The organism is Massilia sp. IC2-476, from assembly GCF_020707295.1.
In the GTDB taxonomy this organism is placed as follows: Bacteria; Pseudomonadota; Gammaproteobacteria; order Burkholderiales; family Burkholderiaceae_D; genus Telluria.
This window is the reverse complement of record NZ_JAJFER010000005.1, coordinates 399999-441240: the sequence shown is the minus strand read 5'-3', so window position 1 is coordinate 441240 and position 41242 is coordinate 399999. Positions and strand designations below refer to the sequence as shown.

Sequence of the window (41242 nt, the reverse complement as noted above, 5' to 3'; positions counted from 1 at the left end):
GCCGCTTCGCGATCCCACGATACCCAATAGAGCTGTCGGCTAGATAGTCTTGGACAACCGCGAGCTTGAATTGCTCACTGTACTTGGTCATGAAAAACCCCCAAAAGTTGTGTCCAACTTTTGGGGGTCAGTTCACAAGTAGGCCCTTTTTTCAGGATGTCCGGTCAGGCTTACTCGCTGATCTGGCTCTGCAGGTAGTTCTGGATGCCGACCTTCACGATCAGGTCCAGCTGCGTCTCCAGCCACTCGATATGTTCCTCGGTATCCTCGAGGATCATCAGGAACAGGTCGCGCGTCACGTAGTCCGCCGCCGCTTCCGCCGCCGCGATACCTTCCTTGACCGTCACCTGGGCCGCGCGCTCGAGCTTGAGGTCGCATTCCAGCATCTCTTGCGTCGATTCACCGATGAGCAGCTTGTGCAGCGCCTGCAGGTTGGGCAGGCCGTCGAGCATCAGGATGCGGTCGATCAGCTTGTCGGCGTGCTTCATCTCGCCGATCGATTCGTCGTACTCTTTCTTGGCCAGCTTGCCGAAGCCCCAGTGCCGGTACATGCGTGCATGCAGGAAGTACTGGTTGATCGCGGTGAGTTCGTTGGTCAGCTGCGCGTTGAGCAGACGAAGAACGTTCTGGTCGCCTTTCATGTGGGATGCCCTTGATGTTTTTGAATGGGCTCCATGATAACAAACAAGCCGCCGGAATTTGGTCCAAAAGCGCGTAAAACACCGAAAAAAGCCTGCGAAATGCGCGGAAAATCGTAAAGATCGGCCGAAATGACAAGCGTTCTCAATCCGTTCTGAAAACGCTTCTCAGTTCTCCGCGCAGGCCGGGTAGAAGGGCAAAAAAAAGCCCCGCATTGCGGGGCAGCAGAGATGTTCGGCAAGACTTCAGGCGGCCTGCGGGACGCGGCGCACTTCGGTGATGACGGTCTTGCTCTCGATGTGTTCGTGGAGGACTTCACGTGCATAGCTGACGCACTTGCCGCACATGGTGCCGACGCCGAGTTCCTTATGCAGTTCGGCCACCGAGGTGATGCCGAGGTCGACCGCCTGGCGGATTTCACGGTCGGAGATGTTGTTGCAGACACAAACGATCATCGCTTCGGGTTCCTTGATAACTTGGCATTTAAATGAGAATCAATCTCATTCGTGTTGCTATTCTCCGTAAACTCGACCGCCTTTGCAACAGGAATTTCGCATTTGTGTGCGCTTTCTTCGCGCTGTGATCAAAGCGCAAATAGAAATAATTCGCATTTAGGTTTATGATGCTAAGTATCTGTCTCATCAGCGCTACACCTACTGGACGCGACCATGACCTTAGCTCCTTCCCTCACCACGCTCGACGCCTTGTTGCCCGGCCAGAGCGGCACCGTGATCCACCTGGCGCCGCCTGCGCAGCAGGGTGGCTTCGACGTCCAGCGCCGCCTGATGGAACTCGGTTTCGTGCCGGGCGAGCGCATCCGCGTGCTCAAGCGCGTGCTGGGCGGCCCCCTGGCCGTCAAGGTCGGCGAGTCGACCTTCGCACTGCGCCGCTTCGAAGCGGCCCTCGTGTCGATCAAGCCGGAATAAGCGGATGGGTGTCATGGAACAACAGGTGGCGTCGCGCACGCCCCTGGTCGCACTGCTCGGCAATCCCAACTGCGGCAAGACCGCGCTTTTCAATCGCCTGACCGGTTCGCGCCAGAAGGTCGCGAACTACGCCGGCGTGACCATCGAACGCAAGGAAGGCAGCTTCACTTCGCCCGGCGGCCGGGCATTCCGCGTGCTCGACCTGCCGGGCGCCTACAGCCTGAGCGCCCAGACGCCGGACGAAGCCATCACGCGCGACGTGGTGGCCGGCCTGCGTGCGGGCGAATCAGCGCCCGACGCCGTCCTGTGCGTGGTCAACGCCACCAATCTGCGCCTCAACCTGCGCATGGTGCTCGAACTCAAGCGCCTCGGCCTGCCGATGGTGCTCGTGCTGAACATGGTCGACGTCGCCAGGAAGCGCGGCATCGCGATCGATACCGCCATCCTCTCGCGCGAACTGGACATGCCGGTGGTGGAAACCGTCGCCATCCAGGCCGGCGGCGAGGGCGCCCTGCTGGCCGAACTCGACCGCATGAACTTCGGCGCGCCGGTAACACCGAATCCGCTGTCGGCGCTCGACGCGGTGCCGGTCGAGGAAACCCAGCGCGAAGTGCGCCGCATCCTCGGCCTCGCCGTTTCCGCCGGCGCCGACCGCGGCAACCTGACCGAGAAGATCGACAACGTGGTGCTGCACCCGGTGCTCGGCCCGGTCATCCTGGCCGCCCTGATGTTCCTGATCTTCCAGGCCGTGTTCAGCTGGGCGGGTACGCCGATGGACCTGATCGAGGCGGGCGTCGGCATGCTGGGTGAACAGGTCGGCCTCCTGCTCGGCGAAGGCGTGCTGCACAGCCTGATCGTGGACGGCATCATCGCCGGCGTCGGCAGCGTGCTGGTCTTCCTGCCGCAGATCCTGATCCTGTTCTTCTTCATCCTGCTGCTGGAAGACGTCGGCTACCTGCCGCGCGCCGCCTTCCTGCTGGACCGCATCATGGGCAGCGTCGGCCTGTCGGGCCGCGCCTTCCTGCCGCTGCTGTCCTCGTTCGCCTGCGCCATCCCCGGCATCATGGCCGCGCGCACCATCCAGAATCCGCGCGACCGCCTGGTGACCATCATGATCGCGCCGCTCATGACCTGCTCGGCGCGCCTGCCCGTGTACGCCCTGCTGATCGCCGCCTTCATCCCGGACCGCGAAGTGGCCGGCCTGATGAACCTGCAGGGCCTGGTGCTGTTCGTGCTGTACATGGCCGGCATCCTGAGCGCGATGGCGGTGGCCTGGTTCATGAAGCGCCGCAGCGACTACAAGCAGCATGCGCTTATGATGGAACTGCCAGCCTATCACTGGCCGCAGCCGGGCGCCCTGGCTTCCGGCCTGTGGGAACGCGCCAAGATCTTCCTGAAGCGGGTCGGCACCCTGATCCTGGCCATGATGGTCCTGCTGTGGGTGCTGTCGAGCTTTCCGGGCGCACCGGAAGGCGCGACCCATCCGCCGGTCTACTACAGCGTGGCCGGCATGATCGGCCGCGCCCTCGAAGTCATCCTGGCCCCGATCGGCTTCGGCTGGGAGATCGCGATCGCCCTGGTGCCCGGCATGGCCGCGCGCGAAGTCGCGGTCGGCGCCCTGGGCCAGGTGTATGCGCTGTCGGGCGGTGATGAAGTGGGCACCACCCTGGCGCCGCTGATTGCCCAGTCGTGGTCGCTGGCCACCGGCCTGTCGCTGCTCACCTGGTACGTCTACGCGCCGCACTGCCTGCCGACCCTGGCCACTGTGGCGCGCGAAACGGGCAGCCGCCGCTACGCCTGGATCATGGCCGGCTACATGTTCGGCCTGGCCTATGTGGCCGCCTTCATCGTCTACCGGCTGGCGCTGTATTTCACGGGAGCTTGACCCCATGTGGCAGGAGCTGGTGACAGCAATCATCGTCGCGCTGGCCGTGCTGTATATCGGCGCGAAGTACCTGCCCGAGAGCTGGCGCCGCGCGATCGTGCATCGCCTGTCGAAAGACGGCGGGCAGTCGGCTCCGGCGGCCTGGCTCGTGAAGTGGCTGGACACCTCGGCCAGCTGCGGCAGCGACAGCAGCGGCAGCAGTGGCTGCAGCAGCTGCAATACCTGCGGGCCGGCCAAGCCCGCGCCGCCGCCCGGCAAGGGCAACGGCAAGGTGATTCAGATCCACGAACGGCGCTAACTGCTTCTAGTCGCCCGCGACGGCGTGCCAGGCACCGCCGACGCCGTCGCCCGTCTTCTCACCCGCTTTCTTGTCCTTCACGAAGGTGTACAGGGGCCGCCCCTTGTACGCCAGCTGCTTGCGGCCGTCCGCGCGCGTGACGATGGAGTAGGGCTCGGGCGGCGCGCCGTCGGCCAGTACGGGCGGCCAGTTGCGGGCGCAGCTGCCGGTACAGCTGCTGGCGCCGCTATTGGGCGTGTCCTTGTCGTAGGTGTAGACCGTCATGCCGGCGGTATTGACCAGCACGCCGTCGACGGTGCGCAGCGGGGCGCTGTCGGCCAGGGCGGCGCCGGACAGCAACAGCGCGCCAAGGACGGTACCGAGGGATTTCAACATCATGGTCGCCTCCTGTCGGATAGAGCAGGGTAGACCGCGAAGTCAGCCATTCGTTCCCGCAAGCGCGTCCACAGCCGCGATCAGCCTCTTCGCATCATAGGGCGCATGCACCTTGATGTCGTTGTCGAAGTAGCAGTAGACATCGCGCGCTTTGGCCTTCGCCGCCGCCGCGGGCAAGACCAGGCGTGCACCCTCCGGTTGTCCGCCGTTGCGCCAGGCATGGATGCGCGCGGCCCAGGCGGCAATGGCATCGTCCTCGTAACCGCTCGCATACAGTTCCTTGTCGCCGTGCAGGCGAATGTAGACGAAGTCGGCGGTGACATCCTCGCACAGCGGCCAGCGCCCGGCCGTGTCGGCCACCACCAGGGCCACCTTATAGCGGCGCAGCATGGCGATGAAGGCCGGGTCCATGAAGCTCTCGTGGCGGATCTCGACCGCATGGCGCATCGGGCGCGTTGGTCCGGCCTCGAGCGAGACCCGGCCCTCCATGCGCGGCTGGTACTGGCGCGCGAGCTCGAGGGCGGCATCGGTATCCTGCGGCAGCAGCGACAGGAAGTGTTCGAAGCGTACGGGATCGAATTTCACCACCGGCGGGAACTGCCACAGGAAGGGACCGAGCTTGTCGCGCAGTTCGAACACGCCCGAAGCCAGCACGTTGGCCAGCGGCCCCTCGATGTCCTTCAGCTTGAGCATGTGGGTGAGGAAGCGGTTGCCCTTGACCGCGAACACGAAGCCGGGCGGCGTCGCGTCGCGCCAGGCGGCATAGCTCTCGGGCCGCTGCAGCGAATAGAAGGAACCGTTGATCTCGATGCTCGGCAGCTGGCCGGCCGCGTATTCGAGTTCGCGGTGCTGGGCCAGCCCTTTCGGATAGAACACGCCGCGCCACGGCACGTAGCGCCAGCCGGAAATGCCGATGTAAACCGATCCGCTCATGGCACAAGGATAGCGGCCGGGTCCGTTGGCAGGCGCACAACATGCTAAGCTGGCGGCCTGTCGAACTCTTGCACAAAGCCCATGATCGTCGTCCATCACCTGAACAATTCGCGCTCGCAGCGCATCCTGTGGCTGCTCGAGGAACTCGGGCTCGACTACGAGATCAAGAAATACCAGCGCGACCCCAAGACGATGTTGGCCCCGCCCGAACTGAAAGCCGTGCACCCGCTCGGCAAGTCGCCGGTGATCACGGACGACGGCTTGGTCGTGGCCGAATCCGGCGCCATCGTCGAATACCTCACCGGCCGCTATGGCAACGGGCGCCTGGTGCCGGCAGCCGGCACGCCGGAACGCCTGCGCTACACCTATTTCCTGCACTTCGCGGAAGGCTCGGCCATGTCGCCGCTGCTCATGAAGCTGGTGTTCGACAAGGTCGAGAACAGCCGCATGCCTTTCTTCGCCAAGCCGATCGCGCGCTCGATCGCGCGCAAGGTCAAGGACAGCTTCGTGCTGCCCAACATCCGCAGCCAGCTCGATTTCCTCGAAGCCGAGCTGGGCAAGTCCACCTGGTTCGCCGGCGAGGAATTCAGCGCCGCCGACATCCAGATGAGCTTTGCGCTGGAAGCGGCCGCCTCGCGCGGCGGCCTGGGCAGCCAGTATCCGAAGCTGAGCGCTTTCCTCCAGCGCATCCATGCGCGCCCGGCCTATGCGCGCGCGCTCGAACGGGGCGGCAAGTACGATTACGCATGACCGCGTGCGGCGCCCGGTTTATCATGGCGCCGCCACCATCCTTGACCCTGCACCACCATGAGTAAAGAGGGAAAGCTGCTCGCGATCGATGGCCTGAACATCGTGCGCCGCGTGTACGAAGCCAGCCCCGAGCCCGACTCCGACCTGAAGGCGAGCATCGCGCTGCGCCACGCCTTCTCGTCCTTCCGCAACGTGCTCGAAACGCATGCGCCGACCCACGTGCTGGCCGCCTTCGATTACGGCGGCCCGAACTGGCGCCACACGCTGTATCCGCGCTACCGCGAGGGCCGCGCTGCGATGCCGGCGCCGCTGCGCGAGGCGCTGCCGGAGTTTCACGAGCGCCTGCGCCAGGCCGGCCTGCAGGTGCTGGCCGTGCCCGACGTGGAGGCCGACGACGTGATCGCCACCGGCGTGATGCGCTGGCTGAACGAAGGGCGCGGCGAGGCCATCGTCGCCACCACCGACAAGGACCTGCACGTCCTGATCGCGCACGGCGCGCTGGTGTGGGACCACTTCAAGAACGAGTGGCATGACGATGCCTGGGTGCGCCAGCGTTTCGGGGTGGCGCCGGAACTGCTGCATGACCTGCTGGCGCTGATGGGCGACCAGACCGACGGCGTGCCGGGCGTCTCGAAGATCGGCATGAAGACCGCGGCGCGCCTGCTCAATGCCTACGGCAGCCTGGACGCCGTGGTGGCCGGCGCCGGCATCCTCAAGACGCCGCTGGGCGAAAGGCTGCGCGCCGAGCGTGAGATACTCGAGATCTCGCGCTGCCTGGTGGCGCTGAAACTCGACGTGCGCCTGGGCGTCACCTGGAACATGCTGGCCTATGAATCACATTGAAGGAAAGAGACGATGCTGAAGGCATTGATCGTGGACGGCAGTGCGATTTCGCGCGGCCTGCTCAACACCGTGCTGCTGGACGGCGGCTATGACGTCGTCGCGCAGACGCACACCGGCCACGCGGCGCTGGTGCAGGCGCTCAAGCACCGCCCGCAGATCGTCTGCATCGCACGCGAACAGGTCGAGGATGGCAGCCGCGTGGTCGAGGAATTGCGTGCCCAGCTGCCCAAGGCGATGGTCTTCATGGTGTCGGGCACGCTGGACGCCGGTGCCATCCAGGATGCCCTGGCGCGCGGCGTACATGGCTTCATCGTGAAACCCTTCAAGGCTGACGCCGTGCTCAAGACCATCCGCAATACCGTGATCGCAGTGGTGCGCAAGCAGCAGGCCGCGTCCGGCGACGCCGGCTGAGAGCAGCGCAGCCGGGGCAATCGCTCAGCCGCGCCTTTTCATTTCTTCCGACGCGATCTGCGCCAGCTCCTGCAGCGCGCGCAGCTCGCGCTCGCGCAGGCGGCGCGGCTCGCGATCCAGCACGCACAGGGTGCCAAAGCGGCGTCCTTGCGCATCTTCCAGCGGCACCCCGGCATAGAAGCGGACGTGCGGCGCCCCCGTCACCAGCGGGTTGGCGGCATAGCGCGGGTCGCTGGCCGCATCGCCCACCACGAAGGTCGCGCCGCTGGCCAGCGCCCCGTTGCAGAAGGCCCACTCGCGCGGCGTTTCCTGCAGCGTGGTCCCGACCCGCGCCTTGAACCATTGGCGCTGCCCGGCCAGTACCGTGACCAGCGCGATCGGGCACTCCGTGACGCAGGCCGCCAGCCGCACCAGGCGGTCGAAGACTTCCTCCGGCGGGGTATCGAGCAGCACGTGGCTGGACGGCGGCTGGAAGGCGGGCGCCGACGCGCCGGAAGCGGGCAGGGTGGGCGCCGGCGGCGCAGCCCCCCTTTGTTGCTGGGCCTGCAGCTGCTCCACTGCGCTCAGGCGCACGCGCCGGTGTCCCCCGGGCGTCTTCCAGGCCGGCAGGGCCCCGCTTTCCATCCATATCTGCGCAGTGCTGACGGCCACCCCCAGCAGCTCGGCTGCTTCGCGGGTCGTCAGGACCGGATCGTCCTTGCTCATGTCTTCGTCATTGGTAGTCAGTGTTGTCATTCTACCCGAAGCTCGACAATATTTGATGAAAATGCGCATCAAATAGCGAAAACAATTGACGCAATGCATCATTCTGCCCAAGAATAGGTCTATAATCGTCATTTACAATAAATACGTGCGCCTGATGGGTGTGCGACTGACAAGGCCGCCCCATGAACGCACCGTATGACCTGCCCCACCACGAAACCGTCCGGCTAGAGGCCTTGCGCCAGCTGAACCTGCTCGATACCGCGCCGAGCGAAGCCTTCGACCGCATCACGCGCATGGCCGCCCAGCTGTTCCAGCTGCCGATTGCCGCCGTCTCGCTGACCGATACCGACCGCCAGTGGTTCAAGTCGAAGGTGGGCGTCGAGCACAACGCCATCCCGCGCATGAAGGCGCCCTGCGCCGCGGTGGCGGACAGCGGGCGGATGCTGGAAGTGCCCGACCTGCTCGAGAGCGAGTGCTTCCGCGACAGCCCGCTGGCCGCCGGCGGGATCCGCTTCTACCTCGGCGCACCGCTGGTGACCAAGGCCGGCCACTGCCTGGGGGCGATGTGCGTGCTGGGCACCGAGCCGCGCGCCGTTACCGAGGCCGAGCGCACCACGCTCGCCGACCTGGCGGCCATGGTGATGGCGCAGATCGAACTGCAGCATGCACTGGGCCGGATCGACCCGGTCAGCGGCCTGCCCAACCGCAACCAGTTCGTCAGCGACGTGCGCGACCTGTCCCTGGCCGCGGCCGAAGGCGAACCCCAGCTGGCCGCGCTGGTCAGCCTGGCCACGCCCGAAGAACTGAGCGATGCGATGCGCGTGATGGGCAGCACCTGGCTCGACGAGATCGTGAGCGGCGCCGTGCCGGCCCTGCGCCGCCTGGTTGGCGGCGGCAAGGTCTACCACGTCGGCCCCACCCAGTTCGCTTTCCTGGCGCCGCTCGGCATGTCGCTGGTGCGCTTCAGCAGCCTGTTGATGGCCTGGGTGGCCGAGCGCACGCCGATGGGCCAGACCGGCTTCCTCACCACCTCCACCGTCGGCCTGGTGCGCTTTGCCGTCGGCCAGGACGCGCCGCTCGACGTGCTGCGCAACCTGCACAGCGCCGCCCACGATGCGCGCGATGCGGAATCCGGCCTGCGCGTGTACTCGCCCGAGCAGGACGCCGCCTACCGCCACCGCTTCTGGCTGATCAGCGAACTCGGTCGCGCGCTGGCGCAGCCGGACGAGCTGCACCTGGTCTTCCAGCCCAAGGTCAGCCTGCGCGACGGCCGCTGCCTCGGTGCGGAAGCCCTGCTGCGCTGGACCCACCCGGAGGCGGGGCCGATCGGGCCGGGCGAATTCATGCCGATCGCTGAGACCACCTCGCTGGCGCGCGCCACCACCGAATGGGTGCTGGAAGCGGCCATGCGCCAGCTGGCGGCATGGCGTAATGAAGGCGTGGCGCTGCAGGTCGCGGTCAACGTGTCCGCGGTGAACCTCGAAGAACCGGATTTCAGCGACCGCGTGCTCGACGGCCTGGCGCGCCACGGCCTGGACCCGGCCAGCCTGGCGCTGGAAATGACGGAGAGCGCGCTGATGCGCAAACCGAAAGCGGCGCACGACACCATGGCGCGCCTGGCCGAAGGCGGCGTGAAGATCGCGATCGACGATTTCGGCACCGGCTACAGCAGCCTGGCCTACCTGCAGGACATGCCGGCCGACGTGGTCAAGATCGACCAGTCCTTCGTGCGCGGCATGGGAAAGGACGAGCGCACGCGCGCCCTGGTGACGACCATGATCAAGCTGTCGCACGACCTCGGCCACCGGGTGGTGGCGGAAGGCGTGGAAACGGCGGAAGTGGCGGCGCTGCTGCGCGAGGCGGGCTGCGACGAGGCGCAGGGTTACTTCTACGGGCGCCCGATGGCGCCGACGGCGCTGGCTGCGTGGTTGGCGGCGCGGTAGGGTGGGCGGCTTCGCCGCCCACGCGGTGATCGCTGGTGGTCGAAACTCGAAACGACCATCTCGCTGTTGGCTGACCGCGTGGGCGGGAATTTAGTCCACTGGACTAAATTCCCCCGCCCACCCTACGATATCAGGCAGCGTTCGAATCGATGATGCCGCCACCCAGGCACACATCGCCGTCGTACAGCACGGCCGACTGCCCCGGCGTGACTGCCCACTGCGCTTCCTCGAAGGACAGGGCGAAACGTTCGCCCCCGGCCGCACCCACCGTGCAGGCCACGTCGGCCTGGCGATAACGGGTCTTGGCCGACAGCCGGCTGCCCGTGGCCGGTGCTTCGCCCGCGATCCAGCTGGCCTGGCCGGCTTCCAACTGCGGCGACAGCAGCCACGGATGGTCGTGGCCCTGCACGATGTAGAGCGTGTTGCTGGCGACGTCCTTGCGCGCCACGAACCACGGCTCGCTGGTGCCGTCCGCGTTCTTGCGCGACTTCAGCCCGCCGATCCCGATGCCCTTGCGCTGGCCCAGCGTATAGAAGGACAGGCCGATGTGCTCGCCCACGGTTTCGCCGGTGTCGAGTTTCATCGGGCCCGGCTTGTGCGACAGGTAGCGGTTCAGGAACTCGCGGAAGGGGCGTTCGCCGATGAAGCAGATGCCGGTCGAGTCCTTCTTCTGGGCATTGGGCAGCTTCAATCGTTCGGCGATCTTGCGCACCTCGGTCTTCGGGATTTCGCCCAGCGGGAACAGCGACTTCGAGAGCTGGGCCTGGTTCAGGCGGTGCAGGAAGTAACTCTGGTCCTTGGTGTGGTCGAATGCCTTGAGCAGCTCGAAACGGCCGTTGTTCTCGCGCACGCGCGCATAGTGGCCGGTCGCGATCAGGTCGGCGCCCAGCTTCATCGCATGGTCGAGGAAGGCCTTGAACTTGATCTCGGCATTGCACAGCACGTCCGGATTCGGCGTGCGGCCGGCCTGGTACTCGCGCAGGAATTCCGCGAACACGCGGTCCTTGTATTCGGCAGCGAAGTTGACGGCCTCGATGTCCACGCCGACCACGTCGGCCACGCTGGCCGCGTCGATCCAGTCCTGGCGGGTCGAGCAGTATTCCGAGTCGTCGTCGTCTTCCCAGTTCTTCATGAACAGGCCGATGACTTCGTAACCCTGTTCCTTCAGCATCCACGCCGCGACCGAGGAGTCGACACCGCCCGACATCCCGATCACGACTTTTTTCTTGCTCATTTCAGTTTCCGTATTCTTTAAATCCCGCCCTCGAAGACCGATGGGTGAGTGTATAGCAGGTGCAGCGGCGTGCGATGGCCGGCCAGGTAGTCGTCCACGCACTGCAGCACGATCGGGCTGCGGTGGCGGTCGGCGGTGGCAGCGATCTCGTCGCGCGTCATCCACAAGGTGCGCAGGATGCCCTCGTCGAGCGGCTGGTCCAGCTCGCGGCCGGCGTGGCCGCAGAAGGTGAAGCGCAGGTAGGTGACATCGGTGCCGCGCGATTTCGAATGGTAGCGCGACATGTACATCCCCACCAGCGCGGTCGGGATGAATTCGTGGGCGGTCTCTTCGAGCGCTTCGCGCACCACCGCCTGTTCGAGCGACTCGTGCGGATCGAGGTGCCCGGCCGGCTGGTTCAGCTTCACGCCTTCGCTCGTCTCTTCCTCGATCAGCAGGAAACGTCCATCGCGCTCGATGATCGCGGCAACGGTAACGGATGGTTTGAAGATATCGGTCATGCGCGTCCTTGAAAATGAGCCGACATTCTACCTTGACAGCGGGCACCTCTGCTCATCCATGCCCACTACGGTGCGCTTGCCTGTCGTTAAATGGCCTTGATTCTTTGCAAACAAGCGCTTCGTGCGACTGGCTCCGCTTTCCCGTTTTCGCGACAATGGAATATTGATTTTTTAGTATTTGTTGTTTAGCAATGCTGTCATTACATGGTAGATTGTGGACAGATGTGTCCACTGAACGGAGGGAACATGAGAATTGGCATACCGGCCGAGACCAGGCCGGGCGAGACCCGCGTTGCTGCAACTCCCGAAACCGTCAAGAAGCTGGCCGCGCGCCACCAGGTCCAGGTGGAGGCCGGGGCCGGCGTCAGGGCATCGATCCCCGATGCCGCGTTCGAAGCGGCCGGCGCCGCCATCGTCGATGGCGCGAGCGCACTGGGCGCCGACATGGTGCTCAAGGTACGCAGCCCCGATGGCGCCGAGCGCTCCCGCATGCGCCCCGGCAGCGTCCTGGTCGGCATGCTCAATCCCTTCGACAGCGAGAACCTGGCCGCGCTGGCCGCCGCCGGCATCACCGCATTTGCCCTGGAGGCCGCGCCGCGCATCACGCGCGCGCAGTCGATGGACGTGCTGTCGAGCCAGGCCAACATCGCCGGCTACAAGGCGGTCATGCTGGCCGCGAACACCTACGGCCGCTTCATGCCGATGCTGATGACGGCGGCCGGCACGGTCAAGGCCGCGCGCGTGCTGATCATGGGCGTCGGCGTGGCTGGCCTGCAGGCCATTGCCACCGCCAAGCGCCTGGGCGCCGTGATCGAAGCCTCGGACGTGCGCCCGCCGGTGAAGGAACAGGTCGAGTCGCTCGGCGCCAAGTTCATCGACGTGCCCTACGAGACCGACGAGGAGCGCGAGATCGCCAAGGGCGTGGGCGGATACGCGCGTCCGATGCCGGCGGCGTGGATGCAGCGCCAGGCGGCGCTGGTGCACGAACGCGCCAGACAGGCCGACATCATCATCACCACCGCCCTGATCCCGGGGCGCCAGGCGCCCGTGCTGATCCGCGAAGAGACGGTCAAGGCGATGAAACCAGGCTCGGTGATCGTCGACATGGCGGTCGAACAGGGCGGCAACTGCCCGCTGACGGAGCTGGGGCAAACGGTCATCAAGCACGGGGTGCACATCATCGGCGAACCGAACCTGGCGGCGCTGGTGCCGGCCGACGCCTCGGCGCTCTACGCGCGCAACGTGCTGGACTTCCTGAAGCTCGTGATCGACAAGGAAGACCGGTTCGTGATCGACCGCGAGGACGAGATCGTGCGCGCCACGCTGGTCTGTGCGGACGGTGCTGTCTTGCGTAACTGAGTGCGGACATAAGAACAAAGACGAGGAGCGAAGCATGGACATCAGCCACACCATCATCAACCTGATCATCTTCGTGCTGGCGATCTACGTCGGCTACCACGTGGTCTGGAACGTCACCCCCGCGCTGCACACGCCGCTGATGGCGGTGACCAACGCGATCTCGGCCATCATCATCGTCGGCGCCATGCTGGCCGCCGGCCTCACCGAAGGCCTGGCGGGGCAGGTGGCCGGCACCCTGGCGGTCGCGCTGGCCGCCGTGAACGTCTTCGGCGGCTTCATGGTCACGCGCCGCATGCTCGAGATGTTCAGGAAGAAGGAACCGAAGCGCGCCGCCGAAGCGGCCGCCGCGACGGCCAGCGCGGAGGAACGCGCATGAACTTCATCAGCATGAATGTCGTGACGCTGTTCTACCTGGTGGCGTCGGTCTGCTTCATCCAGGCCCTGAAAGGCCTGTCCTCCCCCTCGACGGCGCGCATCGGCAACACCTTCGGCATGGCCGGCATGGCGATCGCGGTGCTCACCACCATCGCCCTGATGTTCAAGCTGCAGGCGGAACTGAAGGTCAGCGGAGAAGCGGGTAGCGGCATGGGTTTCACGTTGGTCCTGCTGGGCGTGGTGGTGGGCGGCGCGATCGGTGCGGTGGCCGCGAAAAAGGTCGAGATGACCAAGATGCCCGAGCTGGTGGCGGCGATGCACTCGCTGATCGGCCTGGCGGCAGTGTGCATCGCGATTGCCGCCGTGTCCGAGCCCTGGGCCTTCAACATCGCCACCCGCGACACCCCGCTCCCCTTCGGCAACCGGCTCGAGCTCTTCATCGGCACCTTTGTCGGCGCCGTGACCTTCTCGGGCTCGGTGATTGCCTTCGGCAAGCTGTCGGGCAAGTACAAGTTCCGCCTGTTCCAGGGCGCGCCGGTGCGCTTCGCCGGGCAGCACATCCTGAACCTGGTGCTGGCGCTCGCGATCATCGCGCTGGGACTGGTGTTCTGCTTCGCCGACGGCGTCGCGCCTGCTTGGACGCCGTTCATCATCATGGCCGCGCTGTCCTTCCTGCTGGGCGTCCTGATCATCATCCCGATCGGCGGCGCCGACATGCCGGTGGTGGTGTCGATGCTGAACTCGTACTCGGGCTGGGCGGCGGCGGGCATCGGCTTCTCGCTGAACAACTCGATGCTGATCATCGCCGGCTCGCTGGTAGGATCGAGCGGCGCAATCCTCTCGTACATCATGTGCAAGGCGATGAACCGCTCCTTCTTCAACGTGATCCTGGGCGGCTTCGGCGGCGAAGCGTCCGTGGATACGGGCGAGGCCAAGGAGCAGCGCCCGGTGAAGTCCGGCTCGGCCGACGACGCCGCCTTCATCCTGCAGAATGCCGAATCCGTGATCATCGTTCCCGGCTACGGCCTGGCGGTGGCGCGCGCCCAGCACTCGGTGAAGGAACTGGTCGACAAGCTGATCGAGCACGGCGTGCAGGTGCGCTACGCGATCCACCCGGTGGCGGGCCGCATGCCGGGTCACATGAACGTGCTGCTGGCCGAGGCCGAAGTGCCCTACGACCAGGTGGTTGAAATGGAAGACATCAACAGCGAGTTCGGCCAGACCGACGTGGTGCTGGTGCTGGGCGCGAACGACGTGGTCAACCCGGCCGCCAAGGATCCGAAATCGCCGATCGCCGGGATGCCGATCCTCGAGGCCTACAAGGCCAAGAGCATCATCGTCAACAAGCGCTCGATGGCTTCCGGCTATGCCGGCCTGGACAACGAACTGTTCTACCAGCCGAACACGATGATGGTGTTCGGCGACGCGAAGAAGGTGATCGAGGCCATGGTCAAGGCCGTCGAATAATCACCCGGAGAATGCGGGTCAGGGTAGGATTGTTTGCCGTGATTCTGCGATCAGTCGCGTCTGCAGGAAACGAGGCGCCTCCTCAACTGATCCCGGGTCGTTGGCCAACGTCGACCCTGACCCCATTTATTTGAAGATGAAGAAATCAGGTTCAATGTGTTTGGCAGGCTGGTGGCGGTCCAGGGGCAGCCGGGGACCTGGCAGGCCTTTTATCCGGGCAATGACGGCACGCGCCGGCCAGCCGATTTCATCATTCCGCCAGGCGTGGGCGAAGACGACCTGGCCGAATACCTGGCCGACCTGTTCCACGAAGACGCCACGCCCAGGCGCAACACTGTCGAGCGACTGCCCCGCTAGCGCTCAGCGGCGGCCGAACATCATCAGGTCGGCCAGCAACAGGCGGGCGGGCTTGACGAGGTCCAGCGCCGCCAGCGACAGCCCCAGCAGGGGTTGCAGCGGGCCGCCGCCGGTGAAGGCGCGCGCCATGGTGTCGGTGAGGGAGATGGTGAGGCGACGGTCCTGCGCGCGTTCGGACATGAAGGCGTCGACCGCGTCTGGCGTGGCGCCCCTGGCCAGCTGGCGCGCCAGCACGGCGGCGTCGCGCAGGCCCAGGTTCAGGCCCTGGCCGGCGACCGGATGCAGGGTTTGCGCGGCGTTGCCGATGGCGACCGTACGGCCGGTGGCGCGCGCTTCCGCGTTCAGGCCGAGCGGGAAGGCCACGCGCGGCGAAGCAGCAGTGAACTTGCCAAGGCGGGCGCCGAAAGCCTCGCCCAGGCGGGCCAGGAAGGCGTCGTCGTCGAGCAGCTGGATGTCGGTAGCGCGTTCGGGCCGCATGCACCACACCAGCGCGTACTGATGGCCGTCGCCGCCGTCCTGCGGCAGCAGCGCCAGCGGGCCTTCGTCGGTAAAGCGCTCGAAGGCGCGGTGGGCCACTGGCTCGCTCACGCTCACGCGCGCGATCAGGGCGGTCTGGCCGTAATCACGCTGCTGGGCGCAACTGTCCTGTTGGCCGAACACGCCGCCTTCGGCCTGCACGGCCACCTGCGCGGAAACGCGGCGGCCGTCGTCCAGCACCAGGTGGACGCGGTCGGCCTGTTCGTCGAAGGCGTCGACACGGGCCGGACGCAGCGTCTGCACGCCGGCCTGGTCGCAGGCGCGCGCCAGCGCGTCGACCACGTCGCCGTAGCGCGCCACATAGCCCAGCGCCGGCAGCCTGTGCTCGGCGCGGTCCATCAGGCTGCGGCCCAGCTGGCCGCGGCGCGAGACGTGGATCTCGTGGATCGGCGTGGCCGGCAGCGGCCAGGCCCGCACTTCTTCGAGCAGCTGCACGCTGCCCCAGGACAGCGCGATCGAGCGCGGATCCGTGATCGCCTGGCCCAGCGACTTGGCGTCGATCAGGGCGACGCGTTTGCCATCCGCGCCGCGCCGCACCAGTTGCGCCGCCAGCGCCAGGCCCACCGGGCCGGCGCCGCAGATCGCCACATCGATATCCAGGACCTCGTCCGCCATCAGTGCTTCTCCATCAGCTGTTCGATCTCGGCCACGCCCTTCGGCGCGTCGCCGGACAGCACGCGGCAGCCGTCCGCGGTAACGATGACGTCGTCCTCGATGCGGATGCCGATATTCCAATACTCTTCCGGCACGCCTTCGGCCGGACGCACGTAGATGCCCGGCTCCACCGTCAGCGCCATCCCCGCCAGCAGGGGGCGCGAAGGCCGATCAGGCTGCGTCATGTCGCGGTAGGGCCCGACGTCGTGCACGTCCATGCCGAGCCAGTGGCCGGTGCCGTGCATGTAGAACTGCAAATGCGCCTTGTCGGCGATGGCGTCCTCGGGCGAGCCGTATTTGTTCCTGTCGATCAGCCCGAGGTCGAGCATGCCCGCCGCCAGCACCCGCACCGCGGCTTCGTGCATGCCGCTGTAGGGGGGGCCCGGGACGATGGCGGCAAACGCCGCCTCCTGCGCCTGCAGCACCAGCTCGTACAAGGTTTTCTGGGGCGCGCTGAAGCGGCCGTTCACCGGCCAGGTACGCGTGATGTCCGAGGCGTAGCCGTCAAGTTCGCAGCCGGCGTCGACCAGCACCAGCTCGCCCTCGCGGCATTGGCTGTTGTTCTGGTTGTAGTGCAGGACACAGGCATTGCTGCCTGCCGCGACGATCGGGGTGTAGGCCGGGAACTGGGCGCCGTTGCGGCGGAATTCGTGCAGCAGCTCGGCCTCGATCTCGTACTCGAACACGCCGGGCCGGGTGAAGCGCATCGCGCGTGCATGGGCGCCAGCGGCGATGCTGGCGGCACGTCCCATCAGGCTTTGCTCGCCGGCGTCCTTCAGCAGCCGCATTTCGTCGAGGATGCCAGGCAGGTGGTGGGCGGAGGCAGGCGCCGCGACGCCGCTGCGGCCCTGGGCGCGTACCGCCTTGAGCCAGCCGCTCACTTGCGCGTCGAGTGCCGCGCTGTGGCCGAGCGCGTAGTACAGCGCAGGGACGTTGGCCAGGATCTTCGCCATCTGCGCATCGAGTTCGCCGATCGGCCAGGCCTCGTCGAAGCCGAAGGCGATGCGCGCCGCTTCCGGGCCGTAGCGGTAGCCGTCCCAGATCTCGCGCTCGGGGTTTTTCTCGCGGCAGAACAGGATCGATCGGGCCGGCTGTTCGCCAAGGGGCGCGACCAGCACCAGCACGCTCTCCGGCTCGGCAAAGCCGCTCAGATAGTAGAAATAGCTGTCGTGGCGGTAGGGGTAGTCGCTGTCGCCGTTGCGCAGGGTTTCCGGGGCGGTGGCCAGCACCGCGACCGCGCCCGGCTCCATGCGCGCGGCCAGGCGCGCACGGCGTTCGATACAGGCGCTGACGGCGGGGGCGACGACGGTCATGAGCCCGTCTTGGCCGCCCCCAGCGGCGCGTTCAGTTCTTCCAGCTGGCGCGCGGTGCCGACGTTGACCCACAGGCCGTCGTACAGCTCGCCGCCCACGCGGCCTTCTTCGATGAACTTGCGCATCAGGGGGCCGAACTTGACGAATTCACCCGCCTTGATCCCGTCGAACATCTCGGGACGGTAGACGCCGATGCCCGCGAAGTTCCACTTGGTCGGCCCGTCGTTCCTCAGCGTGTACATGTCGAGGGCGAAGTCGCCGTCAGGGTTGTGCCAGGGATTGGGCGTGAGCCACAGCCAGGCGATGTCGCGCTTGTCCGGCGGGTAGGGAATGCCCAGCATGTCCTTGTCCTTGAGGACGTCGACCACCTGCGAGAAATCGAAGTAGGGCGCGTAGATGTCGCCCGACACGGCCAGGAAAGGCTCGTCGCCCAGCAGGTGCAGGGCGTTGGCGATGCCGCCCGCGGTCTCCAGCGGGGTCGGCTCGTGCGAATAGACGATGCGGGCGCCGTACTTGCTGCCGTCGCCCAGCTCTTCCTCGATCATGTGGCCGAGGTGCGAGTGGTTGATGACGATCTCGGTGATACCTGCACGCACGAGGTTGAGCACGTGGTAGGTGATCATCGGCCGTCCGCGCACCTTGAGCAGCGGCTTGGGGCAGGCGTCCGTGAGCGGGCGCATGCGCTCGCCGCGGCCGGCGGCGAAAATCATGGCTTTCATGAGAAGGGAATCGTCCTCAGAAGGTGTAGCCGACCGACGGCGCCTTGTCCTCGAGCGCGTCGAGCAGGCGGATCAGCGGTTTCAGTTCGGTGTAGCGGTTGGCGGTGCGGCGCACGTAGTCCATCACCGTCGGCAGGTCGCCCATGTAGATCGGCTTGCTATCGCGGTAGTTCAGGCGGCAGAAGATACCGAGGATCTTCAGGTGGCGCTGCAGGCCCATGAATTCGAAGTCGCGGTAGAAGGCGTCGATGTCCGGGTTCACCGGCAGGCCGACCTGCTTGGCGCTCTGCCAGTAGCGCACCACCCAGTCCAGCACGATCTCTTCGTCCCACTGGATGTAGGCGTCGCGCAGCAGCGAAGCGAGGTCGTAGGTGACCGGGCCGTAGACGGCGTCCTGGAAATCGAGCACGCCCGGGTTGCCCTGTTCGAGCCACATCAGGTTACGCGAATGGAAATCGCGGTGCATGGTGACCTGCTGCTGGGCCAGCACGTTGGCGGTGATCGCCTCGAACACCTTGTCCAGCTGCGCCTGCTGCTTCTCATCCAGGGTCACGCCCAGGTGGCGGTTGATGTACCACTCCGGGAACAGGTTCATCTCGCGCAGCACGAAGGCGCGGTCGAATTCCGGCAGCTTGCCCGGCTGGCTGGCCAGCTGGAACTTGAGCAGGGTATCGACCGCATCCGAATACATGAAGGCGGCATTGTCCGAGTCCAGGCGCTGCAGGTAGGTGGTCGTGCCGAGGTCGGACAGCAGCAGGTAGCCGCTGTCGACCTTGCGCGCGACGATCGCCGGCACCGTGACGCCGGCGTCCATCAGCAGGCCCTGCACGTGGATGAAGGCCGGCACGTTCTCGCGCTCGGGCGGGGCGTCCATCGCCACCAGGGTCGCGCCCAGTTTCTCCTGCATCTCAGGAACAACGTCGTAACGGAAATAGCGGCGGAAGCTGGCGTCCGAGGATGCCGGACGGCCGCTTTCCACGTCCACCAGGCCGGTCGAGACTAGCCATTCGGTCAAGCCTTTCAGGCGTGCGTCCTTGTCCGCGGAAGTGGATGAATTTTGATACAAAGAAGACATGAAACGGCCTGATGAATCCGGTTGGTTGAGTAAGTTCCCATATAATAAGGGATTCATTCCAAAAATACCGCCCTTTATGGCGTACCTAGATTCTCCATGAGCTGGTTTTCGGCCCACCCATTTCCCCCGCGGCAGGCGCGCGCACTGTATGTATTGGCGAGCGCTGCCATTGCCACATCGGCGCCGCTGTACGCACAGACTGTGCCGCCCGCGCCACACCCGAATGAGCAGGACCTGCCGATCACGATTCGCGCCGAGGATATCAGCGGCCGTCCCGACCGCCAGCTGAACCTCGAGCGCAATGTCGAACTGACACGTGGCCAGACCCGCCTGAGCTCCGATACCGCCTGCTACATGGTCGTCGAAGACCAGGTCACGGCCGTCGGCAACGTCAACATGTGGCGCTTCGGCGACCGCTACAAGGGCGACGAGCTGCAGCTGAACCTGGAGACCGGCAAGGGCTATGTGCTGCGTCCGGAATACCGGCTGCAGCTGAATAACGCGCAGGGCAATGCCTCGCGCATCGACTTCCTCGGCGAGGACGTGGCGCTGGTGCGCGACGGCACCTACAGCACCTGCGACGGCCCGGACCCGGACTGGTACCTCAAGTCCAGCACGCTGCGCCTGGACAGCGGCCGCGACGTCGGCCTGGCCGGCAAGACCGTCATCTACTTCAAGGACGTGCCGATCCTCGGCACCCCGGCCCTGTCGTTCTCGCTGTCGGGCGCGCGCCGCTCCGGCTGGCTGGCGCCCACCATGGGCTTCGGCGCCAAGGGCAAGGCCGAGGTGATGGTGCCGTATTACTTCAACATCGCTCCCAACCGCGACCTGACGGTGTTCCCGCGCCTGATGCTCGACCGCGGCCTGCAGCTGGGCGCCACCGGGCGCTACCTCGGCGTGACCGAGCGCGGCGCCTACAACGGCGAGACCCACATCGAAGGCCTGCGCCACGACCGTGAGACCGGCGAAGACCGCTGGCGCGTCGACTCGGTCCATACCCAGTCGCTGGCGCCGAACTGGTCCTACGGCTGGAACCTGCACGCGGCCTCGGACGACGAATACCCGAGCGATTTCTCGCGCACGGTGGCGGTCAGCGCCGAGCGCCAGCTGCTGCGCGAAGTGCGCACCGACGTCGTCGGCCAATACTGGAGCCTGTCCGCACGCGCCCAGAACTACCAGGTGCTGCAGGACCCGGCCGCGACGCCGACCAACGGCCTGACGGTGCCGCGGCCCTACGACCGCCTGCCCCAGATTAATTTCCACGCCGGCCGCTTCGACGTCAAGGGCTTCGACTGGGCCTTCGATGCCGAGGCCGTGAGCTTCTGGCACCCCGAGTGGGTGCGCGGCAACCGCGCCGTCGCCGTGGCCCAGGTCAGCTATCCGATCGTGCGCCCGGGCTGGTTCGTGACGCCGAAAGTCATCAGCCACCACACCAGGTACGACCTGGACCGCACCATGGGCCGCAACACATACGCCGGCCCGACCAATCTCTCGCGCAGCCTGAACACCTTCTCGCTCGATAGCGGCATGATCTTCGAGCGCGATGCGTCGCTGTTCGGGCGCGCCGTGACGCAGACGCTGGAGCCGCGCCTGTTCTACGTCAAGACGCCGTACAAGGACCAGAGCCAGTTCCCGATCTTCGACACCGGCCGCGCCGGCTTCAACTACGCCCAGCTGTTCAGCGAAAACCGCTACGTCGGCGCCGACCGCGTGTCGGACGCCAACCAGCTGACCGCCGCCGTGGTGTCGCGCTTCATCCAGCCGGACGGCGCCGAGCGCCTGCGCATGGCCTTCGGCCAGCGCATCTACTTCGACGAGCCGCGCGTGCGCCTGCCGGGCGAGCCGGTGCACCAGAGCCGTTCCGACGTGCTGCTGGCGGCATCCGGTCGCATTTCCGAGACCTGGAGCTTCGATAGCGGCGTACAATACGACGCGACCGGCAGCAACCTGTACAGCTCGAACCTGAGCATGCAGTGGCAGCCGGCCCGGATGAAGGTCGTCAATGCCGAGTACCGTTATCAGCGCGACAGCTTCCGCAACGTCGACCTGTCGGCGCAGTGGCCGCTGTCGGCGCGCTGGTACGGCGTCGGACGCGTGAGCTATGCGCTGCGCTCCTACGGCGTGGGCGGTGCGACGCCGGTGGGGAAGGGCAAGCTGCTCGAGAGCCTCATCGGGCTCGAGTACAAGGCCGATTGCTGGGTGTTCCGCTTCGGCGCCCAGCGTTTCGTGACCGCGGCCCAGACCACCTCGACGCCGATCTTCTTCCAGCTCGAGCTCAACGGCCTGTCGCGCCTGGGCCTGGGCAGCAACCCGCTCGAGGCGTTCAGCAAAGGCGTCCCGGGCTACACGCAGCTGAACACCAATGTGGGGCGTCCCTGATATTTTAAGGACGCCTTAACGGCCGGGATGTACACTGCTCGGCTGGCAATTGAATAATTATTCACCCTGAATGAGTGCTTTCCAGATGACGCGTTCCACCGGTTTTCACCAACTGAAGCTCGCTACCGCCCTGCTGTGCGCGCTGACCGCGGGCCAGGTCCTGGCCCAAACGGCACCAGCTGCCGGCCAGGCTGCGGCCACCAAGCCGGGCAGCGGCTTCCTGCCGCCCGCATCGGCCAACGCCAAGGTGATCGATTCGATCCACGTGGTGGTCAATGACGAAGTGATCACGAAGAACGAAGTCCGCAACCGCGTCGCCCAGACCGTGCAGAACCTGAAGGCGCGCAATGTGCAGCTGCCGGACGGGGCCACCCTGGAGCGCCAGGTGGTCGAGGCGATGATCGTCGAACGCGCCCAGATCCAGCTGGCCAAGGAAATGGGCGTGCGCGTCGACGACCGCCAGCTCGACGCCACCATCGGCCGCATCGCCGAGAACCAGAAGCTGTCGGTGCAGGAACTGCGCAACCAGATGGAAAAAGAGGGCATGGCCTACAGCCAGTTCCGCGACGACATCCGCAACGAGATCATGATGCAGCGCCTGCGCGAGCACGAGGTCGACTCCAAGATCCAGGTCTCGGAAGCCGAGATCGACACCTACCTGACCGCATCCAAGGCGGCTGCGGCGGACAAGGTCGAGATGAACCTGGCGCAGATCCTGGTCGCGGTGCCCGAGAACGCCTCGCCCGAGCAGATCGCGGCACGCCGCGCGCGCGCCGACGAGGTGGCGCGCCAGCTGCGTACCGGCGCCGACTTCGCCAAGATGGCCGCGACCTATTCCGATGCCCCGGACGCCCTGAAGGGCGGCGACATCGGCTGGCGCGACCCGGACCGCCTGCCGCCGGTCTTCGCGACCGAGCTGCGCAAGCTCAAGCCCGGCCAGGTGACGGGGATCATCAAGACCAACGTCGGCTTCCACATCCTCAAGATGGCGGACCAGCGCAGCCTGGCCGACGCCGCTGCGGCCGATAAGGAAGTGGTGCAGCAGACCCGTGTCAGCCACATCCTCATGAAGCCGAATCCGACCATGAACGCGGCCGAGGTCAAGAAGAAGCTGCTCGAACTGCGCCAGAAAGTCCTGGACAAGAGCGCCACCTTCGAAGACCTGGCGCGCCAGAACAGCCAGGAACCGGGCAGCGCGGCCAAGGGCGGCGACCTGGGCTGGCTGGAACCGGGCGACGCCGGTCCGGAATTCGACCAGGCCCTGGCCAGCCTGAAGCCGGGCGAGATCTCGGACGTCATCGAGTCGCCGTTCGGCTTCCACATCCTGCGCGTCGTCGAGCGCAAGTCGGAAGACCAGAGCGCCCAGAAGGAACGCAACACGGCGCGCCAGGTCCTGCGTGAGCGCAAGCTGCAGGAAGCGATGGAAGACTGGATGCGCCAGGTGCGCGACCGCGCCTACGTCGAGTTCCGCGAGGAGCAGTAATCCGATGGCCATGCCGCAGGGACGCCGTCCGACGCTCGCCGTCACGGTCGGCGAGCCGGCCGGCATCGGCCCCGAAATCTCGATCCGCGCAGCCTGGGCGCTGCGCGAGTCCGCCAACTGCGTGCTGGTCGGCGACGCCGCCTTCCTGGCGCTCACCGCCAGCCTGATCGATCCTTCCATCCGCCTGTCCGCGCTGTCGATCCAGGCCCTGCGCAACGGCGGCCTGCCGCACTTCGGCAAGGACAGGCTGGCCGTGATCGACGTGCCGCTCGCGGCCCACGTGGTCCCGGGCACGCTCGACGCCGCCAACGGACGCGCGGTGCTGGACACCCTCGACCTCGCGATCGAAGGCGCGCAAGCGGGCTGGTTCGACGGCATCGTCACTGCGCCGCTCCAGAAAAGCACGATCAACGACGCCGGCGTGGCCTTTTCGGGCCATACCGAATACCTGGCCGAGAAGACCAATACGCCGAAAGTCGTGATGATGCTGGCCGGGCAGCCGGGCGGCGGTCAACCCTACCTGCGCGTGGCCCTGGCCACCACCCACCTGCCGCTGAAGGACGTCCCTGGCGCGCTCACGCCCGACAACCTGGCGCAGGTGATCGACATCATCGACGCCGACCTGAAGAACAAGTTCGGCATCGCCGCGCCGCGCATCCTGGTCACCGGCCTGAACCCGCACGCGGGCGAGAACGGCTACCTGGGGCGCGAAGAGATCGAGGTGATCACGCCGGTGCTGGAAGCGGCCCGGGCGCGCGGCATCGACGCCCGCGGTCCCTATCCGGCCGACACCCTGTTCCAGCCCAAGTACCTGAAAGACGCCGACTGCGTGCTGGCGATGTACCACGACCAGGGCCTGCCGACCCTCAAGCACGCCACCTTCGGGCGCGGCATCAACGTCACGCTTGGCCTGCCCATCGTGCGCACCTCGGTCGACCACGGCACCGCGCTCGACCTCGCCGCGCGCGGGCTGGGTGTGGCCGACTGCGGCAGCATGGAAGAGGCGATCCGCGCCGCCATGCAGATGTCCGCGTCGCGCAGCAAGTAAATCAACAAGAAAGCATTCATGAAACACGTCGCACGCAAGCGCTTCGGCCAGAACTTCCTGACCGATAAACTCGTCCTGGACAACATCATCGACGCCATCGGGCCGCGCCGCGGCGAAACGATGGTCGAGATCGGCCCGGGCCTGGCCGCCATGACCGCGCTGCTGCTCAAGTCGCTCGACCACATGCACGTGGTGGAACTGGACCGCGACCTGGTGGCGCGCCTGGAAAAGGCCTACCCGCGCGAAAAGCTCACCGTGCACTCGGGCGACGCCCTGAAGTTCGACTTCGGCGCGATCCCGGTGCCCGAAGGGCAGCGGTTGCGCGTGGTCGGCAACCTGCCGTACAACATCTCGAGCCCGCTGCTGTTCCACCTGGCCGAATTCGCACCCCTGGTCGAGGACCAGCACTTCATGCTGCAGAAGGAAGTAGTCGAGCGCATGGTGGCCGAGCCGGGCACCAAGGCCTATAGCCGCCTGTCGGTGATGCTGCAGTGGCGCTACGACATGGACCTGCTGTTCATCGTTCCCCCGACCGCCTTCGACCCGCCGCCCCAGGTCGATTCGGCCATCGTGCGCATGATCCCCAAGCGCCAGATGCTGGAAGTCGACGGCGACAAGCTGGAGAAGGTGGTCGCCAAGGCCTTCTCCCAGCGCCGCAAGGTGATCCGCAACTGCGTGGCGGGGATGTTCACCGAAGCCCAGCTGGTCGAGGCGGGGATCGATCCGGGCGCGCGTCCGGAGGCGGTGGGGCTGGAGCAGTATGTGGCGCTGGCCAATTTGCTGTGATTGGCGCCGACGTCGCACCGTCGAACAAGCGCTTTCTTATTCAACGTCGTTCCGGCGAAGGCCGGAACCCAAGTTCGTTGAGTCGCCGATAGTGCTGACTTCGAACGAGAAATTGGATCCCGGCCTGCGCCGGGATGACGGTCTTCCGGCCGGTGGGCATAACGGCCGACCGGTTCAGTAGCTCCCCACGTCCCACCTCTACATTGCGCCGCACAACAACCGCGCATCACGTATTTTTCGCCCTTCAGCCGCCGTTTTCCGCAGTCCGTCGCACCCCGCTGGAGCCCAGAAGGCCCCTTCGATAAAGTGCTTTCATCGACAGCCAACAACGGCCAAGTCCTCACCAACACCACGCTGAAGGAGCACAAAATGAACGTCCTCAAGAACATGGAAGCCATCTTCGTCGCAGCCCTGGTCCTGGCTGGCGTCAGCACCTACGCAGAGGCTGCTACCAGCCGCGCTACCGAGACCTACAACGCCCAGGTGTCGGTCGGCGCCTCGCAGGTCGCCGTCGTGAAGGTGTCGGCCAAGCGCCCGGCCTGATGCTGCAGAGCGCGGGCAAAAAAAAAGCCCGCGGTTGAGGCGGGCTTAAATCCAATTCTTTTCTGAGGAGAGTTGGAGGAGACAGGAGTTAGTATGCTGCGTTACAGCATATAAGTCCAATTTTCCTTTCAAATACTCGACATAAGTTTGTCGAATATCTCTCCTCCTCAGGCGCCGGTCTGGACGCAGGTAACGTTCACGTTGGTAACCGCAGCGTCGCCCATGGTGCCGGTCGGATTGGCAACCGTGCAGCGGGCGCCCTTCGGCTGGGTGATCACAGCCACGCTGTAGGTCTGGCCGAACGGGATGGCGGCCAGCTCGTAGGGGAAAGCGGTGCCGGTGGTGTTGGTGTCGGCGGCCGCGATCGTCAGGGTGCCGGTGGTGCTGCCGTTGGCGAGTACCAGGCCAGTGTTGTCCTTGGTCAGGCCGGTGATGGTGCCGCCGACCGCATAGGGAATGACCGCGCAACGGAAGCGGGCGTTGATCGTCGCCAGGCGCCCTGCCGTGTCGGCATTGCCCGCCAGGATTTCGCAGCTCTGGTGATCGGGACGGGTCTTGACCGTCACATTGTAGGTGTCGCCGTATTCGAGCTTCCTCGAGAACGCAAAGGTCACGTCGTCGCCCGCCTTGGCCGGGGGCGCCACGGTGATGTCCTCGCCGTTGTTGGTCAGCACCAGGCCGGAATATTGCAGGCCCTGGACGGTGCCGGCCACCGTGTAGGATTCGTCATCGCTGCCGCCGCCGCAGGAGGCGAGGCCGAGTGCCATTGCCAGCATGGCTGCCGGACGGATCAGGGAAAACTTCATGAAGGTTGCTCCAGTTTATTAAGTGCGCGGGCCGCAGGTGACGGTGACATTGGTAATGTCGGCCTGGGCCACCGTGCCGGCGCCGTTGGCGACGGTGCAGGTCTGGTTGTCGGGCTGGGTCAGGATGGCGACGGCATAGGGAGCGTCTTCGTTGACCTTGGCCATCGTGAAGGAAGTGGCGCCGGCGGCCACCGGGACCTTGTCCGCACCGTTGACCAGCACCAGGTTGTTGCCCACCAGGCCGCTGATCGTGCCCTTCAGCTCGTGCTGGCGGATGGTGCAGACGATCTGGATGGTATCGATGGTGAAGGCCGCCTTGCCGGTGTTGCGGGACGGCACGCACTCCTTGGCGTTGGTCGGGATGCTCTTGACGGTGACGTTGTAGCTGGAATCGGTTTCCACCAGATTCGGGAAAACGAATTGCCCCGCGCCGTTGTTGGTCGGATTGATGGTCAGGTCGGAGCCGCCATTGTTTTGCAGGACCAGGCCAGGCTTGGTAACGCCGTAAAACGTACCAGCGATGGCAATGTCGCCATCGCCGCCGCCGCAGGCGGTCAGCGCCAGCGCGCATGCCATTGCGGCACCGACACGCAGGGTCGAACTCTTCATAATTTCTCCAAAAAATCTGACTGGTGAACGTGCAAAGCGTGTGCAAGGGCCCGCGGGAAACGCGGTCGGACGCGCAGTGAACGGATGATCGCCCGACATTTTAGTCCATTTGGCAAGCAGCTGGACGGTTTGCCTTTGTATCACGGTGTAACTGTCGGTTCCGCCCGGGTGCGTACGATTGCTTTCTACAGGCGCGCTCGCTATGCTTGCCCTGAACGCCCATCTTCCCACTGATCCGACCATGATCCCTCGCCGTCCCTGGCCCAAAGCCGTCCTGTTCGACCTCGACGACACCTTGTGGCCGATCGCCCCGGTGATCATCGAGGCCGAGCAGATCCTGTTCGCCTGGCTGCGCGAGCATGCGCCGCGGGTGGCCCAGCAGTACACGATCGAGACCCTGCGCCAGGCCAGGCTCGAGTTGCTGGCGCGCCGGCCCGAATTCCAGCTCGACCTCGGCGCCCTGCGCCGCGCCGGCCTGATCGCCGCCTTCGAGCAGGCCGGCGAGGACGCCGGCAAGGTGGAACAGGCGATGGCCGAGTTCTTCGCCGCCCGCAATGCCGTGATTCCCTATGATGACGTGCTGCCCGGCCTGCTGCGCCTGAAGGGCAGGGTGCGGATCGGCTCCGTCACCAACGGCAATGCCGATCTGCAGACGATCGGCCTGGCGCGCCACTTCGACGCCTCGGTGTCGGCGCCCGCTTTCGGGGTGGCCAAGCCGGACCGTGCGATCTTCCTGGAAGCCTGCCGCCAGCTCGACGTGGCACCTGGCGAGGCCGTGTATGTGGGCGACGACCTGCGGCTCGACGTCTACGGCGCCCAGCGCGCCGGCCTGCGCGCCGTGTGGATGAACCGGACCGGCCAGGTCAACTACCTGCCGGACGAGGTCAGGCCGGACGCGGAGGTGAGCAGCATGGACGGCCTGCTGGACTGGCTCAAGCGCGAGCACGGATGAACTGGCGCCAGCCGCGCAAGCGTGCATAATAGAGAGCGACCTTCCGCCTATCTGTACTGTCAACCCGCAATGCAACTCGAACCCCGCGCCCAGACCCTGCTCAAAGCCCTCGTCGAACGCTATATCGCCGACGGCCAGCCTGTCGGATCGCGTGCGCTGTCGAAGATTTCCGGCCTCGACGTGTCGCCGGCCACGATCCGCAACATCATGGCCGACCTCGAAGAGATGGGCTACGTGGCCAGCCCCCACACCTCGGCCGGCCGGATCCCGACCCCACGCGGCTACCGCCTGTTCGTCGACACCCTGCTTACCGTGCAGCACATCGACGAGCAGGCCGCCGCCGCCCAGCACATGCGCCTGCCCGCGCAGCAGCCGCAGAAGATCATCGCCAACGCGGCCCAGATGCTGTCCTCGCTCTCGCAGTTCGCCGGGGTGGTGCAAAGCCCGCGGCGCGAGTCGGTGTTCCAGCAGATCGAATTCCTGCGCCTGTCCGAGAAGCGCATTTTGCTGGTGATCGTCGACCCGCGCGGCGACGTCCAGAACCGCCTGCTGCTGACCGAGGTCGACTACAGCCCGAGCCAGCTGACGCAGTCGGCCAACTACCTGAACCAGAACTACGCGGGGCTCACCTTCGACGAGGTGCGCCAGCGCCTGAGCGGCGAACTGCGCCAGCTGCGCGACGACATGGGCAAGTTGATGCAGGTGGCGGTGGAGGCGGGCAGCGAAGCGATGGCCGAGGGCGACGACATGGTGATCGCCGGGGAGCGCAACCTGCTGTCGGTCACGGACCTGTCCTCCAACATGAGCTCGCTGCGCCAGATGTTCGAGATGTTCGAGCAGAAGACCGGCCTGATGCAACTGCTCGACGTGTCGAGCAAGGCGGGAGGAGTGCAGATCTTCATCGGCGGCGAATCCAAGCTGGTGCCGATGGACGAGATGAGCGTGGTGACGGCGCCCTACGAGGTCAATGGGCGCATTGTCGGGACGCTGGGGGTGATCGGACCGACGCGCATGGCCTATGAGCGCGTGATTCCGATTGTGGATATTACGGCGAAGCTGTTGTCGAACGCCTTGAGCCAGTCTTGACGTATCTGGCTGCGGAGCGAAACTTGGGCGAATCAATGCCAGTGGCATGGATTCGGCCTTCGCCGGGACGACGTTGGTTAGCGCGCGGTCAGTTGCCGCTATTAATTCCTGTAGCCTTAAGACCGTCATCCCGGCAAAGGCCGGGATCCAATTTTGCCTGCGTCGAGTCAGCCTGAGCGTTCACTGCTTCCGCGGGCAACCCACTTTCACACAATTCCCATAAATCGCCAGCGAATGCTCGGCGATCTTGTACCCGCGCTCCACCGCGATCTTGTGCTGGCGCGACTCGATCTCTTCGTCGTAGAACTCTTCCACGTGGCCGCAGTCAAGACAGACGAGGTGGTCGTGGTGGGAGCCGGCGTTGAGCTCGTAGATGGCCTTGCCGGTCTCGAAGTGGTTGCGGTTCAGCAGGCCGGCCTGTTCGAACTGGGTCAGCACGCGGTACACCGTGGCCAGGCCCACGTCCATGTTGTCGGCAAGGAGGATCTTGTAGACATCTTCCGCCGTCAAATGCCGTACGGAGCTGTTCTGGAAGATTTCCAGGATTTTCAGGCGCGGCAGGGTAGCCTTCAGGCCGCTGGCCTTCAGGTCGGTGGGGTTGTTACTCATGTTTGTTGCTCGTTGTTTGGCATAGTGCTTTATGATATAGCGTTTTGGAGCTCCCGCTCAAACGTTTTGAGGTTACCTATGCACGTCAAACCAGCCGTTTTCCGTCGATTCTCTGCCCGGGCAGCGCTTGCGGCCGGCCTCGCCTGCACCCTGATGCTGTCCGGTTGCGCGGCCTGGCGCAACCAGACGCGCCCGGCTGCACCGGTGGAAACGGATCCGGCGACCATCGTCGCCGACGCCCAGAGATCTGCCGCCGCCGCCAATGCCGGCGCCCAGACCGTCCAGGCGTCCAAGCTGCAGAAGTTCTTCTGGATCTTCTCGCCCTACCGCCCCGACATCCAGCAGGGTAACTTCGTGTCGGCGGAAATGCTGAGGGAACTGAAGGTCGGCCAGAGCCGCGACCAGGTGCGCTTCCTCCTCGGCTCGCCGCTGCTCACCGACGTGTTCCACGAAGACCGCTGGGACTACCCGTTCTACCTCGCGCGCGGCAACGGCGAGCTGACCACCAGCCGCGTCACCGTCTACTTCAAGGACGACAAGGTCGAGCGCTTCGAAGGCGGCAACCTGCCGACCGAGCGCGAATACATCGACCGCATCGCCGGCCCGGCCAAGGTGAGCACCAAGGCCAAGCCGGAAACCCGTCCGGTCGAAGCGCCGAAGGTCAGCGGCGCCCCGGTGATCCAGCCATGAGCAAGTTGAAAGTTGCCGTCGCCGGCGCCAGCGGCCGCATGGGCCGCATGCTGGTGGAAGCCATCCAGGCCGCGCCAGACGCCGAGCTGGCGGGCGCGCTGGACGTCGCCGGTTCGCCTTCGATCGGCATGGATGCCGGGGCCTTTGCCGGCCAGCTGACCGGGATCGTGATCCAGTCCGACCTGGCGGCCGCCCTGAAGGACGCCGACGTCCTGATCGACTTCACCCGCCCCGAAGGCACGCTCAAGCACCTGGAATACTGCGCGGCCAACAATGTGCAGCTGGTGATCGGCACCACCGGCTTCGACGATGCCGGCAAGGCCGCGATCCGCGCTGCCGGCGAGAAGGTCGGTATCGTGTTCGCCCCGAACATGAGCGTGGGCGTCAATGTCACTCTCAAGCTGCTCGAAATGGCGGCGAAGAGCTTCAGCGAAGGCTACGACATCGAGATCGTCGAAGCGCACCACCGCCACAAGGTCGACGCGCCGAGCGGCACCGCGCTGAAGATGGGTGAAGTGATCGCCGACGCGCTGGGACGCGACCTGAAGGAATGCGCCGTCTACGGCCGCGAAGGCGTGACCGGCGAGCGCGATCCCTCGACCATCGGCTTTGCCACCGTGCGCGGTGGCGACGTGGTGGGCGACCACACCGTCATGTTCCTCGGCACCGGCGAACGCATCGAGATCAGCCACAAGTCGAGCAGCCGCGTCACCTACGCCCACGGCGCCCTGCGCGCGGCACGCTTCCTGGCCGGCAAGCCGAACGGCCTGTTCGGCATGGACGACGTGCTGGGCCTGAAGGCTTGACCATGGCAGTCGCGGAACTGAACGGCGCCGCCATCGTGGACGAGGCGTCCTTCCATCGCGAATCCCGGCGTGCCTTCGGCTTTCCGGAGTCCTACGCCGACTCGATCGACGCCTGGGTTGACTGCATGAGCTACCTGCGCGACGACGAGAACATGACCAGGTTCCGGCTGGAGCCGAGCGAGGTACTCGAGATCGTCATCCTCGATGGGGAAACGATGAAGGCCGCCCTGCCTGATCTGCTGGAAGAGATCAGCTTCTGCGTGGGCGGCATCAACGAGCGCTATGAGGATTATGGCGAGAAGCCGGCGCTGAAGCTGACCTTGCGCTGACTGTCAGCCTTCCTCACCCTGCACCACTAGCATTAGAACCGTCATCCCGGCGAAGGCCGGGATCCAATTCCGTTGCACCGTGTTGGCCTTTGCGTCAGCCACGGTAATGCGAGCAAACTTGGATCCCGGCCTGCGCCGGGAGTCGTTTCTGCCAGTGGCAGAAATGACGGTTTTGCATTTTGTGGTCATAACACCAATGCGGCGACGCCTGCTTTTCGCAAGGTCAGCACCTTTCGCCGCAGTGCAATACGAAACAGTATAATGTCCGGTTCCACCCCTCATTACGTCTGCAGAAATCATGCAAGAAAAATATAGTCCAGCCGAAGTCGAACAGGCCGCTCAGGCCTACTGGAAGTCGATCGACGCCTACAAGGCCGTCGAGAACGACCCGCGTTTCCCCAAAGGCAAGTATTACGCCTGCTCGATGCTGCCTTACCCGTCGGGCAAGCTGCACATGGGTCACGTGCGCAACTATACGATCAATGACGTGATGTACCGCTACCTGCGGATGAACGGCTACAACGTCCTGATGCCGATGGGCTGGGACGCCTTCGGCATGCCGGCCGAGAACGCGGCGATGGCCAACAACGTGCCGCCGGCGGAGTGGACTTATTCGAACATCGCGCACATGCGCGGGCAGATGGAATCGATGGGCCTGGCCATCGACTGGTCGCGCGAGATGACGGCCTGCAAGCCGGAATACTACAAGTGGAACCAGTGGATGTTCCTCAAGATGCTTAAGAAGGGCATCATCTACCAGAAGACCGGCACCGTGAACTGGGACCCGATCGACCAGACCGTGCTGGCGAACGAGCAGGTGGTAGACGGCCGCGGCTGGCGCTCGGGTGCGCTGATCGAAAAGCGCGAGATCCCGATGTACTACGTGCGCATTACCGATTACGCGGACGAGCTGCTGGACTACGTCGACAACAGGCTGCCGGGCTGGCCGGAACGCGTGCGCATCATGCAGGCCAACTGGATCGGCAAGTCGACCGGCGTGCGCTTCGCCTTCCCGCACCAGATCAAGGACGAGTCGGGTGAACTCATCAACGAAGGCAAGCTGTACGTCTTCACCACCCGCGCCGACACCATCATGGGCGTGACCTTCTGCGCCGTGGCGGCCGAGCACCCGCTGGCCCAGCACGCAGCGAAGAACAACCCGGAACTGCAGGCCTTCATCGCCGAGTGCAAGCTCGGCTCCGTGATCGAAGCCGACATGGCGACGATGGAGAAGAAGGGCATGCCGACGGGCCTGTCCGTGACGCACCCGGTGACGGGCGAGCAGGTGCCGGTCTGGGTCGGCAACTATGTCCTCATGACCTACGGCGACGGCGCCGTGATGGGCGTGCCGGGCCACGACGAGCGCGACTTCGGCTTCGCCACCAAATACAATCTGCCGATCAAGCAGGTGGTCGCCGTCGAAGGCCAGGAGTTCTCGCTCGACGGCTGGCAGGAGTGGTACGGCGACAAGGAACACGGCAAGACCATCAACTCGGGCAAGTACGACGGCATGGACTACATCGCCGCCGTCAATGCCGTGTCGGGCGACCTGGCAAGCCAGGGCCTGGGCGACAAGAAGGTCACCTTCCGCCTGCGCGACTGGGGCATCTCGCGCCAGCGCTACTGGGGCACCCCGATCCCGATGATCCACTGCGGCGACTGCGGCGCGGTGCCGGTGCCTGAAAGCCAGCTGCCGGTCGTGCTGCCCGAGCACCTGGTCCCGGACGGCACCGGCAACCCGCTGAACAAGGACGACGCCTTCCTGAAGTGCGATTGCCCGAAGTGCGGTAAACCTGCGCGCCGCGAGACCGACACGATGGATACCTTCATCGATTCGTCCTGGTACTATATGCGCTATACCTCGCCGGGTTCGAACGACAAGATGGTCGACGAGCGCAACGATTACTGGATGCCGATGGACCAGTACATCGGCGGCATCGAGCACGCCGTCATGCACCTGCTGTACGCGCGCTTCTGGACCAAGGTCATGCGCGACTTCGGCCTGCTCAAGTTCGACGAACCTTTCGTCAACCTGCTGACCCAGGGCATGGTGCTGAACGAGACCTACTACCGCGAAGACGAAAGCGGCAAGAAGACCTGGTTCAACCCGGCCGATGTTGAGCTGACCTTCGACGACAAGGGCCGCCCACAGAGCGCGGTCCTGAAATCGGACGGCCAGCCGGTTGCGATCGGCGGCACCGAGAAGATGTCGAAGTCGAAGAACAACGGCATCGATCCGCAGGCCCAGATCGAACAGTACGGCGCCGACACCGCGCGCCTGTTCACCATGTTCGCTTCGCCGCCGGAACAGACCCTGGAGTGGTCGAACAGCGGCGTCGAAGGCGCGAGCCGCTTCCTGCGCCGCGTCTGGGCCTATGGCTACGCCCAGCGCGAGCGCATCGCCAGCGCGCTCAAGGGCCAGCAGCAAGGTTCGCTCGACGACGCTCAGAAAACCCTGCGCCGCGAAGTGCACAAGGTGCTGCAGCAGGCCGACTATGACCTGAAGCGCATCCAGTACAACACCGTGGTCTCGGCCTGCATGAAGATGCTGAACACGCTGGAATCGGCGAAGCTGGCCGAAGGCGTGGCGTCGGATGCGGTGATCGCGGAAGGCTTCTCGATCTTCCTGCGCCTGCTGAACCCGGTGGCGCCGCACATCACCCACGCACTGTGGCAGGACCTGGGCTATGCCGCCGTCTACGGCGACATCCTCAACGTGCAGTGGCCGGAAGTGGACCCGGCCGCGCTGGAGCAGTCCGAGATCGAACTGATGATCCAGGTGAACGGCAAGCTGCGCGGCTCGGTCAAGGTGGCGAAGGACGCCGACAAGGCGAGCATCGAAGCGGCCGCGCTGGCCGAGGAATCGGTGCAAAAGTTCATCGAAGGCACGCCGAAGAAGGTCATCGTCGTTCCCGGCAAACTCATTAACATCGTGGTGTAAGCGATGAAGACTAGTATGGTGCGCGTACTCCTGGCCGTGCTGGCGGCGGCAATCCTCGCGGGTTGCGGCTTCCAGCTGCGCGGCTCGAACGGCCAGTACAACATGCCTTTCAAGAGCATCTACCTGGCCTTCACCGAGACCTCGCCGCTGGGCACGGAACTCAAGCGCAACCTGCGCGCGGGCGACGGCGTGCGCATCGAAACCGATGCGTCGAAGGCGGAAGCGCTGTTCGACGTGCTGTCCGAGTCGCGCGGCAAGGCGATCCTGTCGCTGAACAGCCTGGGCCGGGTGCGCGAATACTCGCTCAGCTACACGCTGGTGTTCCGTGTGCGCGACGCCTCTAACCGCGAATTGCTGGGACCGACCGAGCTCACCCTGCGCCGCAACATCGCCTTCGACGAGTCGCAGGTGCTGGCCAAGGAATCGGAAGAGCAGCTCCTGTACCGCGACATGCAGGCCGACCTGGTGCAGCAGATCCTGCGCCGCCTGGCCGCGATCAAACCTGTCTGAGACTAGCCAATGCAACTGCGGCCTGAGGCCCTTGAGGGCCACCTGGCCAAGGGCCTCGCGCCCTTGTACGTGATCACCAGCGACGAGCACCTGCTCGCGCTGGAAGCGGCCGACCGTATCCGCAAGACCGCCCGCGCCCAGGGCTACACCGAGCGCGACGTGCTCACGGTCGAGCGCAATTTCAAGTGGGGCGAACTGCTGGCGGCGAACCAGGCCATGTCCCTGTTCGGCGACAAGAAGCTGATCGAGTTGCGCATCCCGGGCGGCAAGCCGGGCAAGGACGGCAGCGCCGCCCTGCAGAGCTACGCGAAAGACCTCGGTCCGGACAACCTCACCCTCATCACCCTGCCCAAGCTCGACTGGCAGACCGCCAAGGCATCGTGGGTGGCGGCGCTGCAGCAGGCCGCCGTCTACATCGAGATCCCGAACGTCGAGCGCGCCCAGCTGCCGGGCTGGATCGGCATGCGCTTGTCAAGCCAGGGGCAGAGCGCCGAGCGCCAGAGCCTGGACTTCATCGCCGATCGCGTCGAGGGCAACCTGCTGGCGGCGCACCAGGAAATCCAGAAGCTCGGGCTGCTCTACGAACCGGGCAAGCTGAGTTTCGAGCAGGTGCACGACGCCGTGCTGAACGTGGCGCGCTATGACGTGTTCAAGCTGTCCGAGGCGATGCTCGCCGGCGACCCGGCGCGCCTGGCGCGCATGCTCGACGGCTTGAAAGGCGAGGGCGAGGCGCTGCCGCTGGTGTTGTGGGCCGTCAGTGAAGAAATCCGTACGCTGCTAAAATTGAAATCCGGGATGGCGCAGGGACGCCCGCTGGGCGCGCTGCTGAAGGAATACCGCATCTGGGGTCCGCGCGAACGCATGATGGAGCCGGCGCTGCGCCGCGTGTCGGTGGCCACGCTGGAAGCGGCCCTGCAGGAAGCGGCCCAGGTCGACCGCATGGTCAAGGGCCTGCGCGCCAAGGCGTTTGCCGGGGACGCGTGGGATGCGATGCTGCAGCTGGCGCTGCGAGTAGCGCGGTAACTGACCGCGTGGGCGGGAATTTGGTCCACTGGACTAAATTCCCCCGCCCACCCTACGAATTGCGATACCGGTAGGGTGGGCGGATCTCCCGCGCACGCGTTCCCACACATGATCGAAAACGGGCTACACGATGGACATCACCGAACACATGCACTCGATGGGCCGCCAGGCCCGCGCCGCGTCGCGCGCGATGGCGCGTGCCGACGGCGCCACGCGCAACCGCGCGCTGCTCCTGATCGCCGACTCCATCGAGCGTGACGCCGATCTGCTGCGCGCCGCCAATCGGCAGGACATGGACGCCGCCCGCGCCGGCGGCCTGGAGCCGGCCCTGCTCGACCGCCTGGCGCTGTCGGATAGCGCCATCAAGACCATGGTCGACGGCCTGCGCCAGATCGTCTCGCTGCCCGATCCGGTCGGCGAAATCACCAACATGAAGTCGCGCCCGAGCGGCATCCAGGTCGGCCAGATGCGCGTGCCGCTGGGCGTCATCGGCATCATCTACGAAGCCCGTCCGAACGTGACGGTGGACGCGGCCGGCCTGTGCATCAAGAGCGGCAACGCGGCCATCCTGCGCGGCGGCTCGGAAGCGATCCATTGCAACCGCGCGCTGGCCAGGCTGGTGAGCGAAGGCCTGCAAGGCGCGGGCCTGCCGCTCGATGCGGTGCAGGTGGTCGATACGGTCGACCGCGCCGCCGTCGGCGCCCTGATCACGATGCCGCAGTATGTGGACGTGATCGTCCCGCGCGGCGGGAAAAGCCTGATCGCGCGCCTGATGGCGGAGGGCACGGTCCCGATGATCAAGCACCTGGACGGCATCTGCCACGTCTACATCGACGACAGGGCCGACATCGCCAAGGCGCTGCCGGTCGCGTTCAACGCCAAGTGCCACCGCTACGGCACCTGCAACACGATGGAAACCCTGCTGGTATCGCGCGCGATCGCAGCGATCGCACTGCCGCAGCTGGCGGAGCTGTACAAGACGGAAGAGGTCGAGCTGCGCGCCGACGCCGAAGCGCACGCGATCCTGTCCGCCTATGGCTATCCGTGGCTGAAGCACGCCACGGAGCAGGACTGGAGTACCGAATACCTGGCGCCGATCCTGGCGATCCGCGTGGTCGAGGGGCTGGATAGTGCGATCGACCACATCAACACCTGGTCGTCGAAGCACACCGAATCGATCATCACCGAAGACTACAGCGCCGCGCTGCGCTTCCTGCGCGAAGTGGATTCGGCCTCGGTGATGGTGAACGCCTCGACCCGCTTCGCGGACGGCTTCGAGTACGGGCTGGGCGCCGAGATCGGCATCTCGAACGACAAGCTGCACGCACGCGGACCGGTCGGGCTGGAAGGCCTGACGTCGCTGAAGTACGTCGTGTTCGGTCACGGCGAAATCCGTCAATAACAACAAGGATCTGCATGTATCTCTGGATCAAGGCCCTGCACATTGTCTTCATCGCCTCCTGGTTCGCCGGGCTGTTCTACCTGCCGCGCATCTTCGTGAACCTGGCCCAGGAAACCAACCCGGCCGCCTTGGCGCGCCTGCTGGGCATGGGGCGCCGGCTGTACCGCTTCACGACCATCCTGATGATTCCGGCCCTGGTGCTAGGCCTGTGGCTATGGCTGGGCTACGGCATCCAGGGCGGCTGGCTGCACGCGAAGCTCGCGCTCGTGATCCTGGCGATCGGCTACCATCACGCGTGCGGCTCGCTGCTCAAGAAGTTCGAGCGCGGAGCGAATGTGCGCAGTCATAAGTGGTACCGCTACTTCAATGAAGTGCCGGTGCTGCTGTTGCTGGCGATTGTGATTTTGGTGGTGGTGAAGCCGTTCTGACGGTGTTCGATCCCAACAACAGCGATTAGTACCAACAGCCTCAAGACCGTCATCCCGGCGAAGGCCGGGATCCAAGTTCGCTGGTCCGCCACGAACGTCAAATTGGGTTCCGGCCTACGCCGGAACGACGGTTTTACGGCAAGGGTGCAATCAAGCGTTCGCAACGGTTTTTCGGTCAGCAGTACTGATACTACTGATCTGGTTTTGATTTTTTAACGGACAAAGGGTACTCCTCATGGCCTCATATTTCTGCCCATGCCCGCGCGGCATGGAAGCGGCGCTTGCCGACGAACTGGGTGAAATCGCCCAGCAAAGCACCACCATGCGGGTGCACAACCAGGTGCCGGGCGGTGTGCACTGCTCCGGTTCGATGGTCGACGCCTACCGCATCAACCTGCACTCGCGCATCGCCTCGCGCGTCCTGATGCGCATGGGCCAGCGCAGCTACAACAACGAGAACGACATCTACGACCTGGTGCTCGAGCAGCCCTGGGAAGACTGGTTTGGCGTCAACCACACCATCCGCGTCGACGTCACCGCGGTCAAATCGCCGCTGAAGAGCCTCGAATTCACGACCCTGAAGATCAAGGACGCCGTCTGCGACCGCTTCCGCGACCAGTTCAACAAGCGCCCTTCGGTCAACACGCGCGAGCCGGACATGCGCATCGTCGGCTTCCTCGACCAGCGCAACTTCATCATCTACCTCGACACCTCGGGCGAGGCGCTGTTCAAGCGCGGCTGGCGCGAAGAGACCGGTGACGCGCCGCTGCGCGAGAACCTGGCCGCCGGCATGCTGCGTGTGGCCGGCTGGAAGCCGGGCACCGTGCTGTTCGACCCGATGTGCGGTTCCGGCACCATCCTGGTCGAAGCCGCCCAGATGGTGCAGGGCATTCCGCCGGGTGCACGCCGCCGCTTCGCCTTTGAAAAATTCGCCGACTTCGACCGCGAGGCCTGGGCCGCGCTGAAGGCCGAGATCAAGCCGAATCCGCTGCCATCCGAACCGACCATCTTCGGCTCCGACATCTCGGGCGACATGGTCGCGATGACCCGTCACAACCTGAAGGTCGCCGGCATCCTGTTCGATGTTCCGCTCAAGCAGATCGAAGCCCAGCACGTGTCGCCGCCGACGCAAGCGCCGGGCATCCTGCTGACCAATCCGCCCTACGGCGAGCGTATCGGCGTGCGCGGCGACTCGACCGTGCCGCAGGACGAGATGGCGGTCTCCTTCTATTCGGCGCTTGGCACCACGCTCAAGCAGCGCTTCGCCGGCTGGACCGCCTTCCTGTTCACGGCGGACCTGGGGCTGCCCAAGCTGCTGCGCCTGAAGGAATCGCGCAAGACCCCGTTCTTCAATGGCGCGCTCGAATGCCGCCTGTTCCGCTTCGACATGGTGGCCGGCTTCAACCGCCGCGAAGAAGCCAAGCCCAAACAGGAATAACCGATACCGATGCTGCCGCCGACCGACCCAGACGACTTGCCCAAAGACCCGGTTATTCCGGTCCCGCTTCCCGCGCCCCACAAGATCGCGATGCTGTCCGCCGGCGGCCTGGCCCTGCTGCTGGCCATGCTGGCGATGCTGGGTCCGTTTTCGATCGACGCCTACCTGCCGGCCTTCCCGCAGATCCGCGCCGAACTGCACGCCACCCCGCTGGAGGTGCAGCAGACCCTGACCGCCTACATGCTGGCCTTCGCCGGGATGTCGCTATGGCACGGCGCGCTGTCGGACGCCTTTGGCCGCCGCAACGTGATCCTCACGGCCCTGGTCGTGTTCGCGATCGGCACCTTCGGGTGCGCGGCGGCCAATTCGGTGCACTACCTGTGGGTGTTCCGCATCATGCAGGGCGTGTCCGCGGGGGCAGGGGTGGTAGTGGGACGCGCCATCATCCGTGACCTGTACTCGGATGCCGCGGCGGCGCGCCTGCTGTCGATGGTCACCATGATCTTCTCGATCGCGCCGGCCATCGCGCCGGTGCTGGGCGGCTGGATCGTCACCTTCTTCGACTGGCGTGCGATCTTCCTGGCGCTGTGTGTTTATACGGTGGGCCTGGGCTGGTTCAGCTGGCGCCACCTGCCCGAGACGGTGCCGGTCGAGAGGCGCCAGCCCTTCAATCCGCGCTTCCTGGCCCAGAGCTACGGCGCCATCTTCAGCTCCTTCCTGTTCCACATGAAGTCCGGCGTGGTGGCGCTGAACTTCGCCGGCCTGTTCCTGTACATCTCGTCGGCGCCGGTGATGCTGCCCGAGCACCTGGGCCTCGGCCCATCCGGCTTCGCCTGGCTGTTCGTGCCGACCGTGAGCGGGATCTTCCTGGGCGCACTGGCGGCCAACCGCATGGCGGGCAAGTTCAGCTTCGCGCGCCAGATCCGGATCGGCTTCTTCTTCATGCTGGGGGCGGTGACCTTCAACGTGGCGTATCACAGCTTCCTGCCGCCGGCGCTACCCTGGAGCGTGCTGCACATGTTCTTCTTCACCTTCGGCAGCTCGATCATCGCGCCGGGCGCCACCCTGATGGCCCTCGACCTGTTCCCGCACATCCGCGGCACCGTGGCTTCCTGCCAGTCCTTCGTGACCACCCTGGCCGGCGCCATCGTGGCCGGCGTGATCTCGCCAATGCTGTCGCATTCGGTGCTGTCGCTGGCGCTGGGGCAGGCCGGCTTTACGCTGCTCTCGATTGCGCTGTGGGCGACGGCGCGGCGATATCGGCGCCAAAAAATCCGTGATGGCGAAATGATGCCGTGATGTCTCGAAAGCCCGGGTAACCGGGCTTTAATATTTATATGAAATAATATTTCACGTATGCATACATATATGAAATACTATTTCATTCGCCGCGCATCGTCCCGGCCTTTTATTAGCGTTAGAGCGACTTCTCGACAACACTTTTTACAGAAAGTATTGTTCCCGATCAGAAATGTCTATATGCTAAGATAAGTTTTTCGTGCCCAGAGCAAACGTCGAAACATTGTTCTGTTTGGTAGATAAACGAGCAAGACCTTGTGGCAGCCCCGTCCTGGGATGCCTGGACAACCCTCGACAAGCGGCCACGTTTGAGACCATGCAACAATCGGATCAGGATATCCGCAATCGTCTGCTGATTGCACGTCTGCCGGCCATGCCGCAGATCCTCGTGCGTCTCATCGAACACCTGCAGGCCGACGACCTGGGCATGCCGGAGCTGGCGGCCCTGATCTCGAAGGATGCCGGCATGACCGGCAAGCTGCTGGCGGTCGCGAACAGCTCCGCCTACCAGCGCCATCACCGCAACGTCAATCTCGAGCAGTCCCTGGTCGCCCTCGGCACCGACATGATCAAGACGCTGGTGATCAGCGACTCGGTATTCCAGACCTTTAACAACTTCCCCCATTCGGGCAGCACTGACCTGCGCGCCTTCTGGAAGAACTCGCTGAGCACGGCCGTGATCGCGAAGGAAATCGCGCGCACCGTCGAGTATCCGCACCTGGAGGAAGCCTACCTGGCCGGCCTGCTGCACAACGTCGGCCGCCTGGCGCTGCTGGC

42 protein-coding genes and 1 pseudogene (1 of these 43 running past the window's edge) are annotated in these 41242 nt (G+C 65.3%); 29 read left to right on the top strand and 14 right to left on the bottom strand.

Features of this window, described 5'->3' with window-relative positions; all coding sequences use genetic code 11:
• Positions 1-170: 170 nt before the first annotated feature.
• Together bfr and LK539_RS16200 are read right to left on the bottom strand one after the other, a co-directional pair.
• Positions 171-641, bottom strand: a complete 471-nt coding sequence (bfr, locus tag LK539_RS16205) for a bacterioferritin (RefSeq protein ID WP_027866505.1) — start codon at positions 639-641, stop codon at positions 171-173.
• 243 nt (positions 642-884) lie between these two features.
• Positions 885-1094 carry a bacterioferritin-associated ferredoxin gene (locus tag LK539_RS16200; protein ID WP_227802083.1) on the bottom strand — a complete coding sequence of 70 codons (210 nt, stop codon included), beginning with the start codon at positions 1092-1094 and terminating at the stop codon, positions 885-887.
• 213 nt (positions 1095-1307) lie between these two features.
• Between LK539_RS16200 and LK539_RS16195 the strand changes: the two genes are divergently transcribed.
• The 3 genes from LK539_RS16195 to LK539_RS16185 are packed head-to-tail and all read left to right on the top strand — an operon-like array spanning position 1308 to position 3748.
• Positions 1308-1565, top strand: a complete 258-nt coding sequence (locus LK539_RS16195; protein WP_227802082.1) for a FeoA family protein — start codon at positions 1308-1310, stop codon at positions 1563-1565.
• A gap of 4 nt (positions 1566-1569) precedes the next feature.
• On the top strand, positions 1570-3450 hold the full coding sequence (locus LK539_RS16190) for a ferrous iron transporter B (protein ID WP_227802081.1): 1881 nt from the start codon (positions 1570-1572) through the stop codon (positions 3448-3450).
• Positions 3398-3748 (top strand): DUF6587 family protein, encoded by a 351-nt coding sequence (locus LK539_RS16185; protein ID WP_307729112.1) that lies wholly within the window; start codon positions 3398-3400, stop codon positions 3746-3748. The genes LK539_RS16190 and LK539_RS16185 overlap by 53 nt, the downstream gene beginning before the upstream one ends.
• 6 nt (positions 3749-3754) lie before the next feature.
• Here LK539_RS16185 and LK539_RS16180 read toward each other — a convergent pair whose 3' ends face one another.
• A complete protein-coding gene (locus tag LK539_RS16180; RefSeq protein ID WP_227802079.1) occupies positions 3755-4126 on the bottom strand; it encodes a hypothetical protein in 372 nt (123 codons plus the stop codon).
• A 39-nt stretch (positions 4127-4165) separates the two neighbouring features.
• Entirely contained in the window at positions 4166-5056 is an 891-nt protein-coding gene (locus tag LK539_RS16175) for a DUF72 domain-containing protein (RefSeq protein ID WP_227802078.1), read from the bottom strand.
• A gap of 81 nt (positions 5057-5137) precedes the next feature.
• Between LK539_RS16175 and LK539_RS16170 the strand changes: the two genes are divergently transcribed.
• Genes LK539_RS16170 through LK539_RS16160 form a run of 3 tightly spaced genes read left to right on the top strand, consistent with a single transcriptional unit; the run spans position 5138 to position 7060 of the window.
• The gene (locus LK539_RS16170) at positions 5138-5806 is read left to right on the top strand and encodes a glutathione S-transferase family protein (protein ID WP_227802077.1); all 669 of its coding nucleotides are present in this window, start codon (positions 5138-5140) and stop codon (positions 5804-5806) included.
• Positions 5807-5863: 57 nt separating this feature from the next.
• A complete protein-coding gene (locus LK539_RS16165) occupies positions 5864-6649 on the top strand; it encodes a 5'-3' exonuclease H3TH domain-containing protein (RefSeq protein ID WP_227802076.1) in 786 nt (261 codons plus the stop codon).
• Between the two features lie 12 nt (positions 6650-6661).
• Positions 6662-7060: an ANTAR domain-containing response regulator gene (locus LK539_RS16160; RefSeq protein WP_227802075.1), complete on the top strand. Its 399-nt coding sequence runs from the start codon at positions 6662-6664 to the stop codon at positions 7058-7060.
• A gap of 24 nt (positions 7061-7084) precedes the next feature.
• Here LK539_RS16160 and LK539_RS16155 read toward each other — a convergent pair whose 3' ends face one another.
• A complete protein-coding gene (locus LK539_RS16155) occupies positions 7085-7795 on the bottom strand; it encodes a GAF domain-containing protein (protein ID WP_227802074.1) in 711 nt (236 codons plus the stop codon).
• Positions 7796-7947: 152 nt separating this feature from the next.
• Here LK539_RS16155 and LK539_RS16150 point away from each other — a divergent pair, with 152 nt between their 5' ends.
• Positions 7948-9708, top strand: coding sequence for a bifunctional diguanylate cyclase/phosphodiesterase (locus LK539_RS16150; RefSeq protein ID WP_227802073.1), 1761 nt, complete (start codon positions 7948-7950; stop codon positions 9706-9708).
• A gap of 130 nt (positions 9709-9838) precedes the next feature.
• On the opposite strand, the gene mnmA is transcribed toward LK539_RS16150, so the two are convergent.
• Both mnmA and LK539_RS16140 read right to left on the bottom strand, forming a co-directional pair.
• Positions 9839-11107: a tRNA 2-thiouridine(34) synthase MnmA gene (gene mnmA, locus LK539_RS16145; protein ID WP_373889550.1), complete on the bottom strand. Its 1269-nt coding sequence runs from the start codon at positions 11105-11107 to the stop codon at positions 9839-9841.
• Positions 11108-11121: 14 nt separating this feature from the next.
• Positions 11122-11442: pseudogene (locus LK539_RS16140) on the bottom strand (NUDIX domain-containing protein); the annotation flags it as partial.
• A gap of 246 nt (positions 11443-11688) precedes the next feature.
• Here LK539_RS16140 and LK539_RS16135 point away from each other — a divergent pair.
• The 4 genes from LK539_RS16135 (at position 11689) to LK539_RS16120 (ending at position 15000) form a co-directional block, all read left to right on the top strand.
• Complete coding sequence (locus LK539_RS16135; RefSeq protein WP_227802070.1) at positions 11689-12801, top strand: Re/Si-specific NAD(P)(+) transhydrogenase subunit alpha; 1113 nt, start codon at positions 11689-11691, stop codon at positions 12799-12801.
• A 34-nt stretch (positions 12802-12835) separates the two neighbouring features.
• Positions 12836-13177: an NAD(P) transhydrogenase subunit alpha gene (locus LK539_RS16130; protein WP_227802069.1), complete on the top strand. Its 342-nt coding sequence runs from the start codon at positions 12836-12838 to the stop codon at positions 13175-13177.
• Complete coding sequence (locus tag LK539_RS16125) at positions 13174-14643, top strand: NAD(P)(+) transhydrogenase (Re/Si-specific) subunit beta (protein WP_227802068.1); 1470 nt, start codon at positions 13174-13176, stop codon at positions 14641-14643. The genes LK539_RS16130 and LK539_RS16125 overlap by 4 nt, the downstream gene beginning before the upstream one ends.
• 156 nt (positions 14644-14799) lie before the next feature.
• Positions 14800-15000, top strand: coding sequence for a hypothetical protein (locus tag LK539_RS16120; protein WP_227802067.1), 201 nt, complete (start codon positions 14800-14802; stop codon positions 14998-15000).
• 3 nt (positions 15001-15003) lie between these two features.
• Here the strand turns inward: LK539_RS16120 and LK539_RS16115 are convergent, their stop codons facing one another.
• From LK539_RS16115 to LK539_RS16100, 4 genes are read right to left on the bottom strand one after another with little or no spacing between them, the layout of a single operon-like run.
• Entirely contained in the window at positions 15004-16152 is a 1149-nt protein-coding gene (locus tag LK539_RS16115; RefSeq protein WP_227802066.1) for a UbiH/UbiF/VisC/COQ6 family ubiquinone biosynthesis hydroxylase, read from the bottom strand.
• The gene (locus tag LK539_RS16110; protein ID WP_227802065.1) at positions 16152-17504 is read right to left on the bottom strand and encodes an aminopeptidase P N-terminal domain-containing protein; all 1353 of its coding nucleotides are present in this window, start codon (positions 17502-17504) and stop codon (positions 16152-16154) included. Before LK539_RS16110 ends, LK539_RS16115 begins: the two co-directional genes overlap by 1 nt.
• The gene (gene murU, locus LK539_RS16105) at positions 17501-18223 is read right to left on the bottom strand and encodes an N-acetylmuramate alpha-1-phosphate uridylyltransferase MurU (RefSeq protein WP_227802064.1); all 723 of its coding nucleotides are present in this window, start codon (positions 18221-18223) and stop codon (positions 17501-17503) included. The genes LK539_RS16110 and murU overlap by 4 nt, the downstream gene beginning before the upstream one ends.
• Before the next feature lie 16 nt (positions 18224-18239).
• Positions 18240-19298, bottom strand: a complete 1059-nt coding sequence (locus LK539_RS16100; RefSeq protein ID WP_227802063.1) for an aminoglycoside phosphotransferase family protein — start codon at positions 19296-19298, stop codon at positions 18240-18242.
• A gap of 96 nt (positions 19299-19394) precedes the next feature.
• Between LK539_RS16100 and LK539_RS16095 the strand changes: the two genes are divergently transcribed.
• The 5 genes from LK539_RS16095 to LK539_RS16075 all read left to right on the top strand — a co-directional run bounded on the left by LK539_RS16095 (position 19395) and on the right by LK539_RS16075 (position 25537).
• Positions 19395-21677 (top strand): LPS-assembly protein LptD, encoded by a 2283-nt coding sequence (locus LK539_RS16095; protein ID WP_227802062.1) that lies wholly within the window; start codon positions 19395-19397, stop codon positions 21675-21677.
• Between the two features lie 85 nt (positions 21678-21762).
• Positions 21763-23160 carry a peptidylprolyl isomerase gene (locus LK539_RS16090; RefSeq protein WP_227802061.1) on the top strand — a complete coding sequence of 466 codons (1398 nt, stop codon included), beginning with the start codon at positions 21763-21765 and terminating at the stop codon, positions 23158-23160.
• Positions 23161-23170: 10 nt separating this feature from the next.
• A complete protein-coding gene (pdxA, locus tag LK539_RS16085) occupies positions 23171-24208 on the top strand; it encodes a 4-hydroxythreonine-4-phosphate dehydrogenase PdxA (protein ID WP_227802101.1) in 1038 nt (345 codons plus the stop codon).
• Positions 24209-24226: 18 nt separating this feature from the next.
• Positions 24227-24994: a 16S rRNA (adenine(1518)-N(6)/adenine(1519)-N(6))-dimethyltransferase RsmA gene (gene rsmA / locus LK539_RS16080; RefSeq protein ID WP_227802060.1), complete on the top strand. Its 768-nt coding sequence runs from the start codon at positions 24227-24229 to the stop codon at positions 24992-24994.
• 369 nt (positions 24995-25363) lie between these two features.
• Positions 25364-25537: a hypothetical protein gene (locus tag LK539_RS16075; RefSeq protein ID WP_227802059.1), complete on the top strand. Its 174-nt coding sequence runs from the start codon at positions 25364-25366 to the stop codon at positions 25535-25537.
• Positions 25538-25704: 167 nt separating this feature from the next.
• On the opposite strand, the gene LK539_RS16070 is transcribed toward LK539_RS16075, so the two are convergent.
• Both LK539_RS16070 and LK539_RS16065 read right to left on the bottom strand, forming a co-directional pair.
• Positions 25705-26343 carry a hypothetical protein gene (locus tag LK539_RS16070; protein WP_227802058.1) on the bottom strand — a complete coding sequence of 213 codons (639 nt, stop codon included), beginning with the start codon at positions 26341-26343 and terminating at the stop codon, positions 25705-25707.
• 18 nt (positions 26344-26361) lie between these two features.
• The gene (locus LK539_RS16065; protein ID WP_227802057.1) at positions 26362-26952 is read right to left on the bottom strand and encodes a hypothetical protein; all 591 of its coding nucleotides are present in this window, start codon (positions 26950-26952) and stop codon (positions 26362-26364) included.
• Positions 26953-27193: 241 nt separating this feature from the next.
• Between LK539_RS16065 and LK539_RS16060 the strand changes: the two genes are divergently transcribed.
• Positions 27194-27904: an HAD family hydrolase gene (locus tag LK539_RS16060; protein ID WP_227802056.1), complete on the top strand. Its 711-nt coding sequence runs from the start codon at positions 27194-27196 to the stop codon at positions 27902-27904.
• 69 nt (positions 27905-27973) lie between these two features.
• Complete coding sequence (gene hrcA, locus LK539_RS16055; RefSeq protein WP_227802055.1) at positions 27974-28990, top strand: heat-inducible transcriptional repressor HrcA; 1017 nt, start codon at positions 27974-27976, stop codon at positions 28988-28990.
• A 180-nt stretch (positions 28991-29170) separates the two neighbouring features.
• Here the strand turns inward: hrcA and fur are convergent, their stop codons facing one another.
• Positions 29171-29599 carry a ferric iron uptake transcriptional regulator gene (gene fur, locus LK539_RS16050; RefSeq protein WP_227802054.1) on the bottom strand — a complete coding sequence of 143 codons (429 nt, stop codon included), beginning with the start codon at positions 29597-29599 and terminating at the stop codon, positions 29171-29173.
• A gap of 78 nt (positions 29600-29677) precedes the next feature.
• Between fur and LK539_RS16045 the strand changes: the two genes are divergently transcribed.
• The 11 genes from LK539_RS16045 to LK539_RS15995 form a co-directional block, all read left to right on the top strand.
• Complete coding sequence (locus LK539_RS16045) at positions 29678-30289, top strand: outer membrane protein assembly factor BamE (protein WP_227802053.1); 612 nt, start codon at positions 29678-29680, stop codon at positions 30287-30289.
• Positions 30286-31095 (top strand): 4-hydroxy-tetrahydrodipicolinate reductase, encoded by an 810-nt coding sequence (gene dapB, locus LK539_RS16040; protein ID WP_227802052.1) that lies wholly within the window; start codon positions 30286-30288, stop codon positions 31093-31095. The genes LK539_RS16045 and dapB overlap by 4 nt, the downstream gene beginning before the upstream one ends.
• Positions 31096-31097: 2 nt before the next feature.
• Positions 31098-31424, top strand: coding sequence for a barstar family protein (locus tag LK539_RS16035; protein ID WP_227802051.1), 327 nt, complete (start codon positions 31098-31100; stop codon positions 31422-31424).
• A 298-nt stretch (positions 31425-31722) separates the two neighbouring features.
• Complete coding sequence (gene leuS, locus LK539_RS16030) at positions 31723-34365, top strand: leucine--tRNA ligase (protein WP_227802050.1); 2643 nt, start codon at positions 31723-31725, stop codon at positions 34363-34365.
• Positions 34366-34368: 3 nt separating this feature from the next.
• Positions 34369-34875: an LPS assembly lipoprotein LptE gene (gene lptE / locus LK539_RS16025; protein WP_227802049.1), complete on the top strand. Its 507-nt coding sequence runs from the start codon at positions 34369-34371 to the stop codon at positions 34873-34875.
• A 9-nt stretch (positions 34876-34884) separates the two neighbouring features.
• Positions 34885-35898 carry a DNA polymerase III subunit delta gene (gene holA / locus LK539_RS16020; protein ID WP_227802048.1) on the top strand — a complete coding sequence of 338 codons (1014 nt, stop codon included), beginning with the start codon at positions 34885-34887 and terminating at the stop codon, positions 35896-35898.
• Positions 35899-36028: 130 nt separating this feature from the next.
• Complete coding sequence (locus tag LK539_RS16015; protein WP_227802047.1) at positions 36029-37300, top strand: glutamate-5-semialdehyde dehydrogenase; 1272 nt, start codon at positions 36029-36031, stop codon at positions 37298-37300.
• Positions 37301-37314: 14 nt separating this feature from the next.
• Positions 37315-37728, top strand: coding sequence for a CopD family protein (locus LK539_RS16010; protein WP_227802046.1), 414 nt, complete (start codon positions 37315-37317; stop codon positions 37726-37728).
• A 235-nt stretch (positions 37729-37963) separates the two neighbouring features.
• Positions 37964-39166 (top strand): class I SAM-dependent RNA methyltransferase, encoded by a 1203-nt coding sequence (locus LK539_RS16005; protein WP_373889549.1) that lies wholly within the window; start codon positions 37964-37966, stop codon positions 39164-39166.
• Between the two features lie 9 nt (positions 39167-39175).
• On the top strand, positions 39176-40465 hold the full coding sequence (locus LK539_RS16000) for a multidrug effflux MFS transporter (protein ID WP_227802045.1): 1290 nt from the start codon (positions 39176-39178) through the stop codon (positions 40463-40465).
• 316 nt (positions 40466-40781) lie between these two features.
• On the top strand, positions 40782-41242 hold the 5' end (the start) of the coding sequence (locus LK539_RS15995) for an HDOD domain-containing protein (RefSeq protein ID WP_227802044.1). Its footprint extends 1711 nt past the window's final position; 461 of the gene's 2172 nt are visible here — the first part of the coding sequence; the start codon lies at positions 40782-40784; its stop codon lies off the right edge, out of view.

Excerpts from the sequence above, each read along its gene's own strand:
- LK539_RS16070 (WP_227802058.1), bottom strand. The coding sequence starts at position 26,343 with ATGAAGTTTTCCCTGATCCGTCCGGCAGCCATGCTGGCAATGGCACTC.
- LK539_RS16110 (WP_227802065.1), bottom strand. The coding sequence starts at position 17,504 with ATGACCGTCGTCGCCCCCGCCGTCAGCGCCTGTATCGAACGCCGTGCG.
- lptE (WP_227802049.1), top strand. The coding sequence starts at position 34,369 with ATGAAGACTAGTATGGTGCGCGTACTCCTGGCCGTGCTGGCGGCGGCA.
- LK539_RS16155 (WP_227802074.1), bottom strand. The coding sequence starts at position 7,795 with ATGACAACACTGACTACCAATGACGAAGACATGAGCAAGGACGATCCG.
- LK539_RS16100 (WP_227802063.1), bottom strand. The coding sequence starts at position 19,298 with ATGTCTTCTTTGTATCAAAATTCATCCACTTCCGCGGACAAGGACGCA.
- LK539_RS16130 (WP_227802069.1), top strand. The coding sequence starts at position 12,836 with ATGGACATCAGCCACACCATCATCAACCTGATCATCTTCGTGCTGGCG.
- leuS (WP_227802050.1), top strand. The coding sequence starts at position 31,723 with ATGCAAGAAAAATATAGTCCAGCCGAAGTCGAACAGGCCGCTCAGGCC.
- LK539_RS16015 (WP_227802047.1), top strand. The coding sequence starts at position 36,029 with ATGGACATCACCGAACACATGCACTCGATGGGCCGCCAGGCCCGCGCC.
- LK539_RS16180 (WP_227802079.1), bottom strand. The coding sequence starts at position 4,126 with ATGATGTTGAAATCCCTCGGTACCGTCCTTGGCGCGCTGTTGCTGTCC.
- LK539_RS16170 (WP_227802077.1), top strand. The coding sequence starts at position 5,138 with ATGATCGTCGTCCATCACCTGAACAATTCGCGCTCGCAGCGCATCCTG.
- LK539_RS16075 (WP_227802059.1), top strand. The coding sequence starts at position 25,364 with ATGAACGTCCTCAAGAACATGGAAGCCATCTTCGTCGCAGCCCTGGTC.
- LK539_RS16150 (WP_227802073.1), top strand. The coding sequence starts at position 7,948 with ATGAACGCACCGTATGACCTGCCCCACCACGAAACCGTCCGGCTAGAG.
- fur (WP_227802054.1), bottom strand. The coding sequence starts at position 29,599 with ATGAGTAACAACCCCACCGACCTGAAGGCCAGCGGCCTGAAGGCTACC.
- LK539_RS16135 (WP_227802070.1), top strand. The coding sequence starts at position 11,689 with ATGAGAATTGGCATACCGGCCGAGACCAGGCCGGGCGAGACCCGCGTT.
- LK539_RS16125 (WP_227802068.1), top strand. The coding sequence starts at position 13,174 with ATGAACTTCATCAGCATGAATGTCGTGACGCTGTTCTACCTGGTGGCG.
- rsmA (WP_227802060.1), top strand. The coding sequence starts at position 24,227 with ATGAAACACGTCGCACGCAAGCGCTTCGGCCAGAACTTCCTGACCGAT.
- LK539_RS16045 (WP_227802053.1), top strand. The coding sequence starts at position 29,678 with ATGCACGTCAAACCAGCCGTTTTCCGTCGATTCTCTGCCCGGGCAGCG.
- LK539_RS16175 (WP_227802078.1), bottom strand. The coding sequence starts at position 5,056 with ATGAGCGGATCGGTTTACATCGGCATTTCCGGCTGGCGCTACGTGCCG.
- LK539_RS16160 (WP_227802075.1), top strand. The coding sequence starts at position 6,662 with ATGCTGAAGGCATTGATCGTGGACGGCAGTGCGATTTCGCGCGGCCTG.
- LK539_RS16165 (WP_227802076.1), top strand. The coding sequence starts at position 5,864 with ATGAGTAAAGAGGGAAAGCTGCTCGCGATCGATGGCCTGAACATCGTG.
- LK539_RS16185 (WP_307729112.1), top strand. The coding sequence starts at position 3,398 with ATGTGGCCGCCTTCATCGTCTACCGGCTGGCGCTGTATTTCACGGGAG.
- LK539_RS16005 (WP_373889549.1), top strand. The coding sequence starts at position 37,964 with ATGGCCTCATATTTCTGCCCATGCCCGCGCGGCATGGAAGCGGCGCTT.
- pdxA (WP_227802101.1), top strand. The coding sequence starts at position 23,171 with ATGCCGCAGGGACGCCGTCCGACGCTCGCCGTCACGGTCGGCGAGCCG.
- LK539_RS16200 (WP_227802083.1), bottom strand. The coding sequence starts at position 1,094 with ATGATCGTTTGTGTCTGCAACAACATCTCCGACCGTGAAATCCGCCAG.
- bfr (WP_027866505.1), bottom strand. The coding sequence starts at position 641 with ATGAAAGGCGACCAGAACGTTCTTCGTCTGCTCAACGCGCAGCTGACC.
- LK539_RS16035 (WP_227802051.1), top strand. The coding sequence starts at position 31,098 with ATGGCAGTCGCGGAACTGAACGGCGCCGCCATCGTGGACGAGGCGTCC.
- LK539_RS16065 (WP_227802057.1), bottom strand. The coding sequence starts at position 26,952 with ATGAAGAGTTCGACCCTGCGTGTCGGTGCCGCAATGGCATGCGCGCTG.
- LK539_RS16090 (WP_227802061.1), top strand. The coding sequence starts at position 21,763 with ATGACGCGTTCCACCGGTTTTCACCAACTGAAGCTCGCTACCGCCCTG.
- hrcA (WP_227802055.1), top strand. The coding sequence starts at position 27,974 with ATGCAACTCGAACCCCGCGCCCAGACCCTGCTCAAAGCCCTCGTCGAA.
- holA (WP_227802048.1), top strand. The coding sequence starts at position 34,885 with ATGCAACTGCGGCCTGAGGCCCTTGAGGGCCACCTGGCCAAGGGCCTC.
- LK539_RS16000 (WP_227802045.1), top strand. The coding sequence starts at position 39,176 with ATGCTGCCGCCGACCGACCCAGACGACTTGCCCAAAGACCCGGTTATT.
- dapB (WP_227802052.1), top strand. The coding sequence starts at position 30,286 with ATGAGCAAGTTGAAAGTTGCCGTCGCCGGCGCCAGCGGCCGCATGGGC.
- LK539_RS16115 (WP_227802066.1), bottom strand. The coding sequence starts at position 16,152 with ATGGCGGACGAGGTCCTGGATATCGATGTGGCGATCTGCGGCGCCGGC.
- LK539_RS16095 (WP_227802062.1), top strand. The coding sequence starts at position 19,395 with ATGAGCTGGTTTTCGGCCCACCCATTTCCCCCGCGGCAGGCGCGCGCA.
- LK539_RS16010 (WP_227802046.1), top strand. The coding sequence starts at position 37,315 with ATGTATCTCTGGATCAAGGCCCTGCACATTGTCTTCATCGCCTCCTGG.
- LK539_RS16195 (WP_227802082.1), top strand. The coding sequence starts at position 1,308 with ATGACCTTAGCTCCTTCCCTCACCACGCTCGACGCCTTGTTGCCCGGC.
- murU (WP_227802064.1), bottom strand. The coding sequence starts at position 18,223 with ATGAAAGCCATGATTTTCGCCGCCGGCCGCGGCGAGCGCATGCGCCCG.
- LK539_RS16060 (WP_227802056.1), top strand. The coding sequence starts at position 27,194 with ATGATCCCTCGCCGTCCCTGGCCCAAAGCCGTCCTGTTCGACCTCGAC.
- LK539_RS16190 (WP_227802081.1), top strand. The coding sequence starts at position 1,570 with ATGGGTGTCATGGAACAACAGGTGGCGTCGCGCACGCCCCTGGTCGCA.